Here is a 56,438-nt window from a genome sequence, read left to right on the forward strand (position 1 = left end):
ATGCCGGCGGTGGCGGCGAGGGCACCGTTCACGGCGTAGGCGGCGATCTTGGTGGCGCCGACCGGCAGGCCCATGAGGCGGGCGGAGTTTTCGTTGCTGCCGATGGCGAGCAGGTTGCGGCCGAAGCGCGTGTGGTGTGCGACCACGTAGACCACGATGACCGCGATGATGAAGAGCAGGCCGCCGAAAGGCAGGTCCATGAATCCGAGCGGCACGTAGATGTCGCTCAGGCGGCGATACAACTCGTGTTCGATCGGCACCGATTCCTCGCTGATGGCGAAACCGAGGCCACGGGCGAAGAACATGCCGGCCAGCGTCACAAGAAACGGCGGCAACTCGCAGCGCTCGATGAGTCCGCCCATCAGCAGGCCGAGGGTCGTGCCGGCCAGCACCGCAACGGCCCACGCCGGGATCGGTGACCAACCGTGGCCGCTGATGAGGGTGGCGGTGAGGATGGAGGTGAAACCGATCACCGAACCGACCGAGAGGTCGATGCCGCCGGTGAAGATGACGAGCGTCATGCCCAGCGCGCAGATGCCGAGGAAGGCGTTGTCGGCAAAAAGATTAGCCACCACCCGGCCGCTGAAGAACCCGTCGTAGCGGAAGCCGGCGGTCAGATAGAGCGCCAGCAGCACGGCGGCGGTCACGAAGACCGGCAGGTTGCGTTGGAAGGTGTTCTTCATGCGGTCACCTCCGGTTTGCGGCCCTTGAAGAGCTGCATGAAGCGGCGGCGCAGGGCGGGCACCTGCAGCAACGAGACCACGATGATGAGGATGGCCTTGGGCACGGGCGCGACCGCGGGGGGCACGCCGAAGTAGAACATGCTGAGCGTGAGCGTCTGCAGGAAGAGCGCGCCGATGAGGGAGCCGAGCAGGTAGAAGCGGCCGCCGGTGAGCGCGGTGCCGCCGATGACGACGGCGAAGATGGCGTCGAGTTCCATGTTGATGCCGGCCTGGTAGGCATCGGCGGCGGCGATGTGCGAGGCGGCGAGCGCACCGGTCAGTCCGGCGCAGGCCCCGCAGGCGATGTAGGCCAGGGCCTTGGTGCGGGCAGCGGCGACACCGGCGAAGTGGCTGGCAGTGGCGTTGTCGCCCACGGCTTCAAGGAAGAGGCCGGCGGCGGTTTTGCGCAGGGCAAGATGGGTGAGGCCAAAGAGCGCCAGCACGAGCAGCGCCGCGAAGGGCAGGCCGAGGAGGTGACCTTTGGCGAGAAACTCAAAGCCGGGGCTGTCGAAGAGGATGACGTTGCCGCCGGTGATGAGCTGGGCCACGCCGCGACCGGCGACCATCAGGATGAGGGTGGCGACGATGGGCTGGATGCCGAGGCGGGCCACGAGGATGGCGTTGAGTCCGCCGGCGACGAGCCCCGTGCCGAGCGCGGCGAGCACGACGAGCGGCACCGGCACGTCGCGCACCAGCAACTGCGCGCAGACCGAGGCGCTGACCGCGACGACGGAGCCGACGGAGAGGTCAACGCCGCCCGTGGCGATGACCAGGGTCATGCCCAGCGCGAGCAGCATGACGCGCGAGCCTTGGTTGAAGATGTCCACCGGGGTGCCGTAGAGGTGGCCGTCGACGGTGGAAATCTGCAGGAAGCCCGGGTCGAAGATCGCGTTGACCACGATGAGCAGCACGAGGCCGATGGCGGGCCACCAGACGGGGGAACGTTTGTTCATGACGACGACCCTCCGGCCATGTGGTGGAGCAGATTGGGCAAGGTGATGTCATCGCCGCGGAACTCGGCGACCGTCTCGCGCTCCCGCAGCACGAAGACGCGGTGGCAGTTGCGCACCACTTCCTCGATTTCGGAGGAGATAAAAATGACGGCGAGGCCCTCGGCGCGGAGCTTGGCGATGAGGTTCTCGATTTCCTGTTTGGCGCCGATGTCGATGCCGCGGGTGGGTTCGTCGAGGATGAGCAGGCGCGGCTGTGTCGCGAGCCAGCGGGCGAGCAACACCTTCTGCTGGTTGCCGCCGGAGAGCGTGCCGATCGGCACCTCGGCGTCGGCGGTCTTGATGCGCAGGGCCTTGATGAAACGGTCGCAGAGCTCCTCCTGTTCGGCGCGGGAGAGCGGCTTGGCGGCGCCGCGGCGGGCTTGCAGGGCGAGGATGAGGTTCTCGCGGACAGTGAGGTTGGGCAGGATGCCCTCGGTCTTGCGGTCCTCGGAGCAGAAGCCGATGCCCTCGCGCACGGCCTTGCGCGGGTCGAGTTTGGCGAGCGGCGCGCCGCCGAGGGTGATTTCGCCGGCTTCGGCGGGGTCGACGCCGAAGAGCACGCGGGCGGTCTCGGTGCGGCCGGAGCCGAGCAGGCCGGCGAGGCCGGTGACTTCGCCGGGCGCGGCCGCGATGGTGACGGGGCCGAGGGCGGCGGTGCGTTTGAGACCGTTGGCGGTGAGCAGGTCGGCCGGGCGTTCGCCAGCGGCGGTGGTCGGCGCGTGATCCTCCGCCTTCACCTCGCGACCGAGCATGTGGCCGACGAGTTTTAGCCGCGGCAGTTCGGCGGTGAGGAACTCGCCGACCAAGGTGCCGTTGCGCAGGACGGTGATGCGATCGGTGACTGCGTAAACCTGATCGAGAAAGTGGGTGACGAACACGATGCCCATGCCCTCGTCGCGGAGCTGGCGCATGATGCGGAAGAGTTCCTCGACCTCGTGTTCGTCGAGCGAGGCGGTGGGTTCATCGAGGATGAGGACCTTGGCGTCGATATCGAGGGCGCGGGCGATGGCGACCATCTGCTGGAGCGCGACCGAGAGCGAGCCGAGTTCGGCGTCGACGTCGCAGGTGATGCCGAGACGGGCGAGGGCGGCGCGGGCGCGGGCGCGCATGGCTTTCCAGTTGATGAAGCCAAACTTCCCGGGCTGGCGGCCAAGGGCGATGTTTTCGGCGACGCTCAGCGACGGGACCAGGTTGACCTCCTGGTAGACCGTGCTGATGCCGGCGTTCTCGGCTTCGCGGGGCGACTGCGGGTGAATGGGCTGGCCGTCGAGGGCGAAGGAGCCGCCGTCGGACGGGTGGACGCCGGTGAGGACCTTGATGAGGGTCGACTTGCCGGCGCCGTTTTCCCCGAGCAGCGCGTGCACCTCCCCGCGGCGCACGGTGAAGTCGACGCCATCGAGAGCGATGACGCCGGGAAACCGTTTGCCGATGCCGCGGAGGGCGAGGAGAGGTGTGTCGCTCACGCGGGCGAAGGCAAAGTGGGGTTAGTATTGGCGGGTCGGCAACGCAGCGGCGGCGTTGGTGGCGTCGAAGAGTTCGTCCTTGTTGTAGGACTTCTTCGGCACTTCCTGGCCGGCCAGGATGGCCTCGATCGTGTCGTAGATCTTGGGACCGAAGAGCGGGTTGCACTCGACAGTGCAGTTGATCTTACCGTCGGCCACGGCCTGCACGGCCTCTTTGATGGCGTCGATGGAGACGATCATGATGTCCTTGCCGGGCTGCTTGCCGGCTTCCTCGATGGCCTGGATGGCGCCGAGGGCCATGTCATCGTTGTGGGCGTAAACGATCTCGATCGCGTCGCCGTGGGTCTTGAGCATGGCCTCCATGACGGTCTTGCCCTCGGCGCGGCGGAAGTTGCCGGTCTGGGAGTCGATGATGGTGAACTCGGGGTGCTTGGCGATGGCGTCGGCGAAGGCCTTGCGGCGCTCGTTGGCGGCGGCGGAACCGGGCTCGCCCTGCAGTTCGACGATCTTGGTGCGGCCGTTGGCGTTGGCGGCGAGCCAGTCGGCGGCCATGCGGCCTTCCTCGTAGAAGTCGGAACCGATGAAGGCGGCGTAGAGCGACTCATCGGAGGTGGCGACGGAGCGGTCCATCACGACCACCGGAATGTTGGCGCGCTTGGCCTCGCGCAGCACGGGGTCCCAACCGGTCTCAACGATCGGGGCGAGCACGATGGCGTCGACGCCCTGGGCGATGAAGGAACGCACGGCGCGGATCTGGTTTTCCTGCTTGGACTGGCCATCGGCGAACTTCAGGTCGATGCCGCGCTTCTCGGCCTCGTTGCGCAGGGAATTGGTGTTGGCGGTGCGCCAAGCGCTCTCGGCGCCGGTCTGGGCGAAGCCGACCGTGAGCTGCTTTTCACCGGAGGCGGCGGCGGAGGAGTCGGAGCCGGATTTGCTGCAGGCGGTGAAGCCGAGCAGGAGCGCGGCGGAAAAGGCGAGGGAAGCAAGGGGGCGAAGGGTCATGTGGAGGGGTGGTTGAGGGGAGACAGTCGGCCGCACCGTAGAGGCGTGGGCCCACTGGGCACAGGATATTCGACAGTAGAAATGCGCAGGTTGAGTTTGAAAGTGGAGGCGTGAGTTGACCGTTAGATCGATCGCCTCCGACTCTCGTGATCACCGTCGGCGCTTCGCTCCGTCCACGGGCTGCCAGCTGGTGCCGCTCCGTTGCCAGGAGGTGGTGCCCTGCAGGGCGAACAGATGGATCCAGCCGTGGCGGAACAGGCGCTCCACCTCGGGATGGCGTTGCAGGACCGCCTCGATGCGATCGGGTTCCGCCTCGATGAACACACTGAGTCGGCGCGGTTCGTGGCGGAATTGGTCGCCGTCGTGGATCGATTGCAGGGGCAGGCCCACGCGGAGATCACCGCTGTTGCCCTCGAGGGCGCCAAGGCCGCCGACGATGTTGTGCAGGGTCTTGTCGCCGGCGCCGTAGCGGACCGGGTCGACGCGGGAGGCATAGTATTGCAGGTTGATCCAACTGGCCACGACCACCGGAGCGGTAAGGATGAGGGCAAGGACCTGATCCTCCGGATCTTCATCCGGGCGGTAGTCGTGCAGGAACACGCGCCCGCCAAGATTCAGTCCGGTGGTGCGATCCCGCGGCGCGGCGACGATCGCGGCGTTGTTGGCGAGTCCCCACTCGGGGCGCACTTGGGAGGGATCGGTCGCACGCTCGCGCAGTTGGGCCAGCAAGGTGGAGTCGGGCGAGGTGGCGGCGTCGCGGATGCCAAGGCCCGGCGCACGTTCGGTGCGGCAAGCGGCGCTGGCCGTCTCCAGTGCGCGGCGCAGGTCCCGCAAGTCTGTGGTGTGGGAGGCGGGGACGTCGGCCTCGTCGAACAGCGTGATTTCGTCGGTCGTGGTGTGGTGCAGCCCGGCGACGAACCACGTATCGTCGGGGATCTTGATCCCGCGCTTGGTCAGACCCGCGCGCGCGGCGGGGTCGTTCAGCGTGGCGGCGGCGAGTCGGGCGTTGACGTCGCCGGCGTGGCCGCCGCAGGCGCCGCAGTCGAGGCCCGAGGCGTAGGGATTGTTGGCGCTGCTGCTGCCGTGGCCGCAGACGAGCACGAGGCGGGCAAAGTTGCGCGTGAGGCTCATGTTGCGCAGGGCGCCGGCGGCGAGGTCGACGCGTTGCGCGAGCGGCAGGTCCGGGCTGAGGCGCGGACTCACCCGCGAGCAGCTGCGGCCCGAGGAGGCCTGGCCCTTGACCAAGGCCGGAGCGAAGGCGAGGCCAACCGCCTCGACGAAGGAGAAGCAGGAGATGGCGGAATTTTGAAAGGCCTTCCAGGCGCCGGCGGCGGCGCGTTTGGCGCGGGAGGCGGGCACGGCGGCCGGCGGGATGTTGTCGTCGCTCTCCAGTGGCGGCACCAGCAGGGCGGGGCAGCGCGGGGTCGTGCCGGTCTCGATGCCGGCCCGGTGGGCGACGGGAAAGCCGAAAAACCCGGCGAAACCGATGGTTTGGGCGCTCGGAGCGGCCGCCTCGAGGTGGCGCCGCAGGACTTCGGAGCGCACGTCGATGCAGAAGATCGCTTGGAAGTCGGGCCGGCTGGAGACGGCGGGCGACCCGGCCGGCGCGGCGGTGAGATCACGGGCGAGCTGGCACTGGTAGCCGCGTTCGTAGGCGGCCTGCCAGCGGACGAGGGCGTCGAGGTTGGGCGCGTCGGCGGCCGCGGCACGCGGGCGCTGCCAGTTGGTTTTGAAGTTCGGATCCTCGCCGAAGACCGCATGCAAGGCGTCGTCGTAGGCGATCCGCACGGCGAGCAGGTCGCGCAGGAGCGGATTTTCCCGGCCACGCAAGGCGTCCTCGCGCACTTGATATTGGGCGTGGCCGGCCCAACCGCTGATGGTGAGCAATTGCCGGTGGAGGAAGTCGGCCGGTGCGACCCCGGGTGGGGCGATGCGGGCGAGGCAGGTCGCGATGACGGCGTCGGGATCGGCGGGCAAGGCGCGGATGCGGGCGCGGAAGCCCTTCAGTCCGAAGGCTTCGGGATTGCCATCCACTTCGGCTGCGGCCCGCCAGGAAGCGAACAGGCCGGTGGTCGAGGCGCGGGCCTGCCAGGTGGTCTGGTTCTCATCGAAGAACACGCCGCACCACTTGGAAATCTCGTCGACCACAAACCGGCCCCAATGCGCGTGGGGCAGGTCGGCGTCGAGTTCCTCGGCGACACTCAGGACGGGCGACAAACTCTCGCGGGAGGTGTCTGAGTCGTTCAACGCCGCCAACAGGCGCTCGACCGGCCAGTCGGTGTCGGCGACCGCGGCGAGGTCGGACGCGGTGATCGCACCCCGCTCCCAAGCGGCCCGATAGTCCGCGGGGCTTTGCACGGGTGCGGCGCCGACGTTGCGTTGCAGGAGGTCGCAGGCTTCGGCGAAGGGGAGGTCGGTCAGGCCGAGAAACGGGTTGACGGCGACGAAATGCTTGAGCGGCCAGAGTGGCGCGATCCGGCTCATGGCGGTGCGGGCGGCCGCGGCGGCTTCGGCCGGAGACACGTCGGAAGGGGAAGCGGAGGTGGCGAGGAGCGTGGACATGAAGGGAAGGAGGCGGTCGTTCAGGATTGGGCGGAGCGCGGCCAGAGGCGGTTGAGGCAGCGGTTGGCGAGGGTGCCGATGTAGAAGCCGTTGAGCACGTGGACGTGCAGGCGTCGGCCCCAGGGCGAATGCGGCGCGCGCCAGACCAGACTTTGCACGAGGAACAGGCCGACAAAGGCCAGCGCCAGGCTCACGACCAGCGCCGTGGGGGGCTGGTGGACGGGGAAGCCGGTGAAGAAGGCTTGGGCGAGGCCGTGCAGGGCGAAGCTGGCGATGGCCAGGCCGACCATGGCGGCGGCGCCGCCGAGGGCAGCGGCCAGGCCGCCCCCGGAAGACCAGGTGCGGGTGAGGCCGTAGGCGAGAGCCAGCCCCACCACGAGGGTGAAGAGCGCCGGAGGATGGATCGCAGTCGGCGCGAGCAGATGGAGGGCGGTGGCCCCGCCGGCGGTGAGCAGGGCCGCCCCGAGCAGGCCACCGAGCAGGGCGCCGGTGGGCAGCGGCACGGCGGCGCGGGGCACGGCTCCGACGGTCGACCCGGCGCGCAGGAAGGCGTGGGCCTTGTAGAGCGAGTGCGCGACGATGTGCAGGAGCGCGAGACCGAAGGCGCCGAGGCCGCATTGCAGCAACATGAAGCCCATCTGCGCGATGGTGGAGTAGGCGAGGGCGCGCTTCACGCTCGGTTGGGTGAGCATGACCACCGCACCGAAGCCGGCGGTCACCGCACCGACAACCGCGAGGACATGAAGCGCCTGCGGGGCGTGCACCATGAGCGGGCTCAGACGCAGGATGAGGAACCCACCGCCGTTGATGATGCCAGCGTGCATGAGGGCGGACACCGGCGTGGGCGTCTCCATCGTGTCGGGCAACCAGCTGTGAAAGGGAAACTGGGCCGATTTGAGGGCGGCGCAGAGAATCAGAAACCACGCCGCGAGCGGCAAAGGCGCGGTGTCGCCGCCGGCGGCTTGGGCGAACAAGGCCGCGAGATCCGTGGTGCCGTAGTGGCGGTAGAGCACGATGAGCGCGGCGAGCAGCGAGAGGTCGCCGAGACGGCTCACGACAAATTTCTTGCGGGCCGAGAACACCGCGCCGGGGCGTTGCGGAAAATGGAGCAGCAGGCGGTGCAGCGCGAGGCTGTTGGCGACCCAAGCCAGCAACATGAGGCCCAGCGTGCCGGCGAGCACCAGGGTGAGCACGGCGGCGAGGGTGAAGTGGATCCACGCGAGGAAACGCGGCCGGCGGGCGTCACCGGCAAGGTAGGGCAGCGAAAAGTGACTCACGACCGCGCCGAGAAAGGCGACGAGCGCGACCATGGTGGCGCTGAGCAGGTCGAGCCGGAGCCCAAGGTGTTGCCAGCTGGGATCCGCCGGGGCCCAGAGGGTGGCTTGGATCGGTCCGATGCTCAGGTAGGCGATCAAGGCCGCCAGTCCTGCGGCCAGGCCGGCGATCTGACCGATGCGGGCGATCGCTTGGTCGTGCCCGGCGGTGGCGCGCAGGAGCAGCAGGCCGACGGCCAGCGGCATGAGCGGAATGGCGAGCAGGAGGAGCGATAAACCGGAGTGCATCGCTGGCACCATAACGATCGACGTTGTTTTAGTCGACTACATCATCTAAAACCAAAGGTTAGATATTCTAAAACGAATGGCCTTCCTCAATCTTCACCATCTGCGGTATTTCCGGGTGATCGCGCAGGAGCGCAGCATCGCCCGGGCGGCCGATCGCCTCAACCTCTCGAAACCCGCGCTCAGTATTCAGCTGAAGCAGTTGGAGCAAAGCCTCGGGAAACTCTTGTTTGAACGGCGGCGCGGGGGGTTGGAGCTGACGGAGGCGGGACGGACGGCCTTGGAATACGCCGACGTCATCGGGCGGGCGGGCGATGAGTTGCAGGAAGTGATGCAGCACGGGTCGGCGGCGGTGAACGAAGTCCTGCGGGTCGGCGCGGTCGCGACGCTTTCGCGCAACTTCTTGTTGGAATTTCTGCGGCCGGCCCTGCACCGCCCGGGACTGGAGGTGGTGGTGCGCAGTGGCAGCCTGCGGGAATTGCTGGTGCAGTTGCACGCCCACCAAGTCGATCTGGTGTTGTCCAATCACCCGGCGCGGGGCGACGTGAAGTCGGCCCATCACAGTCACCTTTTGGCCGAGCAGGCGGTGGGTTTGGTCGGAGTGCCGGAGTGGAAGCGCAAGCGCCTGCGCTTTCCGGAGAGTTTCGCGGATCTGCCGCTGCTGCTGCCCAGTCTGGAGAGCAACATTCGCGTCGGGTTTGATGTGCTGCTGGCGGCGGCTGGCGTGCGACCGCGCATCATCGCCGAGGTCGACGACATGGCCACGCTGCGCCTGCTGGCGCGCGAAGGCGAAGGCCTGGCACTGGTGCCGACCGTGGTGGTGCGCGACGAGCTGGAAAGCGGGGAGCTGGTCGAGACGCATCCGATCCCGCAGTTGCGGGAAACCTTTTACGCGATCACCCCGACGCGCCGGCTGCCGAATCGCTTGGTCGAAGACATGGTCGGTCGGCTGAAACCGACCGCGAGTTAGCCTCGGTTTAGAAACCGAGGCGCTGGCGGGCGCGGTCGGTGATGACGGCGACGGCAGGATGGTGGATCCGGCGCTCGGTGGTGATGGCAAAAAACTCGTCGCGACAACGCTCGGTGCTGCCGAAGGCCTGGAGGTCGTAGCGCGCGGCGGCTTCCTCCGCCACGACGGTCGGCATGGCGATGAATCCGCGGCCTTCGGCAGCCACGACCTTCATCAGCGCCGCGTCCTCAAAGTCGGCGACGGCGCGGGGGCGGATCTTGAGTTCCTGAAACCAGCGCTCCAGCGAACGGCGCAGCGAAGTCGACTCCGCCGGGAGCAGCGCGGGGGCACCTTGCAGGGAGTAGGGGAAACCGCGTTTGAGTTTCACGGCCAGCGCTGGCTTGGCGCAGAAGGTGATGCCGGAGTCGCCCAGCTTGTGGCTGAAGGCGCGGACACGGTGGGCGCTGGAGACCGGTTCGTCGGCCAACACAATGTCGAGGCGGTGGGCGGAGAGCTGGCCGAGCAGGTCCTCGATCTTCCCCTCCCGGCAGATCACGTGGATTGTTTGATCGAGTCCGAAGACGGGACGAAGAATCTCATTGGTCACGAGTTTGGGCAGGGCGTCAGCCACGCCGACGTGCAGGCGCACGGCCTCCGCAGTCGGGCGCTGGCGGACGGCGTTGCTCAGTTCCTGGCCAAGCGAAAAGATTTCGTTGGCGTAGCGCAGGACGATCTGGCCGACGTCCGTGAGCACGTTGGCGCGGCCCTGGCGGCGAAACAGTTTTTCCCCGAGCGCGGCCTCCAGTTCGTGGATCTGGGCGGAAATCGAGGGCTGCGAAACCCGCAGTTTTTCCGCGGCGGCGCGCAGACTGCCTTCCCGCGCGACGACCCAGAATTTCTGGAGGTGGAGGTAGTTGATCCAGTCCGGGTTCATGGGTCGCAAACAATTAGGTTAAACCGAATAAACAAATAAAAACTAAGTATAAGACGAAACGAGAGCTTGGGCCTATCTTCATGACATCTGGCTCCGCTGCTCCTGGCGGGGTCGGCAACCCTCCATCTTCCGCGCGCATGCAACTCTCACTCCGCTATCTTCACCTGCCGGCCGACCCGGCGTTCGACGCGCTCATCGAGCGTTCCCTTCGTGCGCTCAGCACAGCCTCTCGCATCGACGAGGCGTGGGTTACGGTGGAGCAGCGGTCCGACGAAAGTCCGGCCTTTGTCACCTCGATCAAGGCAGTCGTGCCCGGTCCGGATTTTCAGGTCGAGATGCGCGACCACACACCGCGGCAGGCCATCCTGCGGGCGCTGGCCATGTTGGAGCAGCGTATGCGCAAACGGTGTTTGCGCCGGGCGCGGCAGCGGATCTCGCACCGCAAGCACGAGGCCAATTTTCGCATCGGCCGCCGTTCGCGCTGACCGCGCGAAGTTCTTTCCCGACCCCGCGCACCACGTGTCCCTGCCGTCGTTTTGAAGACGCGATGGTGGGGCGGGTGGTGAGACGGGCCGCGGACCCTTGGCCCAACCCCAAAGCAACGGACCCGGCAGCCCTTCAGGGTTGCCGGGTCTTTTCTTCGGTCGAGCCGCCCGGCAGGTCTTGGCGGCGATAGAGGGTCGGAGGCAGGCCGCTCCAGCGTTTGAAGGCGGTGGAGAAGGCATGCACTGAACCGAAGCCGACCTGCGTGGCGACGGTTTCCACGGTGGCATTGGTGGCCCGCAGGAGCACGCCGGCGCGGTGCATGCGCAGGCGGGTAAGGTAGTTGGCCGGACTGCGGCGATAGTGCCGATGGCACAGCCGCCGGAGGTGTTCTTCACTCACGGCGGCGAGACGGGCCATTTTTTGCATGTTCCAAGGGTGGGCGAGGTCTTGTTCGACTTCTCGCCAAAGTCGGCTCAAGCGGTTGTCGGACTGGGTGTGGCCGATCAGGCGGTGGGTGTGGGTCTGGAGCAAGGTCACCCATGCCTGCATGGTCGCGGGTTCGCCGACCCCGAAGGCCTCGCGCACCATGAGTCGCACGGTCTCGGCAAAGTCGCTGACGTCGGCGCTGACCAAACGCGTGCGGTCGCCATCGATCAAGGGTGGTCCGTTGCGGTCGTTGGCAAAGATCCAGGATATTTCCCAGGGTTGGTCCCCGACCGCCTCAAACGCGTGCGTTTGCCCGCTGGGGGCGAGCAGCACCTGACCCGGTCGCCACGGGACCACTTTGCCGTCGATGACCGCGCGCCCTTCGCCCGCGGTGCACACCACCACATGGGCGAAAAGCGACGGTTGGCGGACCATGCGGTAGGGCGGCCGCACCTCACTTTGGCCAACCCACGCGAAGCGGCCGCGTCGGAGCTGCGGGAATTGTTCGGGCGAAATCACCCGTTCGACCGAGTCCGGCCCCAGGATGTGGGTTTCGCGCAAGGGTTGGAGGGCTGGGAGCATGGCGAAAGGGGAGGGTTTGGCGTAAGATGCTCGCTCTTTTGTCGGCAATGCGAAAGCGTCGCCGTCCCCACTAGCCCCTCGAATTCATGAAGCGAATCGTTCCCCTCCTAACTGCTCTCGGTGCCATGACCTCGTCGCTCTTCGCCGCCTCCACTGTGAAGATTGACCTGCAGGCCAAGGCCGAGGACGACATCAATCCCTACATTTACGGCCAGTTCATCGAGCACCTGGGTCGCTGCATTTACGGCGGCATCTGGGCGGAAATGCTCGAGGACCGTAAGTTCTATTTCCCGGTCACGGCCGACTACGATCCCTACAAGGATCTCGTCGACACCAACTTTCCCGTGGTCGGCGCCTCGCCTTGGGAGATCGTCGGCGACGCCGCCGGCGTGACGATGATCACGGAAGACTCTTTTGTTGGTAAGCACACCCCGCGGATCGCCTCGGGCCACGGTATCCGCCAGCATGATCTCGCGTTGCGCGCGGGCATGGATTACCCGGGTTACATCTGGGTCGAGCCGCTCGGGACCACCCCGGCCACCGTGACGGTGAGCCTCTCCTGGGACGGTGGCGCGGACAGTGCGACCTTTGAGGTGCCGGCCAACGGCGGCTACATCAAGCGCGAGTTCCGTTTCACCGCGACCGCCGCCACGGAGAAGGCCACCCTCACCATCCACGCCGACGCCGGCGACATCATGCTCGGCACCGCGTCGATCATGCCGGGCGACAATGTCAACGGCATGCGAGCCGACACGCTGGCGCTGCTCAAGGATCTCAACGGTTCCATCTACCGCTGGCCGGGCGGCAACTTCGCCTCCGGATACGACTGGCGCGACGGCATCGGCGACCGTGACCGTCGTCCGCCTCGCAAGAACCCGGCCTGGACCGGCGTCGAGCACAACGACTTCGGCACCGATGAGTTCATCGCGTTCTGCCGCGAGATCAACGCCGAGCCCTCCATCGCCGCCAACACCGGTTTCGGCGACGCCTATTCCGCCGCCCAGTGGGTGGAGTATTGTAACGGTTCCGCGGATACCACTGCCGGCGCCTGGCGCGCCCAGAACGCGACCGCCGAACCCTATGACGTGAAGGTCTGGTGCGTCGGCAACGAGATGTTCGGCACTTGGCAGCTCGGCTTCATGCAGATCTCCCAATACGTGCTGAAGCACAACCAGGTCGCCGAGGCGATGTGGGCCAAGGATCCGACCCTGCACCTCGTGGCCGTCGGCGAACTTGGTGGCATCAACCGCGCCAACGACCCGGAGCAGGTTCGCGTCGGCAAGGGTTGGACCGAGCGTATGTTTGAGGCCAGCGCCGACTACATGACGGAAATTTCGGAGCACTTCTACTCCGGTCGCACACCCTTCGGCGCGATGCGCGATGAGATCGGTCTCGTGGAGCACGTGGCCGAGATCAAGGATGCCATCCGCAAGAAGGTCGACGGCCACCGCGAGCTCCAGGCCCGCGTCAAGGAATTGAACGGCCGCATCATCCCCATCTCGATGGACGAGTGGAACTACTGGCACCGCGATTACGACTACGGTGAACTCGGTTGCACCTACCGCGTCGACGACGGTCTCGGCATTGCCGCCGGTCTGCACGAATACTACCGCAACACCGACATGGTGCAGCTGGCCTTCTATGCCCAGACGGTGAACGTGATCGGCGCGATCAAGACCTCCAAGACCGCCGCGGAGATGGAGACCACCGGTCTCGTGCTCCAGCTCTACCGCGAGCACTACGGCACCCAGCCCATCCAGCTCGACGCCGCCGACATTGATGCGCCGCTCGACATCGCCGCCGCGCTCACCGCCGACGGCAAGACCCTGACGGTCGGCATCGTCAACCCGACCGAGTCCGCCGTCAGCGTGCCGCTCGCCATCAGCTCCGGCATGGTGGCCGGTGAGGCGACCCGTTACGTCATCGCGGGCGAGCATCGCCACCAGCACAACACCCCGGGTGAGCCCCGCGTGATCGACATCGTCGAGACCGCCGGCATCGACGCCGGTCAGGCGCTGGAAGTTCCCGCCCTGGGCGTGGCGCTCTTCACCATCCCGGTGAAGTAAACGACGTATTCAGTTTATAAAGACGAGGGCGGCCTTTGGGCCGCCCTTTTTGTTTTCCTGGCGGGCATCACTTCCGCGGCAGGGCCCGCGTGTCGCCGACCGAGATGCCGCCGTCGACCAGCAGGGTTTGGCCGGTGACGTAGGCGCTCGCATCGCTGGCGAGGTAAATGAGCGTGCCGTCGAGGTCGCCGGGCCCACCGGGGCGGCGGAGCGGGATCCGATCGGTGAGATACTTCACCCACTCCGCATCCTCATACATGACGGCGTTCTGGGCCGTCTTGAACCAGCCGGGCGCGAGGCAGTTGACCGTGACACCGTCCGGTCCCCAATCCGCCGCCAAGCTCATGGTCAGCTGGCGGATGCCGCCGCGACTGGCGCCGTAGGGGCCGAGCCCGGCGTAACCGGCCACACTGGTGACGGAACCGATGTTGATGATGCGGCCGTAACCACGGTCGCACATGCCTTTGGCCAGGGACTGCGCGACAAAGAAGGCGCCCCGCAGATTGGTATCCAAAATCTGGTTCCAGTCGTCCCACGTCACCTCGGCGGCGGGTTTGCGGACGTTGCAACCGGCGTTGTTGACGAGGATGTCGACGCGGCCGAACCCCGCTTCGATTGTCGCGCAGGCGGCGCGGATGCTGGCCTCTTCGCGCACGTCGAGGGCGACGGGCAGGGCGGTGCGGCCCAGATCGCGGATCTCGGCCGCGGTGTCCGCGAGGTCATTCATTTTGCGTGCCGTGATGGCGACGTCGGCACCCGCGGCGGCGAGGGCGCGGGCGAAACCACGGCCCAGGCCGCGACTCGCGCCCGTGACGACGGCGAACTTGCCGGTGAGGTCGAAGGCGTCGGGAGCACTCATGGTTGCAGGATCACTTTGAGGTGTTGGCTCCCGTCGGGGGCGGTGAGGCGAGCAAACCACGCGGCTCCGTCCTCCAGCGAAGCCACGGCGGAGGTGAGGGTGGCGACGTCGATGGCGCCGCTGGCAATGAGCTCCAGGGCTCGCGGATATTCGTCGGTCGAACCGCAGCTGCCGAGCACGTCGATTTCACCGGTCACGACCTTTTGCAGGGGAAAGCGCACCTCGGGCGCGACGTTGCCGACGAGCACAACCTGTCCGCCGAGCCGGGTGGCGGTGATCGCGAGTTGCACGGTAGCGTCGATCCCCACGACTTCGAACACCACATCGGCCCCGGTTTCGCCGGTGAGGGCTCGGAGTTGGTCGGCGCCGGCTCCTTCGCTGGTGTCGAGCACGTCGGTCGCGCCGAGTTGGCGGGCGATCTCCAGTCGGGCGCCGGACCGATCGACCGCGATGATGTGTTTCACGCCGGCGATGCACAGGGCCTGGATGACGAGCAGCCCGATCATGCCGCTGCCAACCACCACGGCGATGCTGTCGGGCTGCAATCGGGCGCGGCCGACGGCATGCAGGGCAATGGTGGTGGGTTCGGCAAAGGCGGCCTGGGCGTAGCTCAGCTCGTCGGGGAGCCGAAAGAGGATGTTGGCCGGCAGGGCGAGATATTCGGCGAAGGCGCCGTGCTGCCGATAGCTGCCGGGAGAGACGCCCACCACGCGGCGGGTGGCGCACAGGTTGGTCGCGCCGCGGGTGCAGGCCGGGCAGGTGCCGCAGTGGATCATCGAGTCAAAGGTCACGCGGTCGCCGACGGTCCACCCGGTTACCTCGGCGCCAAGTTGCACGATCTCGCCGGCGGCCTCGTGGCCCATGATGAGGGGTGGTTGGCGGCGTCCGCTGGAGCCATCCCAACCGTGCAGGTCGCTGCCGCAGATGCCGCAGGCGCGGATGCGCAGCAACACCTCACCGGGCGCGGGCTCGGGTTGGGGGTGGTCGACCAGCTCAAGCTGGGACGGGGCGGTGAGCAGCAGGGCTTTCATCGGAGGGGTGTAGCGAGCACGGACTGGCGACGGCGGATGCGCAAGGTCGGGTTCCGGGGGCGGTGTTTAACGATGGCTTCGCTTCGGGCGCGGGAGGTCGGACGACAGTTGCGGGAAGAGGTGGGTGGCCTAGAACGAACGCATGCCCCGGTTGCTCCTGTGTTGTTTGATTCTGGCGGCGGGTGAGTTCGCTCGCGCGGAGTCGCCCGTTGAGAACCTGCCGCCGCACCTGCGGCAATTGACGGACTTTGGCGAGCGCGCCGACTGGTCGCACGACGGGCGCAAAATCCTCTTTCTGTCCAAGACCTTTGGCGATGCGATGGAGTTCGACCTCGCCACGGGAAAGATCCGCAACCTCACCGCGCACTATCCGCACCACGGTTACACCCGCGCGCTGTATTTGGCGAATGGAGACATCCTGCTGGCGGGGCCGGAGCATTACGACCTCAACGACACCCGGCACGCGCGGCGTAATTGCCTGCTGTGGGTGTTGGATGCGGCGGGTCGCACCCCCGCGGTGTCCCTCGGGGTGAAAGCCAATGAAGGCCCGGCCGTTTCCCGGCGGCGCATGCACCTCGCCTGGACCGATTGGCATGATCCGGAGCCGGCCGACGAACGGTTCTACACCCGCATTTTCCGCGCCGATGTGGTTTACGATGCCGCTGGTCATCCGGCGCTGGCCAATCGCGAACTGGTCATCGACTCGCGCGAACTCGATTTCGGCGGCGCACTGGAGACCCAGAACTTTGTGCCGCCGGCGGAGCGGGAACTGACGCTTAGTCTCTACACCGACGGTGGTCGCAAGTGTGATGTGATCGGGATCAATCTACAGACCCGCGCGATCACCCACTACACCGAGACGACGGAGTTCTACGAGGAGCCCGAAGGCATTTATCCCGATGGGCGGGCGACGCTGGTGGAGGCGGATCTGCAGAACGGCCGGGGGCCTCGTCACGTGGACTGGTGGCGTTTCGCGCTCGATGGCTCCGGTGAAAAGACGCGGCTCACCTTTTTCAGCGAATTTGAAAACTACAAATGCTCCAATCCGGTGGTGAGTGACGACGGCCGTTTCATCGCCGGCCAACTCGCCAAAGCGGGGGATGACTACGGCGTCGGCCATGGCATCATCCTCTACGATGTGTCCGCGGCAGCCGCGGCGCGTGATTAGCAGGGAACTGGAATCGGGCGGGGTAGTCCCAAGCAGAGTTCCGACCCCGTCATGAAACGTGCATTCCTCCTGTTGTTCCTCTTGGTCAGCGGAGGAAATCTTGCAGGGGGCGCCGAGGATGGGCCTGAGCAATTCGGGGTGTTGGTTTGCGCCACCGTGACCGAGGTGGGGAGCCGCCGGCCGATGCCCGATCCGGAGCTGAATCCGGTGTATTACCGATTGATCACGCACGGCTATGTGCCGTTTGGGCGCGAGGTGTTGGGCGACCCGGCGCCCGACCGTGAGCGGCTTCTGTCAGCCGTGGTGGCAAGCCTCAGACCGCACGGGTTGTTGCCGGCCGACGACGCGCATCCGCCGCGGCTGGTGATCGGGGTCGTCTGGGGCTCCATCTTTGACGGGCGTTATGCCAAAACGGAGTTTCTGCGGTCGCCGGTGGTGCGAATGAAGTGGCGCCCCTCTCCCCATTTCGAAGCCCCCTACGATACCGCTTGGGCGCAACTGCCGACGAAACTGGCAGACCGGTATCGGTCGATCATGGTCGATGATTTGGTCGTGTTTTCGCTCACGGCCTACGACTACGCCAACGCGGCGCGCGGGGTGGAAATCCCATTCTGGCAGACGCGGGTCATGGCCTCACTGCGGGGGAGTTTTGCCGAGCGCCGGCTGCCAGGCATGATCAAGGCCGCCACGTCTCGACTCGCGGCGCACGAACCGCTGCCTCGGTTCGAAACGAGCCCGGCGGTGGCCTGGGCGGATCTCGCCGATGCTGACCCGATGTCAGACGTGCCGCCGGACCTCGTGGTGCACGACCACGGTTCCGCGCGGTTCAGATGAACATCGCGCAATTTCCGAGCGATGGCGGGTTGTATCGACGGCGGAGATGCTTCGTAGTGTAGCCCGCCGGCCAATCGTGCTCCGGTTGCTCAACCCCGATGATCTCCCCCATGCGTATCCGCCCCACTCTACTTGCTGCCGGCTTGCTGCTTTTCGGCTCCTCCGTCCTCTCCGCCGCGGAAGCAGACGGTTGGAAGTCGTTGTTCAACGGCGAGAACCTCGATGGCTGGACGATCAAGATCACCCAGTGCGAACTTGGTGAGAACTACGCCAACACTTTCCGGGTGGAGGACGGCATCATCAAGGTGAGTTACGATGAGTGGGACACCTTTGATCAACGCTTCGGCCATCTGTATTCAGATATCCCTTACTCGCGTTACGTCTTGCGGCTGGACTACAAGCTCACCGGCGAGCCGATGGCGGGCATTCCCTCGTGGGCCCGGCTGAACAGCGGGGTGATGGTGCATTCGCAGTCGCCTCTGAGCATGGAGCGGGACCAGCTCTGGCCGGTGAGTCTGGAGTTTCAGTTTCTTTGTGAAAACTCGGGCGGTGGCACGCAGACCGGCAACGCCTGCACGCCCGGCACCAATCTCGTGCTCAACGGCGAGTTCAACACCAGCCACGTGATCGACTCCACCGGCCCGATGCCGAAGCTCGACGAGTGGGTGCAGGCGGAGATCGAGGTGCATGGCAATGACCTGATCATCCACCGGATCAATGGCGTGGAGGTGCTGCGTTACACGCACCCGGAGTTGGACGAAAACGATGCCGATGCCCGCCGCCTGTTGGCCGCGGGAGCGCCGAAGAAAGTCGGTTTCGGTCACATCGCGCTGCAGGCGGAGGGGCAGCCGGTCTGGTTCCGCAACATCGCGATCAAGCCGCTGGCGAAGTAGACGAGTCTACCTCCGGTTGGTTGCGGTCTTGCCGTCTGTGTTGGCGGACGGCAGCTATCTGGAGGTTTCCCATGTTCGCTCACGTCACCAACGAGTTTGAACTCATCAAGTCGTCGACTCGTGAGTTGGCGCGTTTTCCGCGCATGTGGGTGCCGATGTTGCTCACGTGGCTGATCTACGCGGCGATCTCGGTCTATTTGCGTTGGGGTTATGATTGGGACCGCAGCTCGGTGCGCGATGGTTGCCTGGTGGTCACAGGGGCGATCCTGCTGCTGGCGCTGGTGTTCTCGTGGGCTGCGTTTGTTCAGCTCGAAATGATGCGGCAGGTTGAGACCGACCGGACGATGTCTCTGTGGAGAGCGTTTCCCGTGGCCGCGCGAAACCTCAGCGTCGCGTTGCCCATTGTGGTCATATGGGCGTTCATCTGGTTCGGGCTTAGTCTGCTGGAGTCGCTCCTCCGCAAGGTGCGGAAAGTTGCCAGTGATGAACAGGAAATGAGTCCACGCCGCATTGCTGAAACCGTCACCGGCTTTGAGGAATTTTCGCTCACCGGGGCTTTTTTTCACGCCCTGCGCAAAGGCGTGAGAATGCTGGCGTTCATGATTTATCCCGCGATTGCATGGGAAGATCATGGACCACTGCGCTCAATCAAACGAGGCGTGGGGATTGCTCGCACGAGATGGAAGCACTTCGCGCTCGGCTTCTTGATGACAGAGGCGGTGGCGACTCTGGTATTTTTGCCGCTCGGTCTGCTGTTTGGAATGACGAGCAGAATGGAGTTGGAGCTGCCGTCCTACGTCTGGTTTGCCGCGATCCTCTATGGCTCCATCGCTTGGAGCTACGTCATGTTCCTCGAGCAAATGTATGCGGCGCAGCTCTACCTGTGGCATCTCATGTGGGAGAGCGAGGTGCGGAAGGCGGAAGAACGCGGCGAGCCGCCGCCAAAGTCGCTGCGTCATATTCGTCGGCCAACCATGCTGGATGACATCCCGGAGCTGTTGTTCGCTCGAACGGCCCGCAAGCGCCAGCGAAGGCGATCCCGTAAACAATAGCGGCGTTGGTTTGGCAGCGAACGCGGTTACACCCCGCAGAGGTGGACTTTGACGCCCAGCTCATGGGCGAGCGCGGCCCGGGTGGCGAGGCAGCGGTCGGCGGCCGCGGCGCTGTCGGCGTAGGCGACCTTGATGTGGTTGGAGGCGTGTCGCGCCATCATTTGGTCGCGGGTCACGCCGTGCAGCACGGCGTGCATGATCGGCCACTCGCGGTTGGTGGCGGCCCAGCGACGTTCGGTTTCGGCGGCGGGCAGTCCGACGACGGTCGCACGTCCGAGGTCCAGGTGCAGTTGTCCTGACGCGATGAATACACGTGACCAGACGATCTCGCCGGGTTTGGCGACGCCGCGCAGGGTGGAACCGCCGCGGGCGAAATACATCGGCGGCTGCCGAACGCCGTCCGAGCCGGCCCAACCGCCGACGTGGTGGGCGGGCGGAGCGGCGCCGGAGATCTCGAAGACCCACACGTAGGCGTCGGTCGTGCCGGAGCGGTCATGGTCGCCCCAGCGCAGGTCGTGGAGCGTGGTCTCAAGCGGTTGGCCGAGCGCGCGGTGCACGTGCTGAAGGAGCAGGCCGTCGAGGCCGGCGCATTCGTCGACCTCGTTGAAATGCAGGATCGGTTCTCCACGCCGAATGAGCCGGCCGCGCGCGTCCTTGAGCGGCGGGCGATCGGCATTGTTCAGCGTGCCTTCAACGAGGTCGGAGGCGGGCAAGAGGTCTTTCAGGCCCTGTTGGTATTGGATGCCGATGGCGGCGCAGCCGAACTCGTCAGCGAGCCGGCCGGCGGCGAGGTAGGTGCGGCACTGCCAGAGCACCTGGTCGCGGGTGAGTTCGGTGGCGTCGTCGGTGCCGAAGTGAAAGCGGAAACCCTTGCGCTCATACCAAGCGAAAATGGCCTCGGCCTCCGCCGCGTCGACCTGGGTGGCGGCGTGGTAAAGGGCGGACTGGGAAAGCCGTTCCTTGAACACGCCAAGCGGAAAGAGCAGCTCGTCGGGAATGATGGCGTTATACATGCCCATGCAACCCTCGTCGAAAACGCCGAGGATGGCGGGACGGGCGCGCCACGCCGCGGCCAACTGGCGGGCCAAACGACGGGTGGCGGCGGGCACGGCGGCGGGATCGAAGGGGCGCACGTGATCCTGCGGGTGTTGCAGGTGTCCAGTCTGCAGCCAGCGGGCGAGGCCGTTGCGAAAGAACGCGTCGTCGAAGGTTTCGCTCCACAGGGAGGCAAAGGGGACGCCCGCTTTGGTGAGGCAGGCGTTGAGGTTGAGCGTGCCGACGAGTCCGGGCCACGTGCCGGACCAATTGGCCACAGTCAGGATCGGTCCACGGTGGGCGAGCAGTCCGGGCAGGAGATGATGCGAATATTGCCAGGTGCTGGCGGCGACCAGGAGCGGGGCGTTTCGATCCACTTTGGCGAAAACCGCGATCCCTTCTTTCTGCGATCCGATGAACCCGTGCCCCTGGGTGCGGCGGACGGGATGCGCGCGGCGCAAGCGGGCGCCGAGGGCGGCGCAGGTGGTGGTGAGCTTGCGCTCCATGGCGGCCTGCGCGGGCCAGGCGTTGCGGTTGGCGGCAGGCCGCAGGTCGCCGTTGGCGACCAGTTGGATGATCGGACGGCGCGGCGAACTCATGGCGTCAGCTGCAGGCGGCGCAGACGGGTGATGCTGGCGAAATACAACCAGCCGTCGCGGATGGAGCCGATCACCGTAGCGTCGCCGTCGGCGAAGCGCGCGACTTCCTCGAATTCGATGGTGCCGGGCCGGATACGAAACACGGTTTGCGAGGTGGTGCCGTAGAGCGTGCCGTCGCTGTCGTAGCGCAGGGTGTGCGCCGACTCGAAAGGCATGGGGCCAAACGAGTCCGGGATCGGCGCTGCGGCCACGACGGACTGGGTTGCCGGGTCGAGCAACAGGAGGCGGCTGGGGGCGGGCTCGGCGTCGTAGTGGGTGATGAGGCGGGGATTGCGGCCGCTGATGGCGTAAACGAGTCCGTCCGGCCCCGGCGCCAGCGAGACGACGCCCGCGAGTTCGGGATCGTCGAAGTCCCCGAGGTAGGTGGCTTCGTCGCTGACCGGGTCCCACAGCGCGTAACCGCCGCGGGTGGCGCGGGCGGCACGGCCGGTGCCGGGTTCGATGATGAAGCCGACCAGCAGGCGTTCGAGCTCGGGCAACCAGAGCAAGGTGAAGGGCGAACAATCCTCGATGATGTGGCGGTGACTGCCGCGCTCGAGGGTGTGCGGATTGAGCCAGGCGAGGGTGCCGCCGATGAGCCCGTATTGCGGGGCCGACGCGATCCAGAGTCGGCCGTTGGGGGTAACCGCCATGGCGTGCGGACGATCGCCGACTTTGTCGGTCGAGCCGATATCGAGCGGGTTGGCGCCGGGACTGGTGCCGAAACGGTAGGGCAGGCTCGGGTCGTAGAGCGAGATGCGTGACTTGGGGTAGGACGCGATGGCGAGCAGGCCGTTCGGCAGGTTGGCCATGGAATAGGCCTCGCCCAGCGAGAGGCTTGCGCGGCCGTGGTCGATGCTGTTGCGCCCGTCGGCGTCGGCGGAGAAGAAGCGTTCCGGCAACATGCTGCTGCCGTAGAGGCGACCGTCAGGACCGTGATGAAGGGTCCACAGTTCGGACCCGCTGCCGCGCCAGTCGAGCGTGAGTTCGGTGTCGCGGGAGGGATCGGCCGGATCGCGCAAGCGCAGGCGGCGAAAGTCGATGTCATCGGGATCGGCCCACTCGACGATGCGGCCGTCGGGGAGGAGAGGCTGGATCTGGTAACCGTGGCCGTAGGCAGCCTCGACGGCGGGCTCCTCCGGCGGAAGCGTCGCGCGTTCGACCGGGTGCGCATCCGTTCCTTGGATACGAAAGGCGCCGTCGAAACTGTCGAGGTAAAGGAATCCGTCGGTGCCCTTGAAAAAATGGTAACGCGGCGGGTTGGCGGTGGGTTCGGCGACATGCGGACCGACGCGGTGCGGCTGCCCGGTGGTCGGGTCGAAGGCCACGATACGCCAGTGGGTGCTCTTGATCTGGCCGGCGACCGTGCCGTCGTCGCCGACGAGCGGGTAGTAATATTTGTCGACCTCGTCCATGCGGCCATGGCGGGTCCAGGTGGCGGTGGCGGGATCGAAGACCGACAGGCAGGCGCCGGGGTAGGCGCCGATGTAAAGCCGGCCGTCGGGGCCCTCGGCGATGCCGGTGGGGAAGGTGGCGAACTCCGGGTCGACGGGACCGAGATCCTCGAGGCCGCGTTCGGGGTGGGCCGGATCGTAGCGGTGCAGGTGGCCGGTGTAGGCGGAGGCGAGATAGAGGATGCCGGTGCGCGGACTCCGGAAACTGGACGGCACGAGGGCGGCTTCGTCGCGGCCGATGTTGAACTGGCGGCAGTGACCGGTCGCGAGGTCGACATCGAGCACGAAGGCACCGTCCTTGTGCTGGGCCATGGAGATGAGCAGGGACGGCTCGCCGTCCGGGCCGGTGCCTGGATGGAGGCGCACCCAGCCGACCCCGCGCACGGGAATGCCGAGTTCTTCGATGCGGGACGATTGAGCGAAGAGCATGGAGCCGAAACCGAAGGCGAGCGCGGCGGTGGCGAGCAAAGAGCGGGGGAGAAAGGGCATCAGGTCAGGCCGTATTGGCGTTGGAGTTGGCGGATGAAGGCGACGCCCTCGCGCAGGAGGGTATCGCCGTCGGGCGCGAGTTGGCGCCAGACCCAGGTGTTCATGTTGTCGGTGTTGTCGACGAAGCTCTCGAGCGCGGCGTTGCCCCGGTAGTTGAGCGTGGCAAGGGCGCGGAAGATGCCGTCCCAATCGACCTGACCGGTGCCGGGAATGCCGCGGTCGTTTTCGCAGAGGTGGTAGTGAATGAGGTCGGGGCCGGCGAGCAGGGTGGCGTCGTGAAAACTCTTCTCCTCGATGTTCATGTGGTAGGTGTCGAGGTGGATGCGCATGGCGGGCTCGTCGATGAGGGCCTGGAGGCGGCGCGCCTGTTCGCAGGTGTTGATCAGGTAGGTCTCGTAGCGGTTGACGGGTTCAATGCCGACGAGGACGCCGAGCTCATGGGCGAGGCGGGCGGCGGGGCGCAGGCCGTCGGCGGAGCGTTGCCAGTGTTCCTCGGTGGGGCGGGTGCGGAGACTGCCCGGGTGGCGGGAGTAGATGACGCCGGAAAAGCTGGTGCCGCCGATGGCGGCGGTGGCGCGCACGCAGTCCTCCAAGTAGGTGCGACCGCGGGCGCGGATCGCGGGGTCGTCGCTGGTGATGTCGGTGTCGGCCAACAGCACGGTGGAGGTGACGGCGCCGAGACCGGTGGCATCGAGCCGGGCCTTGATGGCCGGGGCGTCGAAGGTCTCGAGGCACATGAGCGGGATCTCGATGAAGTCGAGGCCGAGGTCCGCGACGCGGTCGATCAAGTCGAGGGTTTCATTGGTCCATTGCGAACACCAGGCGTAGGCGTGGATGCCGAGTTTCATACGCAGGCAGGGGCGGGGGTGACAGGAAGCGGGGCGGGGCGACGGCACCGAATGGCCGCCCTTTAGTGATGCGGCGAAAGACCGGGGTTCGTCGCGATGAAACTTAGTGAAAGTTTCCGGAGCGGGCTTGGCTCGCAGGGTGAATCTTGCTGAGGTGCCGGCCATGCGAAGTGCGCGATGGTATTGGGCCCTCGGCCTGCTGGGATTGGCGGTGGTGGGGAGCGTCCACGCGGCCGGGCGGGTGGAGGAGTTTGTCGCCGGTCAGCGTCTCCGCATGTGGACGGAGGTGCCGATCGGTTATTCGTTTGTGGCGGAGCCGAGTGGCAACGGGGTCACGACGGTCGAGCTGGAAAATCCGGTGTGGCGCATCGCGCTGCGCGTTTACATCTCGGGTGACGTGCCGCCGGAGGCGACGACGGCCGAATGGCAGCGCGTGCTGGTGGTGAAGCACAGTTCCAATCTGCTGCCGCAATCACGGGAGAGCGATTACGTTTGGGCTGACCTGTTGCCGGACAGTGGATCGGGTGTCTTCTGCATCTTCACCGATGCGCAGGCCAAAACGGCGAACCAACTACGGGATGGCGGTTACCTGCACGTGGTGGCCGGGGCCAAGGTGATCCGCGGGGCCGTGATGTATTTCACGATTTACTGCAACGACGTCACCACGCCGGAATACGACGAGATCTTCGCGCTGCTGCTGAAGAGCTTCGATCGGGTGTGATCCAGTTTCCGGCTCAGGGTTCCGGGTCCTCGACGACGATGGGGTCGCCGAGCTCAACCTCGGCGCGTTGTGATTTGCGCGGGGCGCGTTCGATGGCGAGGTCGGGGACGTTCTCGCCGAAAAAGTTGGAGCCCACCTCGCCGAGTTTATCGAGGGCTTCAGTGAAGTTGGTGCCGGCGGAGCGGGTGCTCAGGCGGGCGACCCACAGGCGTTGCGGCGTGCCGTTGTCGTCGCGGTTCTTCAGGTCGTAGGCGGCGAGCACCACGAAATAGCGCTCCTCGTCGAGCATGGCGTTCACGGTGCGCGCGTCTTCACCCATGACGGCGCGTTTGGCGTCTTGATTGAGCACGTCGCCAAATCCCAGCAGGGTGGCGGTGGGGCGGTTTTCGAATTCGCGCTCGCTGCGGGTGGAGGCGAGGCGGGCCCATTCGTAGTCCGGCGCCTCGGCGGCTTGGCGCGCGCTTTGGTGAAGCAGCTCCTGCGCGAAATCGCCGAACTCGCGATCGTTGAGCTCACCTTCGGGGCCGGCCTCCATGCTGCCGTAGGTGGCCTCGTAATACTCCTTGGCCTGCTGCTGGCGCTCCTGGGCCTGATACATGAGTTCGGAGACGTATTCCTGGTTGTGCTTGAGGGAAACGGTGGTGCCCCAGTGGATCGCGATGACGATGTCGGCGTTCCCCGCCTCGTCGGTGGGGATGAAGTTCTGGCGGGCGAGATACGGAGCGAGGGTGCGGGCAACCTCCTGGATCTCGGCGTTCTCCAACGACCGATCGCGGATGGCGCCGGCGTGGAAGGTGCCCTCGAGGAAAACATATTTTTGCACCTTGCGGTTGCCTTGGTCGTCCCGGCTCTCGGCGACGTAGTCTTCCTCAGCGCTGGCCTTGACGGCGACACGACGGTCGGCGTGCGCGGGGACGAGCAGGGTCAGCGCAAGGCAGGCACAGGCGAGCACGGGGATGCGACGCGGCGATGGAGAGGCGGGCGGGGGAAGCACAGCGGGGGTAGTGGGTGCACGGAATGCGGGTTCCGCGGGAGTGCAAATGCGCCGGCGATTGACTGTCCGTTTGGGGAGGGGCTGAGGCTGAAAGCCTCGGTCACGGGGGCGCCCGCTCACTTCGTCGTGATCGGCAGCTCGATGTAAAAGGTCGCGCCGCCGCCGGGGGTGTCTTCGCAACCGATCCGGCCCTTCATTTTGGTGATCATGTCCTTGGCGATGCTGAGGCCGAGGCCGGTGCTGGACTCACCGCCGGTGGGCTTGGCGCTCAGGCGCTGGTAAGGTTTGAAGAGATTTTCGCGATCTTCCTGCGAGCAGCCGGGGCCCTGGTCGACGACCTTGACACGGGTGAGCTCGGGGCTGCTGCCGCCGCCCAGTTCGACGCGCACGGTTTTGCCGGTGGGCGAGAACTTGATCGCGTTGGAGACGAGATTGTCGAGGACCTGAGCGAGGGCGTAGAAATCGCCCATCACTTTGACTTGGGTTTCGCCCGGCCAATCCAGTTCGAGTGTGATGTCCTTGGCGTGGGCGGAACCGCGGTTCTGGGAGACGACGGCCTGCAGGGCTTCGTGCAGGTCGAGCGGGCTCAGGTTGAGCTTGGCGATGGCGGCTTCGCGGGCGTTGCGGGAGAGGCGTTCCTCGATGAGGCCGAGCAGCTCCTCGCAGGAGTCGACGATGATGTCGGTCATTTCCTCGCGGGGGTCGTCCTTCAGTCCACTCTTCAGCGTGCGCCCGGCCATGCGGATGGACGATAGCGGGTTTTTGAGATCGTGGGCGACCGCGGCCATGAGGTCGTTCTTTTCGGCGATGATGCGGCGGCTGAGATCGCGGGAGCGTTTGAGCTCGATGTGGGTGGCGACGCGAGCGAGGAGCTCGGGGGAATGAAAGGGTTTGGTGACGTAGTCGACGCCGCCTTCGTTGAGGCCTTTGACCGCGAGTTCCGAGTCGTGGGCGGCGGTCACGAAGATGATGGGAATATCGGCGGTGGCGGGGTCGGCCTGCAGGCGGCGACAGACTTCGATGCCGTCGATGCCGGGCATCATGACATCGAGCAGGATGAGGTCGGGTTTGCGGGCCTGCACGCGTTCGAGCGCGCTTTCGCCGGAGGTGGCGAGCATCACCTCATATCGCTGCTGGGTGAGGAGCTCGCCAACGATTTGGAGGTTGCGCTCAACATCGTCGACGACGAGGACCACGCCATCGCGGCCGCCGGAGCTGAGAAAGGGAGCACGGGTCATGCGGGATACGAGATACGGGATAGGCTAATCTTTGGGCAGGAGTTCGGCGATGCCGGTCACCATGTGGGGAAACCCGCGGAGCGTCGCTTCGACTGCGGAGATTTGGAAGCGCTCCACCTGGGCGGCGAGTTTCTCGCCGTAGGCGACCACGGTCGGGCAGGCGGCGGCTTCGCCACGGGCGATGAGGTCGTGGGCGAAGGCGGCGGTTTCGCGGGTCGTGCCGGTTTGGCTGAGCGTGGGCCAGACGTCGGCTTCGAGCCGCCGGAGCTCGACGACCAGGGCGGGCCACTCCGGCCCGGTTTCGGTGGCGGGCGGCGGGAGGTCGACAACCTCCGCGGTGGCATCGTCGTTTTCCAAGCTCGGTTTTTCCTGCAGCGGCAGCAGACGGGCGATCTCGCGAAAGAGGGTGGCGCGGGAGAAGGGCTTGCGGATGTAGCCGTTGAACTCCTGCCGCAGGCGCAGCTCCTCGGCCATCATGGAGGAAGCGGTCACGCTCACGATCGGCACCTCGGTGAAGCGGTCGTCGGCCCGCAGTTTCTGGAAGGCTTCGCGGCCGTCCATGTCGGGCATGCGAATGTCGAGTAGGATGAGGTCGGGATCGTGTTTGGCGGCCTGCTCGAGGACCTCGTGGCCGTTGCGGGCGAAGACGAGGCGATGGTGGGTGTTTTCAAAAATGCCCTCGATGAGCTGGAGGTTGAGCGGCACGTCGTCGGCGACGAGAATGACGCTCGGGCGCAGGCGGTTGAAGTTGTCCTCGTCGGTGACGACCGCCGCGGTTTCCACGGAGGCGGCGGAGATTTCGACGTGGGGAAACCCGAAGCGGAAGGTGGTGCCTTCGCCGGGCGTGCTCTCCAGCTCGACCTGGCCCTTGAGCAGGTCGGTGAGGCGCTTGGTGATGCTGAGGCCGAGGCCGGTGCCGCCGTGACCCCTGGCCGGACCGTCCTCGACTTGGCGGAAGGGTTCGAAGACGCGCGTCTGGTGCTCCGGGGCGATGCCGATGCCGGTGTCGGTGACGGTGATCAGCAGGGTGACGCGGGTCTCGTCGAGTTCGCTCAGCTTGGTTTCGGCGGTGAGGGTGATGCTGCCCTCGCGGGTGAATTTGAGGGCGTTGCCGACGACGTTGAAGAGAATCTGGCGCAGGCGGGTCTGGTCAAAGATGAGCGCGGGCGGCAGGCGCGGGTCGGTCTTGATGCGCAGGTCGAGCCCGCGGGCCTCGGCCTGGGGCGCGAAGACTTCGCCGATCTCCTTGAGTAGCCGGGAAATGGATACGGGCTGGTAGTGCAGCTCGAGTTTGCCGGCCTCGATCTTGGAGAGATCGAGGATGTCGTTGATGAGCGAGAGCATGGCGCGCCCGCTGGAGTTGATGGCGTCGATGTATTGGCGCTGTTTGGGGGTGGAGGCGATGCCGGAGAGCAGTTCGGCGAAACCGAGCACGGAGTTCATCGGCGTGCGGATTTCGTGGCTCATGTTGGCGAGGAACTCGCTCTTTTCACGGTCGGCGGTCTCGGCCTGTTCCTTTTCGCGCAGGAGCTGGGCCTCGCGGTTGAGCGAGACGATGGCGCGATTCATGAGGATGAAGGCCTGGAGGCCAAGAATGAGGGCCAAGCCACCGGAGAGCAGGATGGTGATGGTGGCGAAGCGCACCTCGTCGCGCATCTCTCCGGTGCGTTGTTCCAACAAGGTCTCCTCCTCGGCCACCATCTCGCCGTGCAGGCGGCGGATCTCGCTCATGAGGCGGATCTCGGATTCATCGCCGAGGAGCTTGCGCACGTCGCTCATGGAAGAGCGACGGGTGATTTGCGCGGTGTTGCGCAGTTCAGTAAGGCGCTCGTAGATCGCGTCGCGCAACTCGGCCGCGCGCTCGCGTTGGCTGGTGTTGTCGAGGACGAGGGCGGTGAGCTCGTCCAAGGCGACATCGAGCTGGCGGGCATAGTCTTCGGCGGCGTCGTCGTAGCCTTTGCCGCCGGTGATGAGGAATCCGCGCTGTTCACTCTCGGCGTTTCGCAGCAGCGCGACGACCTCGTGGATCTGATTGAGCACCACGTGGGTGTGGGTGACGAGTTGCAGGCGCTGGTAGCTGGAGCGAGCGGTAAAGAGCCCGACGGACAGCGCGACCAACAGCAGCACACTGGCGATGATCACGATCCCGCGGTGCCAGTTCGCCATGTTTTCGGTAAGACGTCGGAACGCGGTCATGCGCGTAAGGGACTTAGTGCTGTGGGGTAGGGGGTCCACTCAAATAGGGTCGGGAACGTTTTCGCCGAAGATGCGACGGAGGTGTATGCCGAACCGTGCACCGAACCCCACGGGGACTTACGAGGCCTGGCGCAGGGCAGTTCTGGATTGGGGGGGGACGGATCCGATGGCGGCGCCGATTTTGTCGGCGATGAGGCGGGTCTCGACGGCGATGCGGTCGAGCAGGCGGTCCCAGCGGTCCGGGTGTTCGTTGTCCGGCGAGCCGCGGCGGGCGAGAATGAGTTCTTCGTAAAAGGCGAGGGTGTCCTCGATGGTGCGCGCGCGGTCGAAGCGGGCGGCGGTCGCGGTGGCGGCCTCGGTCCAGCGGGCGCGGGCGTCGTGGTTGCGCACGAGTTGGGTGAGGGCACGGGCCATGGCCTCGGGCGTGGCGTCGGTTGCGATCAGACGACCATTGTGGTTGTTTTTCACCACTTCGCGCACCCCGGAGGCGTCGAGGGCGATGACGGGGTTGGCGGCGGCCATGGCTTCGGCGAGCACCATGCCTTGGGTCTCCGTGTGGGAGGCGAAGGCAAAACCATCCATCGCGGCGTAGGCGTCATGGAGGGCGCGGCCGGATTGGCGGCCGGGGAAATGGGCGCGGTGAAAGACGCGGTTTTCACCGAAGATCCTTTCCATCTCGGTTTGGGAGGGACCGTCACCGACGATGAGCACGTGGGCGTTGTTGTTGCGGCGCAGGCAGCGGGCGAGGGCCTCGGTGAGGTGGTTGAGGTTCTTCTCGGGCGCGAGTCGACCCACGTGGCCGATGAGCATGTCGTCGTCAGTGAGCCCGAGTTTTTTGCGCCAGCGTTCGCGCCGCCCGCCCCCGAGTTCGGCGGTGTCGATACCGGTGGGGATCACCCGCACCGGGCGATTCACGCCGCGGGCAACAATGAGGTCGGCGATGCTTTCGCTGGGCGCGATGACGCCCTCGCAGCAGTTGGCGAAGCGGGTGGAGAGTTCGATCACGTAGTCCCGCAGCGTCGGCGAATCGAAGGGCACGTAGTGGGTGTAGCGCTCGTAGAGCGTGTGGTGCGTGAAGACGACGGGGGCGCCGCGTTCGGCGCCGACCCGCAGGGCGGTGTCACCGAGGAGGAAGGGGTGATGGGCGTGGATGAGGTCGGCCTTGAAACCGCTGAGGCGTTTGCTGAGCGCGGCGCCGAGCGGCAGCCGCACAGAGAAGTCGCTGCCGTTGAACTTTTGCACCGCCGGCACGCGCTCGACCGAGCGTTCGATGCGGCGCGGGGCCTTGCCCTCGGCAAACTCCGGCGCCACCACGAGCGCCCGGTGGCGCCGGCGCCGCAGGTCCTCCAGCAGCGTCTGGGTGGAGCGGGCCACGCCGCCGACATGCGGCAGGAAGGTATTGGTGAAGATGCCGATGTTCATGGCGGGGCGGGAGCCGAGGGTGTTGGGGAAGATCAGCGGCGGTCGGCGGCGAAGACCTCGCGGAATGAGACCGTGTCCTCGACATCCGGCAGGCGGGTGGCGAGGTGCACGCGGAGGTCGCGGCGGGCGCGGGAAATGCGGCTCTTCACCGTGCCGGTGGGCACGCCGGTGAGTTTGGCGATCTCGGCGTAGCTCATGCCCTTGGCGGCGCGCATTTCGAGCGGTTCGCGCAACAAGGGATCAATCTCAGCGAGGCTTTCACGCACGGCGGAGAGGAACTCCTCCTTGGTGGAGTGCTGCGAGGGATCGGGTTCGTCGCAGACAAAGGTGTCGCCGAGGGGGGAATCGTTGTCGGCACCCGGTGCGGTCCAGTCCAAGGAGATCGTGTCCTGGCGACGGCGGCGGAAGAAATACCAGTAGCGGTTGCGGGCGAGGTTGGTGGCGATGCGGTGCAGCCAGGTGCTGAGGGAGGCGTCACCGCGGAAGCGGCCGAGGGCGCGGTAGGCGCGGACGAAGGTGTCCTGGGTGACCTCTTCGGCGTCGGTTTCGTCGCGGAGCATGTTGCGGACGTAGCCGTAGATGCGGTCGCGGTGCGCCCGCATGATTTGGATGAAGGCAGATTCGTCGCCGTCTTGAAAACGGGCGACGAGCGAACGGTCGTCATTGGCATTGGCGATCGGGAAGGGAGCGGTGGTGGCAATGTTCATGATGATTTGGGAAAGGGTTCCCCTCCCTTCCATCAGGACCTGTGCCGGGATTGATCGGATCGCAGAAGGTATTGTATAAGAGATATATAAAAAACTCACCTAATCGCTGCGCGGTGCGTTAAATTGCAATTTGCATGAGCCCGGGAACGGCCGTGACGCAAACTGCATGGCGTGGAGAGGGGGCCAAAAAAACCCCGTCGCGAAATGCGACGGGGCGAGGGAGGGTCTCGGCGAGACCGGCTGCCGTGGCGGATGGCGATCGCGATTAGTTCAGCGCGGCGTCCTGCCAGTATTTGGTGCCCTGGAGGGTGGCCTGGAGGGCGAGGCCGTTTTCGGTGAACTGGAAAACTTCCACGGCACCCTTGGGGTTGCCGGCGAGGCCGAGCTGGCCGCCCTTCTTGTCGGACTTGGCCGCGGCGTCAGCCTGGGCGGTGAAGTCCCAGCCGTATTCGATGAAGTCGTCGAGGGCCTTGCGGTCGTAGAACACAAACACGGCGCGGAAGTCCTTCACGCCGAGGCCGAGGCCGAGACCCGCGGAGCCCATCTTCATGAAGGTTTCGTGACCGTGGTCGTCGACCACGATGCCGTGACCGCCGGCGAAGGAGGCGAAGACGAGGTTGACGCCTACGTTGGAAAACACGGCGTAACCTTCGGCCTTTTTGATGCGGCCTTCGGCCCGCGGCTGGATTTCGTAAAGGTCGGCGAGCACGTCGTCACGCATGTCGCGAACTTCGTCGCGCTCGTCCTCGATGTTGCCGGCCTGCGCGGAGGTCACGAAGCCGAGGAGGCCAACGAGGGTGAGGGCGCCGAAGCGGCGGAAGAGGGTGGAGGAGTTGGTGTTCATGATGATGGTGGTGGTGTGGTTAAAAGTTGAATACGAGGAGTGGCGGCGGATGGATCAGCTGCTCGACTCGATCTCGGTCACGCGACCATCGCGGAAGGTGACGCGGAAGCGTTCATCGACGTGCTCGTGGTAGACCGACTCGGAGACCGGCACGTATTCGACGCGGTAGCCGCCGATGAGGCCGTCGCGATGGATCACGCGGCGGTAGCCGACGAAGGCTTCGCCCTCGTAGTCGCGGTCGTAGGTGGCGTAGATCCAGGTGGATTTCTGGCCGTCCTCGGTGACGCTGGAGCGTTTGTCGCTGGGGTCGCCGAGCGCGATGTAAACCATGTCCTTGGAATCACCGATGTGGATTTCGCCGTCCTTGAGCCGTTGCTTGGTCTCGGGGTTGAGCGAATCGAAGACGTAGGACTTCTCCTCGGTGCGCGAATCGAAGGACGCGCAGCCGACGGAGAGGAGCAGGCCGGCCGCGGCCAGCACCGGGAGGAGGGTGGATTGCGTTTTCATAACGACGGCATCGACCGAACGGTGCGGAATCGGTTCGCCGCGGATTCAGGCCGAAAAATCGACGTCGGGCGTTGTGCCGGATGGGGCGAATCGCGGTCGGGCAGAATGCCCGAAATTTTACGACCGGGCGGCGCAACCTGATCCGTAACCCGCCTATTATCAGGATAAAAGAAAAGACCCGGAAAGCCGGGCCTCGTCAGAAAAGCTTTTCGAAAAAAGATGATTCGCTCAAGCGAGGCCCATGCGCTTGCGCTTGCGGTAGAGGGTGGCGGTGTCGATGCCGAGGATCTTGGCGGCTTGGTCAAGGCTGTCGGCCTTGGCGATGATGCGGCGGATGTGTTCCTGCTCGAGGGCGTCGATGGTGACCAGGTGACCGGGGCGCAGGGAGCTTTCTTCCCGGGCGTGGAATTCATCGGGCAGGTCGGCCGGCACGATCTCGGGGCCGGCGGTGAGAATGACGGCGCGCTCAATGACGTTGCGCAGTTCGCGCAGGTTGCCGGGCCAGGTGTAGTCGACGACGGCGGCGCGGGCCTCGGCCGAGAAGCGCAGGCCGGAACGGCCCTGCTCGCGGGCGAAATGATTGAGGTAGTTTTCGGCGAGCGGGAGCAGGTCGGCGGGGCGGTCGGCGAGGGCGGGCATTTCGACACCGATGACCTTCAGGCGGTAGTAGAGGTCCTCGCGGAAACGTCCGGCGGCGACCTCGGCGGCGAGGTCGCGGTTGGTGGCGGCGATGAGGCGGACGTTGGCTTTGCGGGTGCGGGTGTCGCCGACCCGTTCGTATTCGCGGTCCTGGAGGAGGCGGAGGAGTTTGGGTTGGATTTCGAGCGGCACCTCGCCGATTTCGTCGAGGAAGAGCGTGCCTTCATCGGCGGCGGCGACCTTGCCCCAGGTGTCCTTGAGCGCGCCGGTGAAGGCGCCTTTGACGTGGCCGAAGAGTTCACTCTCCAGCAACTCGCGAGAGAGTGACGGGCAGTTGATGGTGATGAAGGGTTTGTCGGCGCGCTCGGAGCGGTCGTGCACGGCGCGGGCGAGCACGGTCTTGCCGGTGCCGGAGGGGCCGAGGATAAGCACGGTGGCTTCTGAGGCGGCGGCGCGGAAGGCCATGTCGTAGGCGCGCTGCACGGCGGGTTCGCCGGATTCGAGCATCACGGTCGGATGAGCTTTGGCGACCTGGGCCTTGAGGTCGGTGACCTGGGTGGCCATGCGGCGATGTTCGCCGAGTTTATTGAGCTTTTGTTCGAGGTCCTCCGGGATAAAGGGCTTCGGAATGTAGTCGTAGGCGCCGCGTCGCATGGCATCGACGGCGGACTCGACGGAGGTCTGGGCGGTGAAAACGATGACGGGGGTTTCGTCGCCGGCGGCCCGAATTTGGGAGAGGAAATCGAGACCGTTCTCGGACCCCAGGTTCACATCCAAAAGTATAGCGTCGACCTTTTCGGACTCCAGTTGCCGAGCTGCCTGACGGGCGTTTTCGGCGGTGATGGATTGGTGGCCCATAGCGGAGAGGGCGTAACTGGTGGTGCGGAGAACGTTGGGTTGGTCGTCGACGATGAGGATGGTCATGATGCGTGCGGGTCGAATCGCAGGTGCCGTGCCGAAGGCGGGTTGGGGCGGCGGTCGGAAGAGGGCGAGTCTTTTCTAAATTACGTCCAGTGAGTCGGATAGAACGAGCTCCGCCGCGGCGGTCGCGGCGGGTGGTTTCCAAGAGGCACCTTGTGCAGGTGGCCAAGAATTGCAAAATGCACGAATCGATTTCGCGTCGATCGTGCATAATGCGCGGTCACGGTGGAGGGAGTCAGAAGGTCCAGGAGGTGGTGACCGAACCGAAATCCGAGTTGTGTCCCAGCTGGCTCTCGAATTCCCGGGTGCGTAGCACGCGTTTGAAGGTGAGCTCGAAGGAGCCGCGGACGATGCCGACACCCCACACGAAGTCGGCCACGAAGGCTTCTTTCTCGACGCTGCGGCTGTCCCGGAAGGTATTGCCGTCGAGGAAAATGTCGCGGGCGATGGCGCGGCCGTCGACGCCGGCGAGCAAGAACACGCTCCAGCCGGCACCGCGCACGCGTGGGTCAAGGTCGTCGATTGGAGCCGAGGTGATGCCGGCGGCGCGCATGAGGTTGACGCCGAAATCACTCGGCAGGTTGTAGCCCGCCCGCACGGTGGCGCCGGCGTTGATGTAGGTGGAAACGTTGCCGGCCACCGCGCCGATGTGCGGGATGAAGTCGAACCCCCAGCGCGCGCGGTCCTGACCGATTTTGGAAAAGAAGGGGTGCGTGCCCAAGCCCCAGCGGTCGGCGGCCGTGACGGTGCGGGCGTAGAGTCGCCACTTGCGCTCCCAAGCGACGTTGATCCCAAACTCGTCGCGCAACTGGTAGTCCCAGCCCATCGGAAGCTCATCATCAATGAGCTCGTGATAGAAGGTCTGAATGTCGTCCGCATAACTGTGGGGACCGACCATGCCGAGTTGGATGGCGATCGTGTCCGCCCGGCGGTCGGTCTTTGCGAGGAAGGAAAATTCGAAGTAGGTCCAGCCTGCGTAGGGACGGTCGAGCGGGTCGGGGTTGGTGCGACTGATGTCCCGCGGGGTGTAGATGTGCTGGCCGATGGCGATGCCCAGGTTTTTCTGGGCGCCTTCGCGATTCACAAAAGGCAGGGCTTCGAGAAAGTCCTGCCGCCAGCCAGAACGGCCCCATGCAGTGAGGTCCGGCGAGATCCACGCCACCTTGAGGCCGTTGGTGTAGTGCTGGTCGGTGCCGCCGAAGTAGTCATTTTCCAAATACGCGATGAGGACGGGCACCTCGCGCGCTTGGCGGGTGGGCACGCCATCTTCGGTGCGGGTTTGGGTGGACGGTTCCGGGTCGCGCTCACGGTCCGCGGCCGTGTCTTGGGCGCCGATCGGGGCGGCGAGCAGAAAGGCCGGGGCAAGCAGCCAGATAGGCCAACGGAGGCGTGCATAGGTAAAGATGGGCATGTCCGTAAGATTCGCCGGGATCGTGCCGATTTCTGATGAAGTTTCTCAAAATACTGATCGTCAGGTTTCTACGAATCTCGATCCCATCGGGATTGACGGCGAATCGGGCGATGTGCACGGCCCCGAAAATAACCAATCGGGCGGAATGCCCGACGGGCTAGCGTCCGTCCTGGTTCGCGAGCCAAGCGCGATAGGCGGTCAGCACTGGCAGGTCGGCGGCGGCAAGATCGATCGATTCCAGTTCGTCGGGCGGCAGCCAGTCCAGCGCGGTATGTTCGTGAGGATGTGGCTCGGCCGAACCGGGCGCGAGGGTGGCGACCAAAGGATGCAGCGCGATGGTGACCTTGTCGTAGGCGTGGGTGCAGACCGGCAGTGCGGCAACGACGTGGATGGCGCAGCCCAGCTCCTCGTGCAGCTCGCGCATGAGCGCGGCGGCGGCGTCTTCCCCGGGCTCGAGTTTGCCGCCGGGGAACTCCCACTTGCCGGCGAGGTGTTTGCCGGGCGGACGCCGAGCGACCAGCACGCGGCCGGCGCGCTCAAGGAGAACACAACAAACGGGAATGGGGGCGGAAGGCATGGCGGTGACCGGTGAATGAGCGAGGGCGGACTTTTCTGCAACTTTGCGCGGCGACGGTGGGTTTTGTCGGCATGAAGACTTTCCTGATTACGCTCCTGAAGATCGCCGTCGTGGCCTTCGTCTTTTGGTGGATCCTGCACCACGCGCCCGTGCTCATCATGCCCTTGGTCGGCGCGTTCCTGTTGACGCTGGTGATTGGCGCGCTGGGCGCGTTGTTCACCGTGGTCGGCCTGAGTGTGGGCTTGGCGGTCGTGACCGCGATCCTCGCCGTGATGTTTGCGGTGATGGCGGCGCTCACCCCGATCTGGCTCCCGGTGCTGGCGATTGTCGGCCTGGTCGCGCTGTGCCGCCCGAAGCGCAAGGGGCCGCCGCCGTTGGCGACGGCGTGACCTAGATACTGTGGTGTCGACGACGACGAACGGCGGTGAACCCAGCGATGGCGAGACCGAGAGCGAGGGCGTAGGTGCTGGGTTCCGGGACCGCTGAGGCCTGCACGGTCATCGTGGCCGGTCCAAAGTCGGTGCTACCGGTGCCGACATTGGAGCTCGAGGTGCCCGTGATGAAATTGGCAAAGCTCTTGGAGCCGAGGCTGAAGGTGCCGCTGCCGGAAACGGAATAGCTGTTGCCGGTGGTGCCCGCGATACTGGTCAGCAAGATGGACCAATCGTCGCCATTGGTGCTCTGCGTCAGCCGCAGGCCAGTGATGGCGTAGTCGGTGCTGGTGGTGAGGTCGGAGATCGTGCCGGTGAGGGCGAAGTCGATTGAGCCGAAGTCCGCGTCCACGAAATCGACGGAGCTGATGTTGGAGTTGAAATGGATGCCGGCATTGCGGGAGTTGCTTGTCAACCGGGTGCCGCTGCCACTGAAGCTGTAGGCCATGACGGACGGATCGTCGGTTTCCGTTAGCGTCAGCGTGATCTGGGCGTGGGCGGTGGAAGTGGCGAAAAGGGCGAGGACGAGCGCGAGGGCAAGCCCCAGCGCGCCGCGGACGGGGAGTGGTAAACGTAACATCGGAGGTTGGTTCTCCATCGTTACGTTCGGGGGTGGAGTTGAGCAGTTAATCACGGGCGCGTGGTCGGACCGAACCGGGCGTTCGGCGGAGTGGCTGGCGGGAATTGTGGTCGGGATTGTCGTGGTGGGCGACTCTCTCGATTTCCGGTGTTACACGCGTCCTCTATCTTTCTACGTCGGTCCGGCCTCTGGTCGGGGCTGGTGCTCCTCTTCAGTGCGGCCGGGCTTGTGCCCGCTTTCGCCGGGCCAAACTTGTTTGTCGTGCGGCCGGCCGAGACATTGCTGCGACTCACCTACGCGGCGCCGGGTGAGACCGTGGAGTTCATCGCTCCGCCGGTGCGCGATGAACCGCCGGCATGGCCGGGAGACTTCCAATGGTTCAAGGATGATGCAGCCCTGCCGGGCGAAACCACGGCGACCTTGACGCTCGCCGCGGTCACCGAAGTCGAGGCCGGCAACTATCGCCTGCGTTACACCTCGCCCGACGGAGCCGTGGAATGGTCGCAAACGATGCCGCTGAACATTTTCCGCGCTCCAGCCAGCGGGGTGGATACGAGTTTTACCGCGGATCTGCCGGACGAGGCCGATCTGCCCGCGGTGCTCGGATTGTTTCCCGACGGCAGCTACCTGGTCGAGGCGCGGGTGCCGGCGGAAACCGAGCATACGACGGCGGAGATAAGCGGTATCATTGGTCGGTCGTGGCCGAGCGACTGGAAGGTCCGGCTCAACTATTATCGGTTGCGGGAGGACGGGAGCCGGGTCGCGGACTTCGCGATTCCGGCCAGTGCCGGTCCGGTGCTGGCGCTGCTCCCCGATGGATCGATGCTGACGCGCCACGCCCCGTTTCGCTTTTCCAGCGCGAGCGAGGCGCTGTCGCTGCCGAGGCCCGCGGGATGGCCTGTGCCGGAACGTCTGGAGGACGTGGCCCTCGATTCGACCGGGGCGGTTTATTACGCGCAGGGCAACCGGATCGCGCGGTTGCCCGCTCCCTATGCCGTGGCCACGGGATTCTACGTTGATCCTGACAGCGAGCGCACGGTGGTCGCGTTGGCCGTGGACGCCTTCGACCGCTTGCTGGGGGAGACCCGCACGCCGTTGGTGCTCAGCCCGGGTGCTCCGCCGTTCTACACCTTTCAACGCACGCTGCGGCGGTGGCTGCCCGACGGGCGGTTGGACGCGACGTTCAAGCCGGGCCTGGGCGGCTTGGCCCCGGTTTTTGCCGAGAGCGAAGTGGCCTCGCTGCCGTCGCCATGGAGTGGATACGTCGCGGTGCGGCGCTTTACGGGGGCAAGGTTGGAACCGCGCATGTCGTTCTACCATGGCGATGGCACGCCTTGGTCTGACCTGACGCCGCCAGCCCTCCTTGGCGGTTCACGCCAGGATGCGGTGGCGGTGTCACGCCCGATCAATCGCTTCATGGTCCTGATGCGTTCACGGGGGGACTCGTGGCTGGCGCCGACGCCGGGTTATGATTGGGTCTCGTTGGAGGAGGCGGGCTACGAACGTGATCCGGCGCAGGACAGCGGGACGCCCGACCTGGCGGGCGAGGTCGGGTTCCGGGGGTGGACGGAGGGAGACCTGGTGCAGCCTTATCAATTTGCCACCACCGGTTACATGGTGGGCGGACGCTTCGAGGGCTGGGACGGCCATCGGAGCCCGAAGCTCGTTCGCCTCTACACCGGCGGATTCAACCGCACGCGCTCGCCGTTTGCGGTGATCGAGGCGCGCGGAGACTACCAGGCCACCTGGTGGAACGACGCGACGCCGGGTCCGGCGCAACCGGCGCCGATTTACGTGCCGAATGGCGAGGAGAACCTCACGCTCACCTGCGTCCTGCACGGCTTCAAGGACACCTACTCCTACACCCTGGAGTGGATGGCCCTCGACGGCCAATCACTGCCGGCGGCGCGCACGGGTCTGCAATTAAAACTGGGGCGGCCGAAGGCCAGCAATCTGGGCCGCTACCAAGTGCGGATCCAGCTCGGCGGCATGACCGTCCTGAGTTCGGTGATCGAACTGACCACCGAGGGCCAGGATGTGTCGCTGTCCAACCTCTCGGCACGGATGCCGGCCGGCAGCGGTGACGCGACTTCGATCGCGGGCTTTGTGGTGGCAGAACCGACGACGATGTTGGTGCGGGCAGTCGGACCGGAGTTGCAGCAATGGGGCGTCGAGGAGTGGCTGCGGACGGCCGGATTGCGGGTGTTTGACGCGGCGGGCGGTCAGCTCTCGGCGCCCGGTCTTGGGCAGGATGCGGCGAGTGCGGCGATGGGCGTGCAGGTCGGCGCCTTCCCGCTCGATAACGTGCAAGGCCAAAGCCAGGGCAGCACCGGCCTGATGGCCACCTTTGAGCCGGGGCGGTATTCGGTCCATCTGCGCGGCGACGCGGGTCCAAAGGGAAACATTGGTTTGCTGGAACTGTATGGGGACAACGTGGCGGTGACCGATGGCCGCTTGCGCAACCTTTCCGTGCGCACGACGGCGACCTCGCCGGCGGTGCCGGTGAGCTTGGGATTTGTGGTGCATGATCCGCAGCGCTTGGATCGCCGGCTGCAGCTCCTGGTGCGGGCGGTGGGTCCGGGCTTGTTGGCGCATGGGATCGAGCAGGTGGCGGCCGACCCGGTGCTCACACTTTACGACCTCGAGGGTGACGTTGTCGCGATCAATGACAATTGGACCAGCGACCCCACGCGCGCTTCATCGATTCGCACGGCGATGAATCAGGTGGGAGCGTTTGCGCTGGCCGAGGGCAGCGCCGATGCCGCGCTGCTGGTGGACTTGCCGCGCGGGGTCTACAGCGCGGTGGTCACCGATCGCGGCGCGAGCACGAACGGGGTGGTGCTGGTCGAGGTTTACGTGGTGCCGGCCGACTAGCGGCTCAGTTTCCGCGCGGGGCTTCGACCGGCGTGGTGTCCGGCAGCTCCAAGGTGAACGCTGCCGGCAGCACGGGGTGAGTTGGATCGAAGGGCGGCAAGTCCGCGGCCAAATGCGTGGCGATGGGCAGATCGGCCGCGCGCAGGCCGTGGGCGATCGCCAAGGCGAGTTGATAGGCGCCGTAGGCGTTGTGATGGGTGGCATCCTTACCGCCATTGGCGAAGGCGCGGGGCGCGAGCTCGGGGCCGAGGGCTTCGTAGAGCGCGATACTGGTGCGGTTGAGGTCGATGAGCGCGACGTGCTCGGCAACGGCGAGCTCGCGCACGGCTTGCGGGTAGTCGCCGTGAGTGGGGCGAATGTGGCCGTCGGCGGTGAAGTTGCGCCGTTCGGGCGAGGTGACGAGCACGGGGGTGGCGCCGCGGAGGCGAATCTCAGCGAGGTAGGTGCGCAGGTAGGCGGGGTAGGTGGTATGGGCTGCAGCGTAGGTTTGGGGCCATTGGGCCTTGGAGTCGTTGTGGCCGAACTGGATCAGCACCGTGTCGCCGGCGCGCAGGGTGGAGAGCACCAGGTTGAGACGATTGGTGAAGAGGAAGGATTTGAGCGTTTCGCCGGACTCGGCGTGGTTGGCGACGGCCACGGTGCCGTCAAACATCCGCGGCAACATCTGGCCCCAACTGGCGTAGTCGCCGCCCTCCTGATCGGTGACGGTGGAGTCGCCGAGGAGGTAAATCATGGGCAGCGTTTCGGGGGCCGGCGACACGTCGTTGAGTCGGACGGCGGGGGAAGTGCCGGTGAAGGCGAGTGAGAGCTGGTCATCCCAGCGGGCGAGTCCGTGCTCGCGGGGATTGAGTTCAACCGCGGTCGCGCCGGGGGCGTGCGGCGGCGGCGGGGTGAGGGCCGGGGTTCGTGTATTCACCACGAACCTACGCTGCAGAAATTGGCCGGGGGTGGTCGTGATGGTTTCCAGCAGCAGTTGGCGCGATTCCGCCCAGACCGTTGTGGTGGTGGCGCGATCGGCCGCGCCGAAGGTGAGGGTGATGCGGTGATTGCCGGGAGCGGCGCGGACCTGAATGTCGGGCGCGGCAAAAGCGCAGGTGGTGGCGAGCAGGAACCAGGGCAATTGGCGGATCATGATGGGCAGAGGTTGCCGCCTTCGACGGTGAGCGCGGAAACATCGTCGAGGAGAACGGGCGGGCGTTCGTCGGGGGTAGTTTGGGTCACGGTTACGTTGTGGAGCGAAAGTCCGCGCACATGGCGGGCGAAGAGCGCGGAGGCGGGCAAGAGTCCAAACATGCTGGGCTCGGGGTAGGCAGCGGGGCGTTCGGGGACATCGGCGATGCCGATGCCGCGCGGTCCGGTCACGCCCGGTTCGTCGGTGCGCAGGAAGAAGGCGTTCACGTGCTCGTGGGACTGCGCCTCGACGTCAGCCAGCGCGATGCCGCCCTGCGCGCAGACGCGGATGTTTTCCAGGGTGATGTTTTCCAGCGGATGGCCAGGCAGGCCGCTGAGCAAAAGCGGGAAACGGCCGTCGACCCGGCGGGCGGTGAGGTCGCGGATCGTTACGTTGCGGAGCTTGCCGACCGGGGTTCCGCTGGGACCGCGGGCGCGGTGGCCGAGGCGAAGAAAAATGGCGCTGTTGGTGACGTCCTCGAGGTCAAGGCGGTCGGCCGTGACGTCCTCGATGGTGGCGCCGTCGACGGTTTCGAGGGCTAGGCCGCGGGAGCGGCGGAAGGTGCAGTCGCGGATCGTGATGCGGCGAAAATCGCCGTTGGATTCGGTGCCGATTTTGATGCGACCGGTGGGGCCATCGCGGTCGGGCGCATGGGTGGTGCTGGTGCCGTAGGTGCCATCCAACACCGTGCCGACATCGTAGCCACTTACGGTGCAGAGTTCGATGGTGATGTCCTCGCAGGGGCGCAGCTCCCCGAGGGCAAAGCTGGTCTTCAACACGATGGCGTCGTCGAGCGGCGCGTTGACGACATTGTTCGTCATACGAACATGGCGACAGCCATCGATATCGAGGCCGTCGCGATTGGTGTCGATGAGGAGGCCGGAGATTTCGAGGTCTTCGCAGCCGGTGGCAAGCAGGGCGAAGTGACCGCCGCGGTGGAGGCGAAAGTCGGTCAGGCGCACGCCGCGGCAGTTGCGCAGCCCGATGGCTTTGTTGCCGTGGCCGAGCGGGTCGGCGACGGTGTCGCCCTGACCGGAGGAAACGGTGATTTTGGTGCCAGGGGCGGCGGTGCCGTTGGGTCCGGGATCGCCTGCGGCGGTGGTGTAGGTGGCGTGGCGCAGCAGGCCGCGGCCGTCGATCAATCCGGGGCCGGTGATCGCAATGTCAACGAGGTCGGTGCCGTGAATCAGGCTGTTGGTCCAGTGGCTGTGTCCAAAATCCTGATACTGCAGCTCGTCGCCCCACGGGTTGGGTTCGGGCAGGTCGTAGCCTCCCAGTTCTGGTGACGGAGTGGCGGCCAGCAAAGTGGCGCCGGCTTCGAGATGCAGGGCGACGTGGCTGCGCAGGTGGAGGGTGAAACTCAGGTAGGTGCCGGCGGGAAAAACCACCGTGCCGCCTCCGCCGGCGGCCGCGGCGTCGATCGCGCGTTGGATCGCGGGCGAATCGAGCGTCGCGCCATCGCCGATGGCGCCGTGATCGGTGACCTTGCAGGTGGGGAGGGGCATGGAAGAGGCGCAGCGTGCGGTGGCGGGCGGCGCCGGTTAAGGGTAGGCGGTTAGGACAGTCCGAGATCGAACTGGGCGCCGGGGGATTGGCCGCGCGGGGTGAGGCAGGCGGGGTCGTCGTGGGCGGGGGAGTTGACGTAGGGATCGAGGGGGGTGGCGGACATCCGGTCGGCGTCGAATGGGGTGATGAGGGCCGTGGCGCCGGTTGCGTCGAGCTCGGGATCAAGCCAGGTCTTGGCGGTGGTGTCGTCGAGCAGGACCGGCATGCGATCGTGGATGCGCGCGAGCAGGCGGTTGGGCGTGGTGGTGAGCACGGTGCAGCTTTCGATCACGGCACCGTCGGTGGGATCGGTCCAACGGTCCCAGAGGCCGGCGAAGGCGAGTGGACCGCGGTCGGCGCGGGCGAAAAGCCAAGGCAGGCGGTCGCGGCCCGATTTTTCCCATTCGTAGAAGCCGCTGCAGGGCAGCACGCAGCGCTGGCGTTGGCGCCACGCGGTGCGGAAGGAGGGTTTTTCGGCGACCGTTTCGGCGCGGGCGTTGATGAGCGGGGCGGACGGTGCCGTGCCTTCGCGGGCCCAGTGCGGAATGAGGCCCCAACGCAGCGCGGTGGCTTCACCGAGGGCGAGTCCGCCGGCGTTGGGGGCGCGTCGCAGCGCGGTCACCGGTGTGGCCGGCGCGATGTTGAAACGATCGCGGCCATCGGCCAACTGCCCCAGCGGAATGCCGAGGCGCTTGGACAGGTTGATGGCGTCACCGAGCTTGAGGTGAAAGCGGGAGCACATGCCGGGATTTTCGATTTTGGACGTTTGATTTTTGAATGGCGGGTCGGAACGCGGACTTTGTCTGGTGGAGGGTTTTTAACCGCGACGAGCGCGAAGGGGCGCGAAGAAAAGATAATGCGTCATGCGGCTGGCTTCGCGAATCTTCGCGTCCTTCGGGTGGTGCCTGGGCTTGGTTCGACGTTTCACAAGAGGTCGAGCTGGGTGCCGCCGGGGCGACGGAAGGCGGTGGTGTTGAGCGCGGGCAGGTCGGGAGCGAGGCCGGCGCGGCGGCGGGCGACTTCAAAGAGGTTGTGCAGGTTGTCGGCGTGAGGGCCTTCGCCGCGCATGCGGGTGCGCCATTCCGTGACGTTGAGGTCGCCGCCGCGCAATTCGCGCACCCGGGAGAGGACGCGGTCCTTTTTGGTGGGATAGTGGGTGTCGAGCCAGTCGACGAAGATCGTCTTCACGGTGTGGGGCAGGCGCAGCACGATGCGGCTGGCGGAGCGCGCGCCGGCGTCGGCGGCGGCTTGGAGGAGGGTCGGAATTTCGTGATCGGTGAGACCCGGGATGATGGGGGCCAGCATGATGCCCACGGGCACACCGGCGTCCGTGAGGCGGCGGATGGTGTCGAGACGGGCGGCCGGGCGGGCGGCGCGGGGTTCGAGGCGGCCGGCGAGTTCGGGGTCGAGGCTGGTCATGGTGATGAGCACGCCGATGCCGTTCCACGCCGCGAATTCGCGCAACAGGTCGAGATCGCGGGTGATGAGCCGGTTTTTGGTGACGATGCCGACGGGATTGCGCAGCTCGAGGGCGACCTCGAGGCATTGGCGGGTGAGGCGGAAGTGGCGCTCGCAGGGCTGGTAGCAATCTGTCGCGCCGCTGAAGGCGAGGGGCTCGGCTTGCCACGACGGTTTGCTGAGGGCCTCGCGCAGCAGGGCGGGGGCGCGGCGTTTGACGAGGATCTTGGTTTCGAAGTCGAGGCCGCTGCTCCAACCGAGGTATTCATGGTAGGGCCGGGCGTAACAGTAGGCGCAACCGTGTTCGCAGCCGCGGTAGGGGTTCACGCCGAAGGTGAAGGGCACGTCGGGGCTGTCGTTGCGCGAGAGGATGGACGCGCTGGCGTCGTCGAAGAACTGCGTGGTCGGCGCCAGGCGCTCGGCGGGATCCTCGCCCCACGTGTCGGCGTCGAGGTCGGGATCGCTTTCGACGTGGATCCGCTCGAAACGGTTGGGCGGATTCACTGCCGCGCCGCGACCGCGCGTGGTGTGGCGCGGGAGGTGGGCGGCGGAGGGGTCGGGCATGGGAAAAGTAAGGACTAGGAAGGAGGAAGTTGGAAGCTGAGATGAGGAGAAGCGGGGTTGCGATGGCACTCCGGGCGGCGCACGGTGTCGCTTTGCCGTGATGCCGAAACGATTGTTGTGCTGTTTTATCCTAGTGCTGGGGCTGCTGCCAGAGGCGGCGCGGGCTGAGGTGGATCCGGCGGCGGATGAGCTGAGTCATCTGCTGGAGTTGCAGCACGAACTGCTTGGTCGGGCGGCGATGGCGGCCTACCAGGAGGAGGTGGAGTCGCTGCGACCGCGACTGCAGACCTTGATTTTCGACTACGAGCGCTTCCTGCGCACTTACCCGAAGAACGTGGAGGGCATGATCGCCTACTCGATGTTGCTGGGCAACGCGCTGGTGGATGAACGGGACCGGGCGGAAGCCTTGCTGCTGCGCGCCAACACGCTCGATCCCAACCTGGCCGTGGTGAAGAACCAGCTCGGCAAGTATGTGGCCGAAGCCGGGCGGCCGCTGGAGGCGATCAACTACTTCCTCGCGGCGGCGGAGCTGGAGCCGGAGGAGCCGCTTTACCATTTTCAGATCGGCCAACTGCTGGCGGCGGCGCGGGGCGATTTTTTAAGCAGCGGTCAATGGACACCGGAGCAAGTCGACACGGCAATGGTGCACGCACTGGAGGAGGCGGTGCGGCTCGACCCCGACAACTTCGCCTACGCCTACCGTCTGGCGGAGTCGCATTACGACGTGGAGCATCCCGATTGGCCGGCGGCGTTGGCGGCATGGCAGGCCCTGGAGACGCGGGCGGCGGAGGATCCCCTACGTCAGCAGATGGTGCGATTGCACGAAGCCAATGTGTTGCTCGCGATGCAGCGGCTCGATGACGCGGAGGCGATCTTGGCGGAGAGCGTTCAAAAGCCTTTGCAGGAGCAACAGGCGGCACTGGTGGCGAAGCTGGAGCGTTTGCGGAATCCGGCGGAACCCGAGGTGGCGGCGGATGAAAAACCGGCCGCCGCGACGACCACGGTAAACGTGCCGGCGTTTCAAGCGGGGGCGGTGGATGGGATTGGCGACCTGAATGCCTCGACGGTGGTTGAAATCGCGAAGGAGTTGCCGGCCGAGCTGCCGATCGCGCCTTTGGGGGAAACCGAGACCGAGGGCACCGAAACCGAAATGGAACCCACACGGGAGCAGCCGTGATCCGGGTCGCTGACCGATTGATGTTTCCCCGCGCCGGATCGCGCGCCTAGTTTCGTCCGCTCATGCCGTCCCCGTTGAACAAAATCGAGCGTTGGTTGGAGCCCTTCGCGATCCGCAACATCACGCTCTACCTGGTCATCGCGCAGACCTTCGTGATGCTCACCGACCTGCTGCGCATGGTGGACCTCCGGATGCTGTATCTGGTGCCGGCACTGGTGCTGGATGGGGAGGTCTGGCGGCTCTTCACGTTTGCTGCGATTCCGCCGCCCCCGGGTTTGTTCGGTTATTTGTTCACCGCCTTTGGGATTTATCTTTTCTACCTCTACGGCAGCGCGCTGGAGCACTACTGGGGCACGCTGCGTTACAACCTCTTCCTGCTGGTGGGCTATCTGCTGACAGTGGGTTTGTCGTTCGTGACGCCCAATGACGTTGCCAGTAACCTGTTCCTAGGGGGCACGGTGTTTCTGGCCTTCGCGTTCTTGAATCCCGACTTCGTGTTGCAGCTATTCTTCATTCTGCCGGTGAGGATCAAGTGGCTGGCGATGATCATGTGGATATTTTACGGCCTGCAGTTTGTTTCGGGGGGATTGGCGGCGAAGCTGACCATCGTCGCGGCGACGGGTAACTTCTTCATCTTTTTCAGTCGCGACCTCTTGGAGCGCGTTCGGACCGGTCGCCGCCAGGCGGTGCAGCAGGCCGAACGCGTGCGCGTGCGTCAGGAGTTGGCGGGGCCGATGCACACCTGTTCGGTTTGCGGGCGAAACAGCAACACCGACATCGACCTCGGCTTCCGCTACCGGACCGAAGGCGACAAGGAAGTCTGCTACTGCGAAGACCACCTGCCGCCGCGGGAGTGACCGGGTGGGCTGGAGACTGGGTTTTACAGGAGGCAACAGAGGGAAACTGAGCCGATGCAACGTGGTTGTTTTACAGAAGGAAACGAAGGGCACAAAGAGAGCGGCGGGCCTTCGTTCTCTTCGTTGCCTTCTGTGAAAAAAGTGCAGGCTGACGGCTCTGTTCTCCTCCCTTTCCTCCTGTGAAAAAAAACGCCTCCAAATTGAACCGTGAAACCGCCGGGTTGCGCACGCCGGCGGATTGGCTGGCGTGGGCGGAGGACGCGTATGAGCGCCATGGTTTGGTGACGGCGCAGGTGGCGGACAATGCGCACGACGAGGCGCTGTATCTGATCCTGCACACGCTCGGCCTGCTGCTGGACAGCAAACCCAAGGTCATGCGGCGGACGCTGGCGGCGGCGGAGGGCGATCGCCTGCGCGCGGTGTTTGGCCGGCGCATCCTCGAGCGGATCCCGGCGGGTTACCTGACCCGGGAGGCGTGGCTCGGGCCGTATCGCTTCTTCTGCGACGAGCGGGTGCTGATTCCGCGCAGCTATTTTCTGGAGCTCATTCCCACCCTGGCCGATCACCTGCCGCGCGGCACGAAGGTGCGCGAGGTGGTGGATGTCTGCACGGGGTCGGGCTGTCTCGCGATCCTGCTGGCGCATGCCTTCCCGGCGGCGCGGGTGGACGGGGTGGATCTCTCGGCCGACGCGCTGGAGGTGGCGAAGATCAATGTGCGCGACCACGCGGTGGGCGATCGACTGACCCTGCATCGCAGCGATGTCTTCGATGGCGTGCCGCTGCGCCAGTATGACATCATTCTGAGCAATCCGCCGTATGAGCCGAGCGACCTGTGTGACGATTTGCCGCCGGAGTTCGACCATGAGCCGCGGCTCGCGTTGGACGGTGGTGTGGATGGACTCGACATCGTGCGCAAGCTGTTGCGGCAGGCCGTCGATCGGCTGCAACCGCACGGCATGGTGCTGCTGGAAGTGGGGGAGTTGCGTCCCGCCATGGAGCGGGCCTGGCCGAAGCTGAAGATGGAGTGGCTGGAGACCTTTGATGGCAGCGACTGCTGCTGCCTCATCCACGCGCGCGACCTGGCGCGGGGAATCAGGGAATGCTGATCTTCGCTAATCGGCGCTGAGTTCATGAGCGAAGATCAGCGTGGATTGGCGTTCCTCCTCGCTTACGGTTCGTCTTCGACGACGGTGGCTTCGCCGATTTCGACCTCGGTCTTGAACTGGCGAATGATGCGCGAGCTGTCGCGGCCGAGGTAGCGGGAGGCGACGGAGAGCATGGCGTCGAGACGGTCGATGAAGGGCGGCCCGTCGGCTTCGACGTTCACGTGGGCGCGCCAGAGCCAGGGAATCTTCTTGTCGCCGTAATCGGTGCCGAAAGGGTAGGCGAGGATCACGATGTAGTGGCGTGGGTCGAGCATGTCTTCGGTGAGGTCCTGGCGGAGGGTGCGGCCGACGATGGTGGCATCAAGCAGGCGAGCGTGGTCGAAGCCACGGGTGTAGCCGAGGATGCGGGCGTTGGAGGACCACACGCGGGAGTCTTCGAGACTCGGGCGGCCCAGCGGAAAGTTGACGGTGTTGGTGCCGGTGTCGGCCCAGGACGGGAGCGTGGTCGTGCCAGCGCGGACGACGAGGAGTTGTTCGGCGTCCTCCGAGTCGTCAGCCAGGATGAATCCATTGGCCTCGAGATTGGCGACGAGGGTGGTCGAGATGCGTTCGGCGAAGTCCTGGCCCTGGATGTTCGCGTCGGAGGTGAGTTCGAAGGATTTGTCCCAAGCGAGGGCGTAGCGGATGGGGGCAAAGGAGCCGTCGTCGAGTTTCTCGCGGCGAAAACCGCGTCCGGTTTCGGCGAAGACGGTGATCTTGGTCGACGACTGGGCGGCAAGGTCGGCGGCGAGCAGGAGAGTGAGTAGGACCAGGGGCAGACGCATGGATGCAAAGAAGCTAACCGGTTTTGCGACAGGCGCACGCGCCAAGAGTTCATAAGAGATGGTCGGCACCCGAAAGCCGGGCCGCAAAATCGTTATGATTCGCGGTTTGAAGTGGCGCGGGGGAACCGCTCTCATCGCGGCCATGCATCCGAGTTCGGACGATGAAGCGATCCTGGCCATCGAACGGCCACACCCTGATTTGCGGAAGTATTACGTGGTCGCGTCCTTTGTGCTCGGACCGTTGTTCTTCATTCCGCTGATCTACGGTCTGATCCGGTTTCAGACGATGCGCTATCGCTTCACCGACGAGGGAATTTCGATGAGCTGGGGCATCCTGTTTCGGCGGGAAATCATCATCCAGTATTCACGAATTCAGGACATTCACCTCCGGTCCAATGTGGTGGAGCGCTGGCTGGGTCTGGCCCGGGTCCTGGTGCAGACGGCGAGTGGCAGTGCCAACGCGGAGATGACGCTGGAGGGACTCAAGGAATTTGAGGCGGTGCGCGATTTCCTCTACAGCCGCATGCGCGGCGTGAAGGACGAGGTGAAGGCACCGCCGTTGCCGCGGGTGCCGCATGCGGCGGCTCCGGCCGCGGGGGGGACCGCAGCGGAGTTGGCGCCGGTGTTGCGGGAGATCGCGACGGAGCTGCGCGGTCTGCGCGAGGATCTCGCCCGGTTGCGGGAGGGCGGCTCGTGATCAAGGCCCTGGAGGCCCGGTTGATGCGGGTGTTGCGGGTGCCGGGTGAGCCGGCGCCGCCGGCGGGCGCGCCGGGCTCGCTGCGCGTGTTTCGGGCGGGACGCAACTACGTGCGGCTGAAGTTTGTCGGCTGGGTGGGGGCGCAGTTGGCCGCGATCTGGGGTATTTTGGTGTCGGTCTATTTCATCCGCGAGGTCGAGTATCAGATGCAGGTCGAAGCGGCGGCGGCGGAGCGGCGGGAGGAGACAGACGCGCCGCCACCGGTGTTGGAAGAGGTGGAGCCCGGGGTTTACGTGACGCGGCGGCCGGGGGAGGATCTGGATCGCGAGGCGGTGGTGCGCGGTTTGGTCGGGGGCGAAGTGGAGCGGCGCGATGTGATTCATCGGCTGCTGGAACGTTTCGTGCCGCCGCCGGTGTATCACCTGGCCCGGCACACGCCGCCGAAGGTTTTCTTTTGGATCATGTTGGCCGAGGCCGTGGGTCTGGCGGTTTTTGTGGTGCAGTTCTTCTGGTCCCTCGGGGCGCTGTGGCTCGATTACACGCAACGCTGGTATATGGTGACCGATCGCAGTCTGCGGCTGCGCTGGGGCATCGTGAAGATCCAGGAAACCACCATGAGTTTCGCCAACCTGCAGCACGTGACGGTCAAGCAAGGACCGTTGCAGCGACTGCTCAAGCTGGCCGATGTCGAAGTGCGCTCGGCCGGTGGGGGCAGCGGCGGCAACGAGATGGAGCAGAAGGATCAGATGCACCGCAGCGTGTTTCACGCGGTGGAAAACGCGGCGGAGATTCGCGACCTGATTCTGGCGCGGTTAAAACGGTTTCGGCAGGCGGGTCTGGGCGAGCCGGATGATCCGAACGATCATGGTCCCGCGCCCGCGGTCGAGATCGCGGCAGCGGCGGCTGGCGAGGGCGTTGGTGACGATGGGATCGCGGCGGCGCAGGCGGTGTTGGCCGAAGTGCGCGCGCTGCGGGAGGCCTTGCGGTAAAGGCGCCTGGCATGGCGGAGGCGCGCACGAGATTCGGATCAGGGGTGTTCGGCGGCATCGAGCGCTTTGGCGCGCGCCTGGCGCTGTTGGAGCCGGGTGGTCGGGCGTGGACCTTTGCGGAGCTGGTGGTCGAGGCGGACCAGTGGGCGGCGAGTTATCTGCCGACGACGGGGCCGCGTGGTCTGGTGGCAATCGAGATGGCGGCGGAGATGGCGCCGATCGCGGCGTTGATTGGCGCGAGTCGGGCAGGGTGGCCGGTGCTGCTGTTGGCGGAGGAACGGCTGGCGACGGAGCCGCGGTTGCGGTCGCGCTTTCAGCCGGAGCTGGAGTTCACGCGGGAGTCCACCGGTTGGATGGTGCGGCGCGAGGTGTGGCGTGAAACGGCGAGGCCGGCCACGGTGCTGGTGGAGCCGCCGCCCCTGCCGGGGGAGACGGAGCCGTTGGTGCTGGAGGAACCGGAGCCAGCGATCCCGGCGGAACCGCATGGTGAGCTGGCGGTGTTGTTGCCGACCTCGGGCTCCACCGGTGAGCCGAAGTTGGTGCGGCTTTCGACCCGCAATCTGGTGAGCAACGCGCTGTCGATCGCGTGGTATCTGGACATCACACCCGAGGAGCGTGCGATCACGTCGTTGCCCTTGCATTACTCCTACGGGCTGTCGGTGCTGACCTCGCATTTGCTGGCGGGAGCGTCGTTGGTGCTGACCTCGCACGGGGTGCATCAGTCGTGTTTTTGGGAGGACTTTGAAATGGGCGGCGCGACGAGTTTGGCCGGCGTGCCGCTCATGTATGAGACGCTGGCGTCGATGGGGTTGCTGGAGCGCGGAATTCCCGGGCTGCGCACCCTCACGCAGGCGGGTGGGCGGCTGGATCCGAGCTTGGTCAAGCGCTTTGCAACGTGGGCGCAGGACCATGGCGCGCGCTTTTTTGTGATGTATGGTCAGACCGAGGCGGCGCCGCGCATGGCGTTCCTACCGCCGGAGCGAGCGGTGTCGCACAGCGATTGTATCGGGCAGGCGATTCCCGGTGGCTTGTTGCGGATCGAGGACGCGGAAGGCGAACCGGTCGACAACGCGGGCGAGCGAGGTGAGTTGGTTTATCGCGGTCCGAATGTGATGATGGGTTACGCGACGGATCGCACGGATCTCGTGCGTGGGCATGAGCTGGCGGAGTTGCGCACGGGTGACGTGGCGGAACGAACGGCGGACGGACTTTTTCGCATCGTGGGTCGCTCGAGTCGCTTCGTGAAAATCGCGGGACTGCGCATCGCTTTGGATGGCGTGGAGAGCGATCTACGGGAGGCGGGATTGGTCGCCAAGGTCGCGGGAGATGATGCGCGGATTGTGATCGGCGTGGTGAACGCGATGCCGCCGTCGGGACTGGCGGGGGCGTGGGCGCGGCGGCTGGGCGTGTCGGCGCGGGCCGTGCGCGCGGTGCGTTTGCCGGAGGTGCCGCAGTTGGCGAACGGCAAGACCGACTATCGGGCGATTCTGGAGGCCGGTGGGCCGCCGGCGCCGGAGGTGGGGGATTCGCCCCTGCGGCACGAGTTGGCGGCGATTCTCGGGCGCGAGGGTTTGCGCGATGAGGAGTCGTTTGTGTCGGCCGGCGGTGATTCGCTCAACCTGGTGGAGGGGGCGATCGCGGTGGAGCGGTTTTACGGCGAACGGGTGCCCGGCTGGGAGACGATGCCGGTGCGGGAACTGTGTCGGGAAAATGCGGATACGTTGCCCGAGCGGGGACGGGATGATCCCTTGTTGGTGGCGCGTTCGATGGCGCTGTGGCTGGCGATGACAGCGCACGTGGTGTTCAAGTTCGACCTGTGGCGCTGGATTCCGAAGGCACTGGTCGCGACGGCGTGGGCGACGCCGTTGTTGCTGGTGGTGTTCGGCATCGGCTTGGCGCGGAAGTTTGCGCGCGGGAAGCTGCGGCTATTTGGCGGCGCGGATGGGACGCCGCCGCGCTTTGGCGAATTGGCGGGGTGGTGCTGGCCCTTGGCCGGAACGTATTACGGCGCGATTTTCATCACGGTGGTGGCGCAGGGCATCGGCGGGGAGATGGAGTGGGACAAGGTGGGGCGGGCGCTGTATTTCAACGCCGAGGGCATCTACGCGGGCATTTGGATGACCTATTTCTGGATGGTGCTGCTGGCGCCGTTGCTGATTTGGCCGGTGCTGCGTTGGCGGATCTTCGGTATCCTGTTGGTGACGGTGCCACCGTGGCTCGCGTGGGACTGGCTGACGCGGGCGGAGGAGGTGAACTACTTCTGGGGCCACGTCGCGGGTTGGGGCGGCGTGACCGGGCCGAGTGTGTTGCACGCGACGACCTTCGTGGTGTTCGGCTTTTTGTTGGGCGCGTTGAGCAGTCGGTTGCTGCGGGTCGTGCTGGTTGCGGCGGTGGTGGGCTGGACGGTGTGGATTTTCGGCAAACATCTGGACCGGCTGGGGCTGGAGACGGTGTGGCAGTTGATCGCCTTCCAGGAATACCGGCGACTGACGCATCCGGTCTACATGGCCTTCGGTGCGACGGGCGCGGTGGTGTTCCTCGCCATCGGCTGGGTTCTGGGACGCATCCCACGATCGCCGGCGTCGTTGCGGGATATTTTCTACAGCTTCGGGCGCAGCTCGGTCTTCACCTATGTTTTCGGCAACCTCATCCTGATCTTCACGCCGCAGTGGGAGAACATCGATCTGACGGGGGGCTTGATCTACGGGGCGGTGTTCCTGCTGGGGCTGGCGTTGGTGACTGATGATGTGACGCGTTGGAAGCCGCGGGTCTTCGGTCGGCTGGCGCGTTGGTTGCGTGCGGGTAACCTGTGGCTCATGCGCGTGATGCGACCGCGGACCGCCGCGTTCAGGACGCGACCGGAAGCACCATCAGAAGCACCGCGATGATCACAGCGCTGCCCAAGCCGACGGCGAGCAGCCACGGCCGGCGAGCGGCGGCGATGCGGTGGAGCCAGGCGGTGTGCAGCGCGAGGTGGGCGAACACGAGGGCAACGAGCACGTAGCCGGTGATGGCATGGAGTTCGCCCCAGTCGTGACGGCCGAGACCCAACAGGGTGAGATCGTGGCCGGCACGGCCGCGGGGCAGGCGATGGTCCATGATCCAACCAGTGCCAAAGAGGAAGGCGCCGGCGAGCAGGAGCGTGAGGTTGAGCGAACGATTGAGTAGCGTGCGAGAGGAGGCTTTCACGCGGCCATATGACGAACCCTAGGCGAAAAGGAGACGGGTGCGGGGACGAAGTGCCGGCGGGCGGGGGCGGACCGTTTTGGCCTCAGGGAAGGTTGCCCCGAAAGAAACGCAGCGGACAAACGCCCCCGGATTACGATTTTTGGCCGAAGAGTTGGAGGACGGCGGCGCGGCCGGTGTGACCGTTGCCCTCGATGACGTCGCGTTCAATCTCGTGGGCGATTTTCCAGGTGAGGCCGGGAAACTCGGTGACGAGGTCGGCGCTCGACATGAGCAGAGACGGATTTTTAACCGGGCCGCCGGTGAGGAACTTCACTTGGTCAGGCGTGTAGGCTTCGAGAATGAGGTGTCCGCCGGAACGCAGGCCGGCAGCGGCGCGGGCATGGACCGCGCGGCGGAGGTCAGGCGGCAGGTGACAGAAGATGGAGACGACGAGGTCCCAGGCATCGGGCGCGATGGGGTAGTCCGCCAGGTCGGCCGCAGCGGTGGTGATGGCAACCCCTTGTTGCGCGGCGAGGGCGGCGGCCTTGGCGAGGCCGGTGCTGCTCTGGTCCACCGCGGTGACCCGATGTCCTCGTCCGGCGAGGTGCACGGCGTTGCGGCCTTCACCTTCGCCGAGACAGAGCACGTCGCCGGGCGGGAGGTGGGTCGCACAATGAGCGAGGAAGGTGTTCGGCGCGGTGCCGAAGACAAAGTCGGCACCGGCGGTGCCGTAGCGATGATCCCAAAAATCAGGACCGAAGGTCGGCGCTGGCGGAGAATCGCTCAAGGCGCGGAGACGGTGCGCGTGGGCAGATCGGCGGCCTGCCAGTCGCGGAAGCCGCCCACGTTGGCGACGGTGTAACCCTCGGCGGCAAGCAGCGCGGCGGCCTGGCCGGAGCGGTTGCCCGAACGGCAGTAGAGCAGCAGCGGGGTGGACTTGGCTTTGGCCTCGGCGAGCACCTTGGCCCAAGTGGTGCGGTCGCCGCGCAGATCGCTGAGGGAAAGGGTGAGGGCCGGCTTGGCGACTCCGGACTCGGCCCACTCGGCGGGCTCACGCACATCGATGAGCAGGGCTTCCCCTGCTTCGACGCGGGCGGCGGCTTCGACGGGGGAGACGCGCGGAACTTCAGGCTGAGCGCAGGCGGAGAGCGTCAGGGCCAGGGCGAAAGGGAGGAGGAGTTTGCGCATGGCGAAGATGGGTTGGGGGAGAACCGGGACGTCAATGGGGGGTCGCCGACGATTTCTCGGTGGAACGCTGGAGCGGTTTGAGCGCGCTGCGGGCGATGTTGGCGGCGTGGGTGCGGAGGTCGTCGAGCAGGAGGTAGAAGAGGGGGACGACGACGAGGGAGAGCACCGTCGAAACGATGAGGCCGCCGATCATGGCGCGGCCCATGGGCGAGTAGGGCATGCCGATCATCTGCGAGTTGCCGAGCGCCATGGGAATGAGGCCGCACACGGTGGTGGCACTCGTCATGAGGATGGGGCGGAGGCGTTGCTGGCCGGCTTGAACGAGCGCGTCGAGGCGCGCGACGCCGTCTTCACGCAGGCGATTGGTGAGGTCGACGAGCACGATGGCGTTGTTCACCACGACGCCGATGAGGATGACCATGCCGATCATGGCCATCATGTTCATTTCGGTGTCGGTGATGTAGAGCGCCCAATACACGCCGAGAAAGGAGAAGGGCACGGCGATGATGACCGCGAGCGGCAGGATGAAGGACTCGAACAGCACGCCCATGAGCAGGAACACGAAGGTGATCGAGAGGATCATGGCGAACTGCTGGGCGCGGTTGCTTTCCTCGAGCCGAACCCAGCGCAGCCCCTTGTCCCAGCGGTAACCGCGCGGCATCTGGAAGTCGGCCATGACGGAGTCGACCTGGCTGAGCACGCGCTGGTATTGCGGCATGGTGGTGCGGGCGGTGACGCTGAGGGTGGTGAGGCGGTTCTGGCGGGAGATCTGACCGAGCGTTTTTTCGACGTTCAGGGCGGCGACGGATTCGAGGGGCACTTCGCGGCCGTTTTCGGTGAAGAAGGTCATGGCCTTGAGGTCGTCGATGCGTTGGTCCTCGGCATCCTCCAGCTGCACCTGAATACGCACGTCGCGGCCGTCGGGAGCGTAGTAGCGGCCGACTTCCTGTCCGCGCATGGAGTAGGTGATGTTGCCGGAGACTTGGCGCGGATCGACGCCGAGTTCACGGGTGCGGTCGCGGTTGATGACAACCTGAAGCTCGTTGCCACCGCGTTCCATGGAGGTCTCGACGCCGAGCACGCCGTTGATGGAGCGCAGGCGTTCGGCGGCATCGTCCGCGAGGCTCATGAGTGTGCTGGTGTCCTCCCCGTAAAGGGTGATGGTGATGCGGCCCATGCCGCCGGTGTCGCCCCAGCGGCGGGTGCGAAACTCGATGCCGGGCGGGAGCACGAAATTCTTGCGGAAGTGCTCCTCGATTTCCGGCTTGGTCATGAAGGGCTTTTGCCGGCCCAGCTTGACCATGAGGTTGTGCCACACGACCTCATACCATTCGGAGGGTTCGTTGTCCTTGAAGCGGGCCTGGATCTGGCCGTTGGAGCGACCGTAGCGCGACTCGATGCTGGAGAAGTTGTAGGTGTCCTTGTTGGCCTGCAGGTAGGCCTCCACGCGATTCATGAAGGCGGTGGATTCTTCAAATTTGTTGCCGGTGGGCAGGTTGAAGAAGAAGCGGGCGGTGTTCTCCTCGTCGTTGCCGCCTTGCTGGCGCGACTGTTTCACCTGGCTTATCGGGATGGCGATGGTCGCGAA

49 protein-coding genes (2 of these 49 cut by a window edge) are annotated in these 56,438 nt (G+C 65.8%); 16 read left to right on the forward strand and 33 right to left on the reverse strand.

Going from position 1 to position 56,438, the window contains the following annotated elements:
- The 6 genes from yjfF to AC0MRV_RS09285 form a co-directional block, all read right to left on the reverse strand.
- A protein-coding gene (gene yjfF / locus AC0MRV_RS09260; RefSeq protein ID WP_472764180.1) for a galactofuranose ABC transporter, permease protein YjfF crosses the window boundary here: on the reverse strand, nt 1-683 show its 5' portion. Its footprint begins 280 nt before the window's first position; the window shows 683 of its 963 coding nt (coding positions 1-683); it begins with the start codon at nt 681-683; its stop codon lies beyond the left edge, outside the window.
- On the reverse strand, nt 680-1,675 hold the full coding sequence (locus AC0MRV_RS09265; protein ID WP_472764181.1) for an ABC transporter permease: 996 nt from the start codon (nt 1,673-1,675) through the stop codon (nt 680-682). The genes yjfF and AC0MRV_RS09265 overlap by 4 nt, the downstream gene beginning before the upstream one ends.
- On the reverse strand, nt 1,672-3,177 hold the full coding sequence (locus tag AC0MRV_RS09270) for a sugar ABC transporter ATP-binding protein (protein ID WP_472764182.1): 1,506 nt from the start codon (nt 3,175-3,177) through the stop codon (nt 1,672-1,674). The genes AC0MRV_RS09265 and AC0MRV_RS09270 overlap by 4 nt, the downstream gene beginning before the upstream one ends.
- Before the next feature lie 21 nt (nt 3,178-3,198).
- Nucleotides 3,199-4,179, reverse strand: coding sequence for an ABC transporter substrate-binding protein (locus AC0MRV_RS09275; RefSeq protein WP_472764183.1), 981 nt, complete (start codon nt 4,177-4,179; stop codon nt 3,199-3,201).
- A gap of 150 nt (nt 4,180-4,329) precedes the next feature.
- Nucleotides 4,330-6,741, reverse strand: a complete 2,412-nt coding sequence (locus AC0MRV_RS09280; protein WP_472764184.1) for a YbcC family protein — start codon at nt 6,739-6,741, stop codon at nt 4,330-4,332.
- A 20-nt stretch (nt 6,742-6,761) separates the two neighbouring features.
- On the reverse strand, nt 6,762-8,303 hold the full coding sequence (locus AC0MRV_RS09285) for a proton-conducting transporter transmembrane domain-containing protein (protein ID WP_472764185.1): 1,542 nt from the start codon (nt 8,301-8,303) through the stop codon (nt 6,762-6,764).
- 76 nt (nt 8,304-8,379) lie between these two features.
- On the opposite strand from AC0MRV_RS09285, the gene AC0MRV_RS09290 reads away from it, so the two are divergent.
- Nucleotides 8,380-9,270 (forward strand): LysR family transcriptional regulator, encoded by an 891-nt coding sequence (locus tag AC0MRV_RS09290; protein ID WP_472764186.1) that lies wholly within the window; start codon nt 8,380-8,382, stop codon nt 9,268-9,270.
- A gap of 7 nt (nt 9,271-9,277) precedes the next feature.
- On the opposite strand, the gene nhaR is transcribed toward AC0MRV_RS09290, so the two are convergent.
- Nucleotides 9,278-10,183: a transcriptional activator NhaR gene (gene nhaR / locus AC0MRV_RS09295; protein ID WP_472764187.1), complete on the reverse strand. Its 906-nt coding sequence runs from the start codon at nt 10,181-10,183 to the stop codon at nt 9,278-9,280.
- Between the two features lie 137 nt (nt 10,184-10,320).
- Between nhaR and AC0MRV_RS09300 the strand changes: the two genes are divergently transcribed.
- Nucleotides 10,321-10,668: an HPF/RaiA family ribosome-associated protein gene (locus AC0MRV_RS09300; protein WP_472764188.1), complete on the forward strand. Its 348-nt coding sequence runs from the start codon at nt 10,321-10,323 to the stop codon at nt 10,666-10,668.
- Between the two features lie 133 nt (nt 10,669-10,801).
- On the opposite strand, the gene AC0MRV_RS09305 is transcribed toward AC0MRV_RS09300, so the two are convergent.
- Nucleotides 10,802-11,677 carry a helix-turn-helix domain-containing protein gene (locus AC0MRV_RS09305; protein ID WP_472764189.1) on the reverse strand — a complete coding sequence of 292 codons (876 nt, stop codon included), beginning with the start codon at nt 11,675-11,677 and terminating at the stop codon, nt 10,802-10,804.
- 125 nt (nt 11,678-11,802) lie between these two features.
- Here AC0MRV_RS09305 and AC0MRV_RS09310 point away from each other — a divergent pair, with 125 nt between their 5' ends.
- Nucleotides 11,803-13,743: an alpha-L-arabinofuranosidase C-terminal domain-containing protein gene (locus AC0MRV_RS09310; protein WP_472764190.1), complete on the forward strand. Its 1,941-nt coding sequence runs from the start codon at nt 11,803-11,805 to the stop codon at nt 13,741-13,743.
- Between the two features lie 67 nt (nt 13,744-13,810).
- On the opposite strand, the gene AC0MRV_RS09315 is transcribed toward AC0MRV_RS09310, so the two are convergent.
- Nucleotides 13,811-14,602, reverse strand: a complete 792-nt coding sequence (locus AC0MRV_RS09315; protein WP_472764191.1) for an SDR family NAD(P)-dependent oxidoreductase — start codon at nt 14,600-14,602, stop codon at nt 13,811-13,813.
- Nucleotides 14,599-15,633, reverse strand: a complete 1,035-nt coding sequence (locus AC0MRV_RS09320) for a zinc-dependent alcohol dehydrogenase (RefSeq protein ID WP_472764192.1) — start codon at nt 15,631-15,633, stop codon at nt 14,599-14,601. Before AC0MRV_RS09320 ends, AC0MRV_RS09315 begins: the two co-directional genes overlap by 4 nt.
- Before the next feature lie 142 nt (nt 15,634-15,775).
- Here AC0MRV_RS09320 and AC0MRV_RS09325 point away from each other — a divergent pair, with 142 nt between their 5' ends.
- The 4 genes from AC0MRV_RS09325 to AC0MRV_RS09340 all read left to right on the forward strand — a co-directional run bounded on the left by AC0MRV_RS09325 (nt 15,776) and on the right by AC0MRV_RS09340 (nt 19,580).
- Nucleotides 15,776-16,801, forward strand: coding sequence for a hypothetical protein (locus AC0MRV_RS09325; RefSeq protein ID WP_472764193.1), 1,026 nt, complete (start codon nt 15,776-15,778; stop codon nt 16,799-16,801).
- A gap of 51 nt (nt 16,802-16,852) precedes the next feature.
- Nucleotides 16,853-17,635 carry a hypothetical protein gene (locus AC0MRV_RS09330; protein WP_472764194.1) on the forward strand — a complete coding sequence of 261 codons (783 nt, stop codon included), beginning with the start codon at nt 16,853-16,855 and terminating at the stop codon, nt 17,633-17,635.
- A 110-nt stretch (nt 17,636-17,745) separates the two neighbouring features.
- Nucleotides 17,746-18,528, forward strand: coding sequence for a 3-keto-disaccharide hydrolase (locus tag AC0MRV_RS09335; RefSeq protein WP_472764195.1), 783 nt, complete (start codon nt 17,746-17,748; stop codon nt 18,526-18,528).
- A 71-nt stretch (nt 18,529-18,599) separates the two neighbouring features.
- Entirely contained in the window at nt 18,600-19,580 is a 981-nt protein-coding gene (locus AC0MRV_RS09340) for a hypothetical protein (protein WP_472764196.1), read from the forward strand.
- A gap of 26 nt (nt 19,581-19,606) precedes the next feature.
- Here the strand turns inward: AC0MRV_RS09340 and AC0MRV_RS09345 are convergent, their stop codons facing one another.
- The 3 genes from AC0MRV_RS09345 to AC0MRV_RS09355 are packed head-to-tail and all read right to left on the reverse strand — an operon-like array spanning nt 19,607 to nt 24,044.
- A complete protein-coding gene (locus AC0MRV_RS09345) occupies nt 19,607-21,214 on the reverse strand; it encodes a hypothetical protein (RefSeq protein ID WP_472764197.1) in 1,608 nt (535 codons plus the stop codon).
- Nucleotides 21,211-23,196 carry an NHL repeat-containing protein gene (locus AC0MRV_RS09350; RefSeq protein ID WP_472764198.1) on the reverse strand — a complete coding sequence of 662 codons (1,986 nt, stop codon included), beginning with the start codon at nt 23,194-23,196 and terminating at the stop codon, nt 21,211-21,213. Before AC0MRV_RS09350 ends, AC0MRV_RS09345 begins: the two co-directional genes overlap by 4 nt.
- A complete protein-coding gene (locus tag AC0MRV_RS09355; protein ID WP_472764199.1) occupies nt 23,196-24,044 on the reverse strand; it encodes a sugar phosphate isomerase/epimerase family protein in 849 nt (282 codons plus the stop codon). The genes AC0MRV_RS09350 and AC0MRV_RS09355 overlap by 1 nt, the downstream gene beginning before the upstream one ends.
- Nucleotides 24,045-24,207: 163 nt before the next feature.
- Here AC0MRV_RS09355 and AC0MRV_RS09360 point away from each other — a divergent pair, with 163 nt between their 5' ends.
- Nucleotides 24,208-24,765 (forward strand): hypothetical protein, encoded by a 558-nt coding sequence (locus AC0MRV_RS09360; protein WP_472764200.1) that lies wholly within the window; start codon nt 24,208-24,210, stop codon nt 24,763-24,765.
- A gap of 13 nt (nt 24,766-24,778) precedes the next feature.
- Here AC0MRV_RS09360 and AC0MRV_RS09365 read toward each other — a convergent pair whose 3' ends face one another.
- The 10 genes from AC0MRV_RS09365 to AC0MRV_RS09410 form a co-directional block, all read right to left on the reverse strand.
- On the reverse strand, nt 24,779-25,759 hold the full coding sequence (locus tag AC0MRV_RS09365; protein WP_472764201.1) for a hypothetical protein: 981 nt from the start codon (nt 25,757-25,759) through the stop codon (nt 24,779-24,781).
- A gap of 116 nt (nt 25,760-25,875) precedes the next feature.
- A complete protein-coding gene (locus AC0MRV_RS09370; RefSeq protein ID WP_472764202.1) occupies nt 25,876-26,997 on the reverse strand; it encodes a hybrid sensor histidine kinase/response regulator in 1,122 nt (373 codons plus the stop codon).
- Nucleotides 26,998-27,021: 24 nt separating this feature from the next.
- Entirely contained in the window at nt 27,022-29,193 is a 2,172-nt protein-coding gene (locus AC0MRV_RS09375; RefSeq protein WP_472764203.1) for an ATP-binding protein, read from the reverse strand.
- Nucleotides 29,194-29,310: 117 nt separating this feature from the next.
- Nucleotides 29,311-30,615, reverse strand: coding sequence for a glycosyltransferase (locus AC0MRV_RS09380; protein WP_472764204.1), 1,305 nt, complete (start codon nt 30,613-30,615; stop codon nt 29,311-29,313).
- A gap of 32 nt (nt 30,616-30,647) precedes the next feature.
- The gene (locus AC0MRV_RS09385) at nt 30,648-31,322 is read right to left on the reverse strand and encodes an RNA polymerase sigma factor (RefSeq protein ID WP_472764205.1); all 675 of its coding nucleotides are present in this window, start codon (nt 31,320-31,322) and stop codon (nt 30,648-30,650) included.
- 265 nt (nt 31,323-31,587) lie between these two features.
- Nucleotides 31,588-32,166 (reverse strand): lipid-binding SYLF domain-containing protein, encoded by a 579-nt coding sequence (locus AC0MRV_RS09390; RefSeq protein WP_472764206.1) that lies wholly within the window; start codon nt 32,164-32,166, stop codon nt 31,588-31,590.
- A gap of 54 nt (nt 32,167-32,220) precedes the next feature.
- Nucleotides 32,221-32,673, reverse strand: a complete 453-nt coding sequence (locus tag AC0MRV_RS09395) for a hypothetical protein (RefSeq protein WP_472764207.1) — start codon at nt 32,671-32,673, stop codon at nt 32,221-32,223.
- 228 nt (nt 32,674-32,901) lie between these two features.
- On the reverse strand, nt 32,902-34,236 hold the full coding sequence (locus tag AC0MRV_RS09400; RefSeq protein WP_472764208.1) for a sigma-54-dependent transcriptional regulator: 1,335 nt from the start codon (nt 34,234-34,236) through the stop codon (nt 32,902-32,904).
- Nucleotides 34,237-34,468: 232 nt separating this feature from the next.
- Complete coding sequence (locus tag AC0MRV_RS09405; protein ID WP_472764209.1) at nt 34,469-35,644, reverse strand: lipid A deacylase LpxR family protein; 1,176 nt, start codon at nt 35,642-35,644, stop codon at nt 34,469-34,471.
- A 157-nt stretch (nt 35,645-35,801) separates the two neighbouring features.
- Complete coding sequence (locus AC0MRV_RS09410; RefSeq protein ID WP_472764210.1) at nt 35,802-36,221, reverse strand: (deoxy)nucleoside triphosphate pyrophosphohydrolase; 420 nt, start codon at nt 36,219-36,221, stop codon at nt 35,802-35,804.
- A 71-nt stretch (nt 36,222-36,292) separates the two neighbouring features.
- Here AC0MRV_RS09410 and AC0MRV_RS09415 point away from each other — a divergent pair, with 71 nt between their 5' ends.
- A complete protein-coding gene (locus AC0MRV_RS09415; protein ID WP_472764211.1) occupies nt 36,293-36,610 on the forward strand; it encodes a hypothetical protein in 318 nt (105 codons plus the stop codon).
- A 1-nt stretch (nt 36,611) separates the two neighbouring features.
- On the opposite strand, the gene AC0MRV_RS09420 is transcribed toward AC0MRV_RS09415, so the two are convergent.
- Complete coding sequence (locus AC0MRV_RS09420; RefSeq protein WP_472764212.1) at nt 36,612-37,232, reverse strand: PEP-CTERM sorting domain-containing protein; 621 nt, start codon at nt 37,230-37,232, stop codon at nt 36,612-36,614.
- A gap of 228 nt (nt 37,233-37,460) precedes the next feature.
- Between AC0MRV_RS09420 and AC0MRV_RS09425 the strand changes: the two genes are divergently transcribed.
- A complete protein-coding gene (locus AC0MRV_RS09425; RefSeq protein ID WP_472764213.1) occupies nt 37,461-40,106 on the forward strand; it encodes an immunoglobulin domain-containing family protein in 2,646 nt (881 codons plus the stop codon).
- 4 nt (nt 40,107-40,110) lie between these two features.
- Here the strand turns inward: AC0MRV_RS09425 and AC0MRV_RS09430 are convergent, their stop codons facing one another.
- The 4 genes from AC0MRV_RS09430 to AC0MRV_RS09445 form a co-directional block, all read right to left on the reverse strand.
- Complete coding sequence (locus AC0MRV_RS09430) at nt 40,111-41,238, reverse strand: rhamnogalacturonan acetylesterase (RefSeq protein ID WP_472764214.1); 1,128 nt, start codon at nt 41,236-41,238, stop codon at nt 40,111-40,113.
- Nucleotides 41,235-42,782, reverse strand: coding sequence for a rhamnogalacturonidase (locus AC0MRV_RS09435; protein WP_472764215.1), 1,548 nt, complete (start codon nt 42,780-42,782; stop codon nt 41,235-41,237). Before AC0MRV_RS09435 ends, AC0MRV_RS09430 begins: the two co-directional genes overlap by 4 nt.
- Nucleotides 42,783-42,832: 50 nt before the next feature.
- Nucleotides 42,833-43,564, reverse strand: a complete 732-nt coding sequence (locus AC0MRV_RS09440) for an SOS response-associated peptidase (RefSeq protein WP_472764216.1) — start codon at nt 43,562-43,564, stop codon at nt 42,833-42,835.
- A gap of 182 nt (nt 43,565-43,746) precedes the next feature.
- A complete protein-coding gene (locus AC0MRV_RS09445; protein WP_472764217.1) occupies nt 43,747-44,844 on the reverse strand; it encodes a PA0069 family radical SAM protein in 1,098 nt (365 codons plus the stop codon).
- Between the two features lie 97 nt (nt 44,845-44,941).
- On the opposite strand from AC0MRV_RS09445, the gene AC0MRV_RS09450 reads away from it, so the two are divergent.
- From AC0MRV_RS09450 to prmB, 3 genes are all read left to right on the forward strand, one after another.
- On the forward strand, nt 44,942-46,021 hold the full coding sequence (locus AC0MRV_RS09450) for a tetratricopeptide repeat protein (RefSeq protein ID WP_472764218.1): 1,080 nt from the start codon (nt 44,942-44,944) through the stop codon (nt 46,019-46,021).
- A gap of 62 nt (nt 46,022-46,083) precedes the next feature.
- Nucleotides 46,084-46,878, forward strand: a complete 795-nt coding sequence (locus AC0MRV_RS09455) for a hypothetical protein (protein ID WP_472764219.1) — start codon at nt 46,084-46,086, stop codon at nt 46,876-46,878.
- A 179-nt stretch (nt 46,879-47,057) separates the two neighbouring features.
- Entirely contained in the window at nt 47,058-47,984 is a 927-nt protein-coding gene (gene prmB / locus AC0MRV_RS09460; RefSeq protein ID WP_472764220.1) for a 50S ribosomal protein L3 N(5)-glutamine methyltransferase, read from the forward strand.
- A 62-nt stretch (nt 47,985-48,046) separates the two neighbouring features.
- On the opposite strand, the gene AC0MRV_RS09465 is transcribed toward prmB, so the two are convergent.
- Nucleotides 48,047-48,808, reverse strand: a complete 762-nt coding sequence (locus tag AC0MRV_RS09465; protein ID WP_472764221.1) for a hypothetical protein — start codon at nt 48,806-48,808, stop codon at nt 48,047-48,049.
- 142 nt (nt 48,809-48,950) lie between these two features.
- Between AC0MRV_RS09465 and AC0MRV_RS09470 the strand changes: the two genes are divergently transcribed.
- The 3 genes from AC0MRV_RS09470 to AC0MRV_RS09480 are packed head-to-tail and all read left to right on the forward strand — an operon-like array spanning nt 48,951 to nt 53,382.
- A complete protein-coding gene (locus tag AC0MRV_RS09470) occupies nt 48,951-49,505 on the forward strand; it encodes a PH domain-containing protein (protein ID WP_472764222.1) in 555 nt (184 codons plus the stop codon).
- Entirely contained in the window at nt 49,502-50,494 is a 993-nt protein-coding gene (locus tag AC0MRV_RS09475) for a PH domain-containing protein (RefSeq protein ID WP_472764223.1), read from the forward strand. Before AC0MRV_RS09470 ends, AC0MRV_RS09475 begins: the two co-directional genes overlap by 4 nt.
- A gap of 44 nt (nt 50,495-50,538) precedes the next feature.
- Complete coding sequence (locus AC0MRV_RS09480) at nt 50,539-53,382, forward strand: AMP-binding protein (RefSeq protein WP_472764224.1); 2,844 nt, start codon at nt 50,539-50,541, stop codon at nt 53,380-53,382.
- Here AC0MRV_RS09480 and AC0MRV_RS09485 read toward each other — a convergent pair.
- From AC0MRV_RS09485 to AC0MRV_RS09500, 4 genes are all read right to left on the reverse strand, one after another.
- Nucleotides 53,342-53,683, reverse strand: a complete 342-nt coding sequence (locus AC0MRV_RS09485) for a DUF4405 domain-containing protein (RefSeq protein ID WP_472764225.1) — start codon at nt 53,681-53,683, stop codon at nt 53,342-53,344. The two genes, AC0MRV_RS09480 and AC0MRV_RS09485, sit on opposite strands and share 41 nt — an antisense overlap.
- 130 nt (nt 53,684-53,813) lie before the next feature.
- Nucleotides 53,814-54,449, reverse strand: coding sequence for a class I SAM-dependent methyltransferase (locus AC0MRV_RS09490; RefSeq protein ID WP_472764226.1), 636 nt, complete (start codon nt 54,447-54,449; stop codon nt 53,814-53,816).
- Nucleotides 54,446-54,850: a rhodanese-like domain-containing protein gene (locus AC0MRV_RS09495; protein WP_472764227.1), complete on the reverse strand. Its 405-nt coding sequence runs from the start codon at nt 54,848-54,850 to the stop codon at nt 54,446-54,448. Before AC0MRV_RS09495 ends, AC0MRV_RS09490 begins: the two co-directional genes overlap by 4 nt.
- A gap of 31 nt (nt 54,851-54,881) precedes the next feature.
- Nucleotides 54,882-56,438, reverse strand: the final stretch of a protein-coding gene (locus AC0MRV_RS09500; protein ID WP_472764228.1) for an efflux RND transporter permease subunit. 1,611 nt of this gene lie beyond the right edge of the window; only the last 1,557 of its 3,168 coding nucleotides appear in the window; the start codon falls outside the window, past its right edge — the gene reads right to left on this strand; it ends in the stop codon at nt 54,882-54,884.

The organism is Actomonas spartinae (assembly GCF_051209155.1).
In the GTDB taxonomy this organism is placed as follows: Bacteria; Verrucomicrobiota; Verrucomicrobiia; order Opitutales; family Opitutaceae; genus Actomonas.

Bases quoted from the DNA above. Each gene is read 5' to 3' on its own strand.
- AC0MRV_RS09350 (WP_472764198.1), bottom strand. From the start codon at position 23,196: ATGCCCTTTCTCCCCCGCTCTTTGCTCGCCACCGCCGCGCTCGCCTTC.
- AC0MRV_RS09280 (WP_472764184.1), bottom strand. From the start codon at position 6,741: ATGTCCACGCTCCTCGCCACCTCCGCTTCCCCTTCCGACGTGTCTCCG.
- AC0MRV_RS09330 (WP_472764194.1), top strand. From the start codon at position 16,853: ATGAAACGTGCATTCCTCCTGTTGTTCCTCTTGGTCAGCGGAGGAAAT.
- AC0MRV_RS09300 (WP_472764188.1), top strand. From the start codon at position 10,321: ATGCAACTCTCACTCCGCTATCTTCACCTGCCGGCCGACCCGGCGTTC.
- AC0MRV_RS09410 (WP_472764210.1), bottom strand. From the start codon at position 36,221: ATGCCTTCCGCCCCCATTCCCGTTTGTTGTGTTCTCCTTGAGCGCGCC.
- AC0MRV_RS09455 (WP_472764219.1), top strand. From the start codon at position 46,084: ATGCCGTCCCCGTTGAACAAAATCGAGCGTTGGTTGGAGCCCTTCGCG.
- AC0MRV_RS09285 (WP_472764185.1), bottom strand. From the start codon at position 8,303: ATGCACTCCGGTTTATCGCTCCTCCTGCTCGCCATTCCGCTCATGCCG.
- AC0MRV_RS09290 (WP_472764186.1), top strand. From the start codon at position 8,380: ATGGCCTTCCTCAATCTTCACCATCTGCGGTATTTCCGGGTGATCGCG.
- AC0MRV_RS09385 (WP_472764205.1), bottom strand. From the start codon at position 31,322: ATGAACATTGCCACCACCGCTCCCTTCCCGATCGCCAATGCCAATGAC.
- AC0MRV_RS09360 (WP_472764200.1), top strand. From the start codon at position 24,208: ATGCGAAGTGCGCGATGGTATTGGGCCCTCGGCCTGCTGGGATTGGCG.
- AC0MRV_RS09395 (WP_472764207.1), bottom strand. From the start codon at position 32,673: ATGAAAACGCAATCCACCCTCCTCCCGGTGCTGGCCGCGGCCGGCCTG.
- AC0MRV_RS09400 (WP_472764208.1), bottom strand. From the start codon at position 34,236: ATGACCATCCTCATCGTCGACGACCAACCCAACGTTCTCCGCACCACC.
- nhaR (WP_472764187.1), bottom strand. From the start codon at position 10,183: ATGAACCCGGACTGGATCAACTACCTCCACCTCCAGAAATTCTGGGTC.
- AC0MRV_RS09320 (WP_472764192.1), bottom strand. From the start codon at position 15,633: ATGAAAGCCCTGCTGCTCACCGCCCCGTCCCAGCTTGAGCTGGTCGAC.
- AC0MRV_RS09340 (WP_472764196.1), top strand. From the start codon at position 18,600: ATGTTCGCTCACGTCACCAACGAGTTTGAACTCATCAAGTCGTCGACT.
- AC0MRV_RS09305 (WP_472764189.1), bottom strand. From the start codon at position 11,677: ATGCTCCCAGCCCTCCAACCCTTGCGCGAAACCCACATCCTGGGGCCG.
- AC0MRV_RS09265 (WP_472764181.1), bottom strand. From the start codon at position 1,675: ATGAACAAACGTTCCCCCGTCTGGTGGCCCGCCATCGGCCTCGTGCTG.
- AC0MRV_RS09430 (WP_472764214.1), bottom strand. From the start codon at position 41,238: ATGATCCGCCAATTGCCCTGGTTCCTGCTCGCCACCACCTGCGCTTTT.
- AC0MRV_RS09380 (WP_472764204.1), bottom strand. From the start codon at position 30,615: ATGAACATCGGCATCTTCACCAATACCTTCCTGCCGCATGTCGGCGGC.
- AC0MRV_RS09310 (WP_472764190.1), top strand. From the start codon at position 11,803: ATGACCTCGTCGCTCTTCGCCGCCTCCACTGTGAAGATTGACCTGCAG.
- AC0MRV_RS09420 (WP_472764212.1), bottom strand. From the start codon at position 37,232: ATGTTACGTTTACCACTCCCCGTCCGCGGCGCGCTGGGGCTTGCCCTC.
- AC0MRV_RS09390 (WP_472764206.1), bottom strand. From the start codon at position 32,166: ATGAACACCAACTCCTCCACCCTCTTCCGCCGCTTCGGCGCCCTCACC.
- AC0MRV_RS09275 (WP_472764183.1), bottom strand. From the start codon at position 4,179: ATGACCCTTCGCCCCCTTGCTTCCCTCGCCTTTTCCGCCGCGCTCCTG.
- AC0MRV_RS09415 (WP_472764211.1), top strand. From the start codon at position 36,293: ATGAAGACTTTCCTGATTACGCTCCTGAAGATCGCCGTCGTGGCCTTC.
- AC0MRV_RS09325 (WP_472764193.1), top strand. From the start codon at position 15,776: ATGCCCCGGTTGCTCCTGTGTTGTTTGATTCTGGCGGCGGGTGAGTTC.
- AC0MRV_RS09315 (WP_472764191.1), bottom strand. From the start codon at position 14,602: ATGAGTGCTCCCGACGCCTTCGACCTCACCGGCAAGTTCGCCGTCGTC.
- AC0MRV_RS09405 (WP_472764209.1), bottom strand. From the start codon at position 35,644: ATGCCCATCTTTACCTATGCACGCCTCCGTTGGCCTATCTGGCTGCTT.
- AC0MRV_RS09495 (WP_472764227.1), bottom strand. From the start codon at position 54,850: ATGCGCAAACTCCTCCTCCCTTTCGCCCTGGCCCTGACGCTCTCCGCC.
- AC0MRV_RS09345 (WP_472764197.1), bottom strand. From the start codon at position 21,214: ATGAGTTCGCCGCGCCGTCCGATCATCCAACTGGTCGCCAACGGCGAC.
- AC0MRV_RS09440 (WP_472764216.1), bottom strand. From the start codon at position 43,564: ATGTGCTCCCGCTTTCACCTCAAGCTCGGTGACGCCATCAACCTGTCC.
- AC0MRV_RS09355 (WP_472764199.1), bottom strand. From the start codon at position 24,044: ATGAAACTCGGCATCCACGCCTACGCCTGGTGTTCGCAATGGACCAAT.
- AC0MRV_RS09445 (WP_472764217.1), bottom strand. From the start codon at position 44,844: ATGCCCGACCCCTCCGCCGCCCACCTCCCGCGCCACACCACGCGCGGT.
- AC0MRV_RS09370 (WP_472764202.1), bottom strand. From the start codon at position 26,997: ATGACCCGTGCTCCCTTTCTCAGCTCCGGCGGCCGCGATGGCGTGGTC.
- AC0MRV_RS09375 (WP_472764203.1), bottom strand. From the start codon at position 29,193: ATGACCGCGTTCCGACGTCTTACCGAAAACATGGCGAACTGGCACCGC.
- AC0MRV_RS09335 (WP_472764195.1), top strand. From the start codon at position 17,746: ATGCGTATCCGCCCCACTCTACTTGCTGCCGGCTTGCTGCTTTTCGGC.
- AC0MRV_RS09435 (WP_472764215.1), bottom strand. From the start codon at position 42,782: ATGCCCCTCCCCACCTGCAAGGTCACCGATCACGGCGCCATCGGCGAT.
- AC0MRV_RS09470 (WP_472764222.1), top strand. From the start codon at position 48,951: ATGCATCCGAGTTCGGACGATGAAGCGATCCTGGCCATCGAACGGCCA.
- AC0MRV_RS09465 (WP_472764221.1), bottom strand. From the start codon at position 48,808: ATGCGTCTGCCCCTGGTCCTACTCACTCTCCTGCTCGCCGCCGACCTT.